Here is a 55248-nt window from a genome sequence, read left to right on the forward strand (position 1 = left end):
GGTGCCTACGGTCAGGGTGCGCTGCGCATTCAGGGCGCGACGGTCGACTATTATTCGGCCATCTCGGGCAGTGCGGGCCTGCAGATCGGCGCACAGCAATATGCGCATGTGCTGTTCTTCATGACCGAAGAAGCCCTGAACGATTTCCGCCGTTCCAGCGGTTGGACCGCCGGGGCCGATATCGGCTATGTGGTTGATGCGACCGGAGAATCCCTGTCCACCGACACCACGCAGCTGCGCAAACCCGTGCTGGCGGCCGTCTTCGGACAGGCTGGCCTGAAGTTCGGAGCCACCGTCGAAGGCACCAAATATACGCGCATCATTCCCTGATCCCGCAGATACCCCCCCTCCCCCCTCGGACGAGCCCCGCTACATCTTGTGGCGGGGCTTTCAGTTTTGTTGGATATCCACAAATTCCTGTGTCATTCCTCTTTCGATCCGGTGGGTGTTCCAGTAACCTCGGCGCAAACGAATACTTAAGAAACTTGAGGGACAGATGGGTCTGGTTTTTCGCTGGCTGGTGAGACTTACGACAGGCCTGATCGTGCTGGCGGTCGCCGCCGTGGGGCTGGTCTATTTTCTGGCCAGCCAATCGCTGCCCGAATATGACCAAACCATTGAGGTCAAAGGCATAACCGCACCGGTCGAGATCGTCCGCGATACGGCCAACGTGCCGCATGTTCTGGGCCAATCCGACCCGGATGTGTTCTTTGGCCTCGGATATGCCCACGCACAGGACCGGCTTTGGCAAATGACCGTCCTGCGCCGGACCGTGCAGGGCCGGTTGTCCGAGGTATTCGGGCAGCGCACCGTACCTGTCGACAAGTTGTTGCGCCGGCTGGATCTGTATGGCCTCGCCCATCGCTCGGTCGAGGTGCAGGACGATTATACCAAGGCCGCCTTGCGCGCCTATTCCGCCGGGGTCAACGCACGACTTGCCGAGATCAACGAACAGGCGCTTGGCCGTGGCGCCCCCGAGATGTTCCTGTTCAACGCGCCTGTGCCACCATGGCAGCCGGGCGACAGCCTTGCCATCATGAAGCTGATGAGCCTGCAATTGTCCGGTCATCTCGCCGATGAGGTACTGCGCGCGCGCACGTCTCTGATACTGAATGATCCGGCGCGGCTGGCGGATATCCTGCCCGACGTGCCGGGCCCGGGGATTGCCGCCCTGCCCGAATACGCCGCTCTGTTCCCGATCCTGCCGCGATATGCGCAGGGCACGCCGATGCCCGATACGCCGCTTTCGCCCTTTCCCGAACGTGGTCTGGCAGGCGCGTCAAACGCCTGGACCGCCGCGCCGTCGCGTTCGGCCAGCGGGGGTACCTTGCTGGCCAATGATCCGCATCTGGGACTCACCGCCCCCGGCATTTGGTATCTGGCGCGACTGGAGCTGGCCAAGGGCGGTGTCATCGGCGCGACCATTCCGGGCATTCCCGCCATCTCTGCCGGGCGCAGCGAGCGTTTGGGTTGGGGCGTGACATCGTCTTATCTGGATGATCAGGATGTTCACATCGAACAGCTGAACCCCGACAATCCCGAAGAATACCTGACCCCCGCTGGCTACAAGCGGTTCCAGACCCGCCCCTCGATTATCGAGATCAAGGATGCGCCCCCCATCACCCTGATCCTGCGCTGGACCGAAAACGGCCCTGTCCTGCCGGGCACGCATTATGATCTGGGAACCATCACGCCTGCGGGCCACGTGGCCTCGTTGTCCTGGACGGCTCTCAGCCCGCGCGACACGTCGATGAGCGCATCGCTGGCGCTGATGAATGCCGATACGGTGCGCGAAGCCATAGATATGGCCGAGGATTACATCGCCCCATCGCAGAACCTGTCATTGGTCGACAAAGACACGATCGGGCTAAAACTGGTCGGTGCGATGCCCCGGCGCGATCTGAACAACCAGAGCCGGGGCCGCATCCCCACCCCCGGCTGGCTGGAGCGGAACCGCTGGCAGGGTCGATTGCCCTATTCCGACAACCCCGAATTCGTGGCGCCAGCCGGTGGCGTACTGGGCAACACCAACAACAAAATCATCGACCGGCCTTTCCCGCGTCACGTCTCGTATGAATGGGGCGACACACAGCGGGTCAACCGCTGGGAACGTCTGATGCAATCGCGCGAGGTGCACACCCGCGACAGCTTTATCGAGGCGCAACTGGATACGGTCAGCTTCACGGCGCGCTCGCTGCTGCCTCTGATCGGTGCCGACCTCTGGTTCACGGGCGAATCCGCGCCCGAAGGCACGCCCGAACGGCAACGTCAGATTGCGCTGGATCTGCTGGCCAACTGGAACGGCGAGATGAACGAACATCTGCCGGAACCCCTGATCTATGCCGCGTGGCTGCGCGCGCTGCAAATCCGCCTGATCTCGGACGAGCTTGGCCCGCTGGCGGCTGAATACAAACATGTGGAGCCGCTGTTCATCGAACGCGTTTATCGCGATATCGACGGGGCCTCGATCTGGTGCGATGTCCGCCAAAGCGCCCCGGTCGAGACCTGCACCAACATGGCCCGGCTGGCGCTGGATGACGCCATCATCTGGATTTCCGAACGCTACGGCAGCGCTCTGGAATCCCTGCGCTGGGGCGATGCGCATCAGGCCACCCACGACCATCCGGTATTGGGCGAGCTTCCGGTGCTGCGCTTCTTCGTCAATATCCGCCAGTCCACCAGCGGCGGTGACAATACTTTGCTGCGCGGACGCACCTCAGGCGAAGGGCCGGATCCATTTCAGAATGTCCATGGCGCCGGTTATCGCGGCGTTTATGACTTTGCCGACCCCGACAGTTCGGTTTTCATCACGGCAACCGGCCAATCGGGACATTTTCTATCGCGCTATTATGACGATCAGGCTCAGCTGTGGCGGCGCGGAGAATACATCCCCATGTCGCTGGATATCGGACTTGCCCGTGCGGCGGCGGTCGGCGTGACTGTGCTTAACCCGCGCTGATCATATCGGCAAATCCCCGCCCCTTTTTGCGCCCTGCGTAGACGCAGTTGTACGGCTGCGCCTGAACGCACAAGGTGGGCACATTGCACGAGGGGGGAAAGGCATGGGCAGCCTTCGCGATACGTTGAACAATCTGGCGCGCGACTACGCCATCGCCTGGAGTTCGGGCGATCCTGAAGCGGTCGCAAGCTTCTTCGCGCCCGATGGCCGGGTCACCATAAATCACGGCGAGACCCTGCACGGCCATGCCGCAATCGCCGAGATGGCGCGCGCGCTCTATTCGGATTTTCCCGATCTGGAAGTGCGTTGCGACATGATGCGTTGGGCCGGACCTCATGCCCTGTTCGTCAGAACCCTTGAGGGCCATCACAAAACCACCGGAAACCGTGTTGTCACCCGAGGTTGGGAACAATGGGAATTGACGCCGGACAACAAAATCCAATCGTCGCTGGAATGGTTCGATACGGATGAACGTCAAAGCCAGATTGACGGCCTCTAGGGCATTCGGGCGCTACTGTGAGGTTATTGAATACGTCCGGGGGAGGCCCTGCGTGATCTCATACCAGTCCGAATTCTTCGTCCGTGCCTGATGGGCATCAAACGCGGCCTGATTTACAAACACCTCAGACACATTGAACCGGCCGGGCTGATCCGTATCTTCGTGGACCTCAAACGACACACATCCCGCCTCCGCCCGTGTCAGCGCAATATGCGCAGGTAAAGCCTGCCGCACATGTTCCAAACGGTCTGGTGGGACCATGATATGCCCTCGGAGATAGACCTTTGCAGTGTCTTCGCGCGTCATCGGCTCCTCCTTGAGATGAGGCTGGCCACGGGTCACAGAGCCGCGAAGCGGGCCGCCTGTTTGTCGGTCCATAGCACCGTGATTTCGAATCCTTCTTCGGTCTGTTCCTCCGACCGCACAACATCCTGACGGAACAGCCAGGCGCGTTTTTGGCCATCGGCAAAGCCCAAGGACAGAGTGACCTCGTGCCGCGCACCCTGCAGGATCGTGGCGATTTCGGACAGCAAAGGATCAACGCCCTCACCCGTCACCGCCGATATTGCAAAGATCGACGGATCGCGCTCGGCCCGCGCCAATGCGGCTTCGCGCTCCTCGGGGCTCTGCAGGTCGATCTTGTTCCAGACTTCCAGCCGCGGGCGATCATCCTCGACACCTAGAGAGGTCAGGATCGTCTCGACATCCTGCGCCTGAGCGTCAGTCTCTTCGTGGCTGATGTCGCGGACATGCACAACCAGATCGGCGCCCAGCACCTCTTCCAGCGTGGCGCGGAATGCGGCGACCAGTTCTGTGGGCAGGTTCGAGATGAAACCCACCGTGTCCGACAGGATCACCTCGGGGCAGTCCGGCAGCTGCACCCGCCGCATGGTCGGGTCCAGCGTGGCAAACAGCATGTCCTTGGCCATCACCTCGGCCCCGGTCAGGCGGTTGAACAGCGTGGATTTTCCGGCGTTGGTATATCCGACCAGCGCGACAATCGGATAAGGTACCTTGGCCCGTGCCGCCCGGTGCAGCGTTCGGGTCTTCACCACTTTCTGCAACTGGCGACGCAGACGCACCAGTTGTTCGTCGATGGCGCGGCGGTCAGCCTCGATCTGAGTTTCCCCCGGACCGCCGACAAAACCAAGCCCGCCGCGCTGACGTTCCAGGTGCGTCCAGGCCCGCACCAGCCGCGTGCGCTGATAGCTCAGCGCCGCCATCTCGACCTGCAGCACACCTTCACGGGTGCGGGCACGGTCGCTGAAAATCTCAAGGATCAAGCCGGTCCGGTCGAGAATTTTAACCTTCCACGCCTTCTCCAGATTGCGCTGCTGGACCGGCGTCACCGGGCCGTCGATCAGGACCAGCTCGATTTCATTGTCATGCAGACGGTCGGCCAGTTCCTCGATCTTGCCGCTGCCGAAAAGCAGACCGGCCTGCGCACGCGGAAGGCGCACGATTTCGGACCCGACCACATCCAGATCGGGCAATGCGGCAGCCAATGCCACAGCTTCTTCCAGCGCCGGTTCGGGGACCCGGCGCTGTTCATCTGATTTGATTTCGGGATGCAGCACCCAGGCCCGGGTGCGCGCCCTCTCATGTTCCATCAAGAGGCGTCTTCGCCCTCATACAGGTTGATCGGCTGCGAAGGCATGATGGTCGAAATCGCGTGTTTGTAGACCAGCTGCGACTGTCCGTCGCGGCGCAGCAGCACGCAGAAATTGTCGAACCAGGTGATCACACCCTGCAATTTCACACCGTTGATCAGGAAAATCGTGACCGGGACTTTTGCTTTCCGTACATTGTTCAGGAACGCGTCCTGCAGATTCTGTCTGTCCGAAGCCATATTATTATAATCTCGCCATTGTTCTTGCTACGCGCTGCGGACCAACGCGCTCCCTCCGGCTGAGTATGGAGTGCTGCGCGCAGATATTCCAGATGAAAAATCAGGCAGTAACACCAACAGTTGACGATAGGTCAATCGCGCCACAGGGTGGGCGTGATCAGCGCAACGATGGCCAGCGTCTCAAGCCTCCCGATCACCATCGCCGCACAGAGCGTCAGCTTGGCGCCCACAGACAGATCGATCAGGCGGATCGGCACGTCGGTTGCCAGCTCGATCAACGGTCCCGTGGTGCTGAGGGCGGCGACGCTCAGCACCATTGCCTGTTCGAATCCGACACCCATCATCGCCAGCAGCAGGTCGAACACCGCCAGCGTCAGGGCGAACATCATCAGAAAGATCCAGGCGATGAACGCCCCATCGCTCTGGATACGGCGGTTGCCCCCGCCCTCGCCACTGACCGACGAGGGATAGATCAACCGGTCAATCTCGCGCTTGCCATTGAGATACAGCGCGAAGACCCGCAACAGCTTGACCCCACCCGCCGTGGTGGCCACCCCACCGCCGATCAGCGCCAGCCCCATCAGGATCAGGCCCGGCGTGCCCAGACCAGACAGTTGCTGCGCATCATTCCAGTTGGCGCTTTCAAACCCGGCAGTGGTCAGAAAGGACAGCGCGGTAAAGATCATGCCCCAGATCACATGCAGCGCCTGCAGCGGCGTCACTTCGAGGCTCAATTCGGCCACCCCGGCCAGAAAGCGCAGAAACAACAGGCTGGCCACGGCCAGAACGATCAGGAGACCGATGCGGAACTCGGGGTCCTTGTCCAGCCGCGAGTAGCCCGACGTCGCGGTGTCGGTCGAAAAGGTCAGCCGTGACAGGGCGAAGAACAGAAAGAGGAACAGGATCGCCTCACCCGTGATCCCTGCCGTTGATCCTTCGAGCCCTCCGACCGGAGAGATGCCCGAGGTCGCAAGGATCGACATCGCGTGGCAGACGGCGGTCAGGCCCTGCTCACCGGCGATGAGCAGCAGCACCCAGATCACCGCAGTCAGCCCCGCATAGACCGGTGTCAGCGTGCGCGTAACCCGGATCAGATGCCCGCGCGGGTCCACCTTCTCGCTTTGCGCCACGCCCGAGACCGGACGCCCCGGCTGCCCGCGCGCGGTGACCTCGAACCCGCCCAAAGACAGGGGAGCAAGGATCGCAGCAGCCGATATCCACATCAGCAGACCGCCCATCCAGCCAACCTGGGCGCGCCACAGATGCAGGGGTGCATTCAGGCGCGAGGGATCGGGGAACAGATCGGCCCCGGTGGTAGTCAGGGCACTGGCCATATCGAAATAGGCGTTCAGAAAGCTGGTGGTGCCCAATGCTTCGTGGAAAGGGATGGCCAGAAACAGCGGCAATATCGTGAAGGCGGACAGCAGAACCGCCAACTGGCCCAAGGTTCCACGGCGCGGGGTTCGGTTCGACATCGCCAGCGCGATGATCAACACCGCAAACAGACCTAAAAGCCCGGAATAAAAGAACGAGCGCGAGGTTTCGTGATCATCCAGCGTCAGAGCATAGACTGCCGGTATCCACATCAGAAGCGCGGCAATACCCCATATCATCAGCAACAGCGGCAATCGCCGCAGCACTCCGACCCGTTGCTGTTGGCGCGCCTGCAACATCAGAAGAAATCAATCGAGACCTGCATCAGCCGTTCGACCTCGGGTACGTCTTTGGCCATGGCGAAGATGGCAACCACGTCTTTCTCTTCGATCCGCAGACTGCCGGTCGGGCGCAAGACCTCATCGCCCTTTCGCACCGCGCCAACAAGCACACCTTCGGGAAAGTCGATATCGCGCAGCTTTTGCCCCGCCATGGGTGAGGTCGACAGCACTTCGGCCTCGATCACTTCGGCTTCGGCATCGCCGATGGAATAGACCTGACGCACGCGCCCGTGGCGGATGTGACGTAGGATGGAACTGACGGTGGTGGCGCGCGGGTTGATATAGGCGTCGATCCCCAGCGGCCCCATCAGCGCCACCATGCTGGGGTCATTGATCAAAGCAATCGCCAGGGCGCAGCCTTCGCCTTTGGCGCGCACAGCAGCCAGCATATTGGTGCGGTCATCATCGGTGACCGCCAGCATCGCATCAGCGCGTTCGATGCCCGCCTCGCTCAGCAGGGCGGAATCCAGACCGTCGCCATTCAGAACAATTGTGCGTTCCAGCGCCTCGGCAGCGATTTCAGCGCACTTGCGGTCGCGCTCGATGATCTTGGCACGCACCCGGCTTTCATGCTCTTCCAGCGTCCGGGCCACTTCCAGCCCGACATTGCCGCCGCCAACGATCACGACCCGATCCTGTTTGCGCTGCGCCTTGCCGAACACCTCCATCGTGCGATCGACATCCTTGACGCTGGTGAAGACGTAACATTCATCCCCCACAAACAGCTGATCCCCCGGTTCCGGAGCAAACAATGTGCCTTCGCGCCGTACCCCCACCACGATCGAGCTGAGGGTCGAGAACAGGTCGGTCAGCTGGCGCAGTGGTGTGTTCACGATAGGACAATCTTCTTCGACGCGAATGCCCAGAAGCTGCGCCTTGCCATCCATGAAAAGTTCGGTGTCAAAGGCCGAAGGGGCCGAAAGGCGCCGCATGGCGGCCGCTGCAACTTCACGTTCGGGGCTGATCACCACATCAATGGGCAGATGATCACGGCGATAGAGATCCGAGTGGATCGCTTCCAGATACGACTTGGACCGCAACCGCGCGATCTTGCGCTGAATCGAGAACACCGAATGGGCCATCTGGCAGGTGACCATGTTCACCTCGTCCGAATGGGTTGCGGCGATGATCATATCGGCATCGCGGGCCCCTGCCCGATCCAACACATCCGGATAGCTGGCAAAGCCGGCAATCCCCTGCACGTCCAGCGTTTCGGTCGCGCGGCGCACCAGATCGGGGTTGTTGTCGACCACCGTCACATCGTTCAGCTCGCCCGAAAGGTGACGCGCAATCTGCCAGCCCACCTGACCGGCACCGCATATGATGACCTTCATAACACTGGCCCTTCTGCCTGAAATCTTTGAATGACAGATGCCCCCAAAGCGGTCAATTGAATTGTCATGCTGCCTGAGCTGCGGCATGATAAGCACATGAAAACATTGCTGCCCGGCCTGATCTGCCTGCTGACCCTCTCCGCTTGCGGCCCGCTATCGCTCTACTACCGCGAAGGTGAGAGCGTTGCGCGCATGCAGACCGAGACCACCGCCTGTCAGGTGCAGGCGCTGAAAGACGCCCCCGTGGCCAATCAGGTCCGACAGAGCCCGCCGACCTATTGGCCGGGTCGTACCTATTGCGACGGTCGTGGTCGGTGCTATCGCAATCCCGGCTGGTGGGAACCGGGGCGGGTTTATACGGTCGATGTGAATCAGGGGTTGCGGAACAAGGTCGAAGCTCAGTGCATGGCGTCCAAGGGGTATCGCCCTGTCAGCTTGCCGCCCTGCAAACAAGGGGTAAAATCGAGTGTTGCCCCCGCTCGTACAACCACATTGCCGCCGTTGAGCACAGCATCCTGTTTCGTGAAGTTTGACGATGGCTCGTTCCAGATCATCACGCCCGGACAAGCGGGCTGATACTCATTCCTGGCTGACAGCCGCCGCGCGGCGCAACCCCAGAAACATGTGCACTATCATGGCGATGGCATAGAAGCCCAAAACAGCCAGGAACATTGCCGCCTCACCCTGACCCACTAGAATCGCCAGCAGAACCGGCGTGCCCAGCAGGTTTCCGGCATTTCCCATCTGCGCCATTCCACCATAGCTGAGCGCCTGAGCCTCTGCCGTGTCGTTGAGCTGGGGCACCGCCGCAAAGCTGCCGCCCTGCACCAGCCCCAACACCGCAAACAACGCGACACAGCCAACCGCCAGCGGAGCGCCCATGAACAAGATCCCGATGGCCACCATACCCAGACCAAAGCCGAGATTGACCACCGTGACGCAGGAAAAGGCGTTCAGAAGCAGAGGCACCAATAGCCAGGACAAAGCGATCCCGGCTAATGGCATCAACGCCGCGACTGACGCGCCCTGCGCCTCGGGCAGCTGTCCGGGCAAAATCGCCAGCAGCGAGACAAAGGTCAGCGTATAAAAGAACCAGCCAATCGCCGGGGCCGAGATAAAGGGTGAGCGATAGGTTCTGACATGCGCCGCAACAAATTCAGCCCATCCACGACCGGTTTCCTCGATCGTTCCCATCTCGACCCTGATCCGGCTCAGCGCGATCATCGTGGCGATCAACAGCATCAGGGCTCCGTGCAGGGCAAAATAAGCAGACAATCCGAAACGGTCAACAATCGGCAGACCGAACCACGCATTCAGCGCAAAGGCGACGCCAAAAAATGTGCTCCACAACACCATCGCAAGATTGCGCGCCTTGCCAGTTGTGATCTGCGCAATCAGTGTGGGCGCCGCCACAACGATTGCCAGATGCGACACCCCTTCGACCACACGGCTTGCCAACATAAGGTGGAAACCCGGCAGGCTGGCTTGCAGCACAGACAACACTCCGCCCAGAACCAGACCCGACAAAAGCAGACGCATCGGCCCGACCCGCGCGGTTATCGCGCCAGAGGTCGCTCCGAACACAGCGCCCATCAGGCTGATGATCGACAACAGCCAGCCAATCACCGCAGACTGTCCCGGATAAAGCAGGCTGATTTCGGCGAAGGGCACTGCGATCTTGGCGAACTGCGTGGCAGCGCCAAGGCCCGCCAGCCAGATCAGGATGACCTGCACAAATCTCAGGTAAGGATGTGTCATACCCCGGATTTAGCCTGCCCGCTCATCCACGGAAACGCATAAATTATGCGGCGCGCCCTCGCGAACCGCTGACCAGACGTACCGGAGTGCCATCAGCCAGGTAAAGCCGCTCCCAAACGATCTGACCCGCGCTGATCCTGATGCGGTCATGCACGGCCTCAGAGGTCAAAAACGCCTTGGGCGCGGGGGTATGCATGTCCCACCAGCCTTCGTTCTGCAGCTCTGCCTCGGCCTGCCGGATTTCATCTGTTGCAAATTGCCATAGTGAAACGCCCAGCAACGCGGTCTGAGACGTCTTCCAATCACGGGCCCGGCTGGCTGAATAGGCCAGACATGTATGGCTGGCTTCCTCGACCAGATGAACGCAGTCGGTCGAATGGGCCACCAGCCTTTTCAGCGCAGAATCCTGAGCTCGCACCGGACCAAGGATTGAAAAGACGCCCTGCTGAACCTCAGCCGAGGGCGCCTGAGCCCCGTTTTCCCACCGCGATATCGTGGCCTGATCGACCTCCAGCATATCGGCCAAAGCGGATTGCTTGAGGCCGACCGATCGGCGCAGCCGTCTGAGCCTGCGACCAAAGGCAGGATAACCGATAGGCCCTGTGCCATCAGCCTTGGCATACCTGCTGATCATACGGCCCCCCTTTGGTCGGCGAAATCACTCTGCCGGTTCAGGTTCGTCAATCTGCGCGACACGTGCGCCCGATTTGTTCGAAGTCACGACCCCCAGCGATTTCAGCTTGCGATGCAAGGCGCTGCGTTCCATGCCGACAAAGCTGGCGGTGCGGCTGATATTGCCGCCGAAACGATTGATCTGGGTCAGCAGATATTCGCGCTCGAACGCCTCGCGTGCCTCACGCAGCGGCAGGGTCGCCAATGCGCCAGACAGAACAACACGACCGGACTCATCGGATTTTTCTTCCTCGCTCGGCAGTTCGCGCGCCTCGATCGGGCCGGTGCCATCGCCAAGGATCAGCACACGCTCGATCAGGTTCTTCAGCTGGCGGACATTGCCGGGCCACGTCATCGTTTGCAGCAGCGCGACCGCCTCGTCTGTCAAATCACGGGCTGGCAAGCCCTGTGTCTCGTTGCACATCTCGATGAAATGCTGGGCCAGAACCGGAATATCCTCGCGCCGTTCTTCCAGAGACGGAACCGCAATCGGCACAACGTTCAGGCGATGATACAGCTCTTCGCGGAAGCGTTCGGCTGCAATCTCAGTTTCCAGATCGCGGTTGGTCGACGAGATGACGCGCAGATCGACCCGCACCTTGTCACTGCCACCCACCCGCTGGAACTGCTGATCCACCAGAACCCGCAGGATCTTGGACTGCGTGCCCAAGGGCATATCGGCGACCTCATCGAAATAGATCACGCCGCCATGCGCCTCTTCCAGCAGCCCGGATTCGATCCCGCGCTCCGAGGATTCGCGCCCGAACAGAACCTCTTCGACCCGCTCAGGCTCGATCCCTGCGCAGTTCACCGTAACGAAGGGGGCATTCGCGCGGTTGGAATGGGCGTGGATATAACGTGCGGCAATTTCCTTGCCGGACCCGGCAGGGCCGCTCAGCATCACGCGCCCGTTCGATTTGGTCACCTTGTCCAACTGACCCTGCATCGCCCGGAACGAGGCCGACTTGCCGATCATGTCGGAACAGCTCACCTCTTTGCGCTTCAGCGAGGCATTCTCGCGGCGCAGCCGCGAGGTTTCCATCGCGCGGCGGATCACCACCATCAACTGGTCAATGTTGAAGGGTTTTTCGATAAAATCATATGCGCCTTGCTTGATGGCAGCCACGGCGATCTCGATATTGCCGTGGCCCGAAATGATCACCACTGGCACATCGGGGTTGTCGCGTTTCACCGCCTTCAGGATGTCGATCCCGTCCATACGGCTGTCCTTCAGCCAGATATCCAGAATCAACAGCCCCGGAGGTTCGGCATTGATCGACGACATACACTCGTCCGAGTTTGCCGCCAGCCGGGTGGAATAGCCTTCGTCCTCGAGAATATCGGACACCAATTCGCGAATATCGCGTTCGTCATCTACGATCAGAATGTCGCTCATCTTTGGCCTGCTTTCAGTTTGTTTGTTTTAATCGCCTGTTTTTCCGGCGCGATTGTCGGGTCGCCTGAGACCCCGGGAAGACGAATGACAGCCATCGCGCCGAAATGGTCCTGTCCGTCGAATGTGGGCGCATCTTCCAATGTCAGCGCTCCGCCATGTTCTTCGATGATTTTCTTCACGATAGGCAAGCCGAGGCCGGTGCCCTCATCACGAGTTGTAACATAAGGTTCAAACAGCCGCGCCCGGTCTTCGGGCAGGCCGATACCGTTGTCGGCAATAGTGATTTGCGTACCCGCATCGTCGCCCGAAACCGCCACTTTGATCTGAGGTTTCAGATTGTCCGGTGCGCCCTTTTCTTTCAGCGTTCCAATGGCTTCGCCTGCGTTCTTGATCAGGTTGGTTAGCGCCTGGCTGAGCATGGTGGCATCCACGTCCGCCATAATCGCATCCCCGGGCAGATCGGCGTCGATCTGCACATCCGGCTGCCCGGCCTGCTGCAGCAACACTGCCTCACGCACCAGGCCCACAATATTCTCTTCCCGCCGATCCGGTTCCGGCATCCGGGCGAATTTCGAGAACTCATCCACGATCCGCCGCAGATCGTTGGTCTGCCGCACGATCACGCCCGTCATCGACTCGAGACTGTCGCAATCTTCCTCATCCAGCTTACGCGAGAATTTACGTTTTATGCGCTCGGCGCTCAATTGGATCGGGGTCAGCGGGTTCTTGATCTCATGCGCGATCCTTCGGGCCACGTCCCCCCAGGCCGCCATACGCTGGGCGCTGACCAGATCGGTCACGTCATCGAAGGCCACCACATAACCTTCCAGCCCGCCATCTTCGCCGCGCCTAGTAGCCATGCGCACCAGCAGGTTTTCCAGCTGCCCCTTGCGGGTCACCTTGACCTCGCCCTGCACCGCTTCCTGCCCGCTGGATTTCAGGTCGTCGAACAGTGGCAGGAACTCGGGCACGGCAATGCCGATGGCCAGATGCTGCTCTCCGCCTGACCAATCCAGCAAACGTTCAGCCGAACGGTTCACAAAGGTCACGCAGCCATCGGGATCGACCCCCACGACACCCGAAGTCACAGAACTCAGCACCGAGTCGAACAGCCGCCGCCTGCGCTCGATGTGGCGCGTGTTTTCCAGCAGCGTATCGCGCTGGCCTTTCAACTGACGGGTCATCTGGTTGAAGTAACGGCCCAGCATGGCGATCTCATCATCGCTGGCTTCTTCGTAGACCTGAACGCTCAGATCCCCGGCACCAACGCGTTGCGCGGCCGTCGTCAGGCGGCCAACCGGGCGCGACAAACGTTCGGCAAACCACATGCCCAGTGACATGGCGGCCAGGATCAGGATCACCGCAAAGCCCAGATACAAAAGACCGAATTCGAACAGCACCCTGCCCCGTTCACTCTCTAGCTGGCTGTAGAACTGCGCCGTTTCCTTGGTTTCATCCAGCAGCGTCAACAGCTCGCCATCAACCTCGCGGCTGACATAGAGATAGCGGTCCAGATAAGCCTGCAGCGGAACAAGCGCGCGGAATTCGCTGTTTTCCCAATCGGCGATGATGACCATGCCCTGATCATTCGCCTCAATCATCTCTTCCGGCGTTGGGGCTTCGTAGTCGAACAGGTAGGAACGATCGCCACGCGACCGGATCTCACCAATGCCATCTATTACATAGGCCTCGCGCAAGCCGCGCTGAATTTGCGCCTGCCCCTGGGCCAGAACCTCACGCAGTTCGGCATCCGAGATGTAGTAGTTCAGCGTTCTCGCGTTATCCAGAAACCGCGCCAGTACTGTGGCATCCTGCGTCAGACCCTGCCGGTGCTCCTGTTCATAGGCCTCCGCCGCACTGAGGGAAGAGCCCACAACCTGACGCACCCGATCCGAGAACCAGCCTTCAAGGCCGATATTCACGGTCAGACCGGCGAAGATCGCCACCGTAACAGTCGGCACCAGAGCCAACAGCGTGAATGCGCCGATCAAACGCAGGTGAAGGCGCGACCCTGCCGACTTGGCCCGCCGCGCTGCGATCAGACTGAACAGCTGCCCCAGCACAAGTGCGGCCACGACCAGCACGTAAACCAGATCAGCCAGAAGAATCAGCCGCAGCGTCGGGGCTGCGGCACCAAGATCGAAAGGACCGATGACCAGATATGTCGCCAGCGCCAGAACCGGGCCCAACATAACAAGGCCCAAGGTGCTGAAATTGCGCATCTTCCGGGACTTGCGCCACCGGTTGATCGATAGGATCGGCCCGTTCTGTGCCCGGGTTGCCACCGTCTGCCCTCTTACTGATGTGCCGCTTTCGCGGCGTACCGCCATATGTCGTGGTCGTTCCCGGGTGCGAACCCGAATGCCACGGTTTGTGTGGCGATATTACATCAGTTTGCGACGACGTGTCACCTGAATATCGAGGTCGGTGATTTTTTTCCGCAGCGTATTTCGGTTAATCCCCAGAAGATCGGCACATTTTGCCTGATTGCCGCCGGTCGCATCCAATGCGATTTCGATCAGCGGCGCCTCGACCTCGCGCAGAATGCGCTGATACAGGCCCGGAGGCGGCAGGATATTTCCGTGCAGATCGAAATAGCGCCGCAGGTGGCGACCGACCGAGGCAGACAGCTTCTCGCGCTCGCCATCGCCCAGAACCGGTTCAGCCTCGGGCTGGCTGCCCAGCACCATCTCAACTTCGGTGCGCGAAATTTCATCGACGCGGCTGGTCAGGCTGAGGCGGCGGATCGCGTTTTCCAGTTGGCGCACATTCCCGGGCCAGGAATACCGGCGCACCAGTTCAGCGGCCTCGGGGCTGAGACGGCGTTGCGTGCCGCTGTCCCGCTCTTCCCGCGCCAGAAAGTGATCAGTGAGCAAAGTGATATCATCGACCCGTTCCCGCAAGGCCGGAACATGGATCGTTGCACCGCAAAGGCGGTAATAGAGGTCTTGCCGCACGCGGCCGCTCTCCATCGCTTCGGTCAGATCCGTTTGGCTGGTGGCCATGAAACGCGGCACATGATCGCCGGTCGTGTCCATCATCCGCACGATGCGGGCCTGAATTTCGTCATCGATATCGGCAATCTCATCAATCAGCAGCGTCCCGCCCCGCACGCGTGCCATCACCCGCGCGGGGCCTTCCAGATCGCTCAGATCGGCGGCCGTCGCGGTTACAAACGGCAGCGTCCGACGGTCCGAAAAATCGTGAATGGCACGCCCGATCAGGGACTTACCCGTACCGCTTTCGCCCGAAATCATTACCGACAGATCGGTATTCATCACCCGTGCCACCAGACGATACAGCGCCTGCATCACCGGGGTGCGCCCCACCAGCGGCAGGTCTTCCGGGCGGTCTTCGACCACCGCCACAGGATCAACCTGCGCGCGCTGTTTCTGGTCCAGCGCACGGGCGGTGCGCTTCATCAGATCGGGCAGGTCGAACGGCTTGGGCAGATAGTCATAAGCCTCGGCCTCTGCTGCCTGAATGGCCGTCATGATAGTGTTCTGGGCCGAGATCACGATGACCGGCAAACCGGGACGGTCCTGCGCGATCTTGGGCAGCATCTCCAATCCGTTTCCATCCGGCATCACCACGTCCGAAATCACCACGTCACCCTTTCCCTCGGCCACCCAGCGCATCAGCGTGGTCAGCGAGGAAGTCGCATGCACCTTGCACCCCGCCCGAGTGAGTGCCTGTGTCAGAACCGTGCGGATCGTGCGGTCGTCATCAGCAACCAGAACTGTGCCATCCATCAGATGCTCTCCTTTTCATAGGCGTCCGGCGGCGCGCGCCGCAGGGACAGGCGGAAGACGGTGCGCCCGGGCACCGATTCCGCTGAAATCCAGCCGTCATGGTCGGAAACGATCTTGCTCACCAGCGCCAGCCCAAGACCGGTGCCGTTTTCCTTGCCCGAGACGAACGGATCGAAGATATCGCTCTGGATATCCTCGGGCAGGCCCGGCCCGTCATCGATGATCTCAATCTGCAAGGGCAGCAAATGACCGGACCCGTCACTGCGCCGCAGCCGAAAGGAATGCTCGAAATAAGTTCGCAGCCGGATTGTGCCATTGCCTTCAGCGACTTCCGAGGCGTTCTTGAGCAGGTTGAGGATCACCTGAAGGAACTGATCCGGGTCTCCGTAGGCCAATGGCAGCGACGGGTCATAGTCCTCGACAATGGTCATATGCGCGCCAAACCCCAGCAGCGCCGACCGGCGCGCACGGTCCAGAACGTCGTGTATATTGACCGGCTTGAAATCGGGTTGCGACAGGTTTCCGAACTGCTCGACCTGCTCCAACAGCTTCACGATGCGTCGGCTTTCCTCGACGATAAGGTCTGTGAGTTCAAGGTCTTGCTGCGAGATATTCATGCTGAGCAATTGCGCCGCGCCGGTAATTCCAGCCAAGGGGTTCTTGATCTCATGCGCCAGCATCTCGGCCATGCCGATGGCCGACTGCGCCGCCGATTTCACCGTATTGCCCCGCGTCATCCGACCCGCTAACTCGCGGGGCGAAATGATCATGATCATCGAGCCGGGATGCCCCATCAGCGGCGCGATCTGCAGCGCGCATTGCAGCGGCGCGCGATTGCCCGAGCCCACATCCACATCGTTCACGAACAAGGGTGTGCCCTGCTGACGGGCGCGCAAGAACGCCTCCTCCAGCGGCGCATCGACCGCCAGTTGATCCCAAACCGGGTGTCCGATCACCGCCTTGCGTGAGGCGTTCAGAAACCCCTCGCCCGAGGAATTGACGTCGGAAATACGATCCTCAGAATCGATGATGAAGGCCGGAACCGGCAGCGAGCTCCAGATGCTTTGGTCCGAGGTCACGCCGCCTCCTCCGCCTGGTCGCTCAGCGCATCGCCAAGAAGGTTCAGAACCTCATCCGTATCGCGCGACGTCAGAACCGCGCGCCGCAAGGTGGCCGGTGTCCCGGCTTCGTCCAAATACCAGCCCAGATGCTTGCGCGCGACGCGCAGACCCAGATCAGCGCCATAGAACGCCAGCATCGCCTGATAATGCGCGCGCACCATGTCGATCAGGTCCGAACCCGACGGAATGATCGGAGCTTCAGCGCCATAAAGATCGTGACATATCTGTGCCAGCAGCCAAGGCTTGCCCTGCGCGCCGCGTCCCACCATCACTCCGTCAGCCCCAGATTGATCCAGCGCGCTTTTCGCAGCCTCTGTATCAACAATATCCCCGTTTGCGATGACAGGGATCGAGACCGCTTCTTTCACCGCCCGGATCGCCTGCCAGTCGGCGCGGCCCTTGTAGAACTGACAGCGGGTGCGTCCATGGATCGTGACCATACGAATGCCTGCGTCCTGCGCCCGCCGCGCCACATCGGGTGCGTTCAGCAAGCTGTCATCCCACCCCAGCCGCGTCTTCAACGTCACCGGCACGTCCACCGCACTCACGACGGCCTCGATCAGCGTCAACGCATGATCCGGAGTCTTCAACAATGCCGATCCGGAATAACCGTTAGTCACCTTCTTGGCGGGACAGCCCATGTTGATATCGATCACCCGTGCACCCCGATCGGCGACCTGCCGGGCGGCCTCGGCCATCCAATGCGCCTCGCGCCCGGCCAGTTGCACGGCAGTGTTTTCCACATCCGCCGACAGTTCGGCCCGTTCGCGCACGCCCGGCTTGGCCTGTACCATCTCCTGACTGGCGACCATTTCACTGACCACCATGCCCGCGCCAAAGCGCATCACCAGATCCCGAAACGGTCGGTCCGTGATTCCGGCCATGGGTGCCAGCAGCACCGGAGGGGTCAGATCCTTATCAGCAAGACGCAGGGTCAATATGCCTAATCCTTGAGCAGTTGCGCATTTGATATCGAAATCGCAGCATATGAACAACAAAACGGCGCCATTCAAGCCTGCAAAATCATCATTTGCCTAATTATTAGGCATGTTGACGCGGGTGATTGCCTCTGCATTCACCGCCCCCTAAACAATGCCCCAATCAGGAGAACCCGCAGATGACCACAGCCGCCATCATCGTCGCCGCCGGACGCGGCCAGCGCGCCGGGGGCGGAGTGCCCAAACAGTGGCGCGCTTTAGCTGGCCAACGCGTCGCCGATTGGACCATTGAAAGGTTCAGGGGTCTGGTTGACCATATCGTTCTGGTGCTGGCCGAAGAAGACACCGCCGCCTGGGACGAATTCGGCGCAACCGGCCTGATTCTCGCACCGGGCGGCACAGACCGGGCCGGATCGGTCCGCAACGGGCTGCAGGCCTTGGAAGCATATGGCGTCAAAAAGGTTCTGATCCACGACGTTGCACGGCCTTGCGTCAGTGCTCAGATAATCCACGATGTTCTGGCCGCGCTCGACACATATCCCGCAGCCGCGCCGGGTCTGGCGGTCACCGACGCGCTCTGGACCGGGGATGGATCGGTGGTGACAGGCACACAGGACCGGTCCGGTCTGTATGCTGCACAAACGCCGCAAGGGTTTCATTATGGCGCAATCACTGCCGCCCACGCGATCCACCCGGGAGGCGCCGCAGATGATGTCGAAGTCGCACGCGCTGCCGGGATTGATGTTGCGATCATTCCGGGCGACGCGGATAACCTGAAAATCACCCGGCCCGAAGATTTCGACCGGGCAGAACGCATAATGGGTAAAGATATGGATGTAAGGCTGGGCAACGGCTATGACGTGCACCGCTTTGGCGACGGAGATCACGTGATCCTCTGCGGCGTAAAGGTCCCGCATGACCGCGGATTGCAGGGCCATTCGGATGCCGATGTCGGAATGCACGCGGTCACCGACGCGATCTATGGCGCGCTGGCGCAGGGCGATATCGGGCAGCATTTCCCGCCCTCTGATCCGCAGTGGAAAGGTGCAGCCAGCGAGATATTCCTGCGCCATGCCGTCGATCTGGCCGGGCAGATGGGATATGCCATTTCGAATGTCGACTGCACGCTGGTCTGCGAATACCCCAAGATCGGCCCGCACGCCGCGGCAATGCGGGATCAGATGGCCCTGATCATGGGCCTGCGCGCCGATCAGGTCTCGGTCAAGGCCACCACGTCCGAGCGGCTGGGCTTTACCGGCCGCAGCGAGGGCATCGCTTCGCTCGCCACCGCCTGTCTGGTGAAGTCATGACTGCGGCGCGTCTGATCGGAACCGTCTGTGGCGTTGGCTACCTGCGCCCTGCCCCCGGCACATGGGGGTCGCTGGCCGCGCTGCCATTGGCCTGGGTGCTGCACATGCTGGGCGGCTTCCCCCTTCTGGTCATCGGAACACTCGCAGCCTTCATCGGTGGCCTCTGGGCCACGCGCGTAATGACCGCAGGACAGGAAGACCACGACCCGTCCGAGATCGTCATTGATGAGGTCGCGGGCCAATTCATCGCGCTCTGGGCGATTTCCTACCCTTCATGGGCGCACGGGATCGAAATCACCGCGCTGTGGCCCGGCTGGATCGCCGGTTTCCTGCTGTTCCGACTGTTCGACATCACCAAACCCGGCCCGGTCGGTTGGGCCGACCGGCGCGGAGACCCGATGGGCGTGATGCTGGACGACGTGATTGCGGGCATCTTTGCCGCAATCGGTGTGGCGCTGCTGGCCGGGTTTTCGCACGGAGTGCTGGGCCTGTGACCGCGACCGAAATCCTCGACCGCGCCAGGGCGCAGGGCGTGATGATCGCCACCGCCGAAAGCTGCACCGGCGGCATGGTCGCCGCCGCGCTGACCGATATTCCCGGCAGCTCTGCCGTGGTCGAGCGTGGTTTCGTCACCTATACCAACACCGCCAAGCGGGAAATGTTGGGCGTACACGCTGACACGCTTGAAGCCCATGGTGCAGTCTCGGAACAGGTTGCCCGCGAAATGGCCGAGGGCGCGCTGCGGAACGCGCACGTGCAACTGGCGGTTTCGATCACCGGCATCGCAGGCCCCGGCGGGTCAGAGCACAAACCCGAAGGGCGCGTCTGTTTCGGGCTGGCCCGCGCGGCACATCCAACCCGCACCGAAACTGTAGAATTCGGCGCGCTGGGGCGGGACAACGTGCGCAAAGCCGCGCGCGATCACGCGTTGCAGATGTTGCTGAGCGGCCTTTCGCAATCCGCTTAATTATAGAGCATAAGCGCCAAAAGGGCGCAAAACCAATCGTCATTTGAGAAAAAGCCGCCCAAACAGGCGGTTTTTTGCACCTCTGCCTCTTTTTTCCCCAACCCGGCTCGGCTTCAAACCGCCCCACACCACTCGCGACGCATCGGGCGACCCCGCCCGACGCCCAAAGGGAAAGGAGAGCGGCCCATGAACGGAGCCGATACAGCGTGGATCATCGTGGCAACAGCACTGGTCCTGTTCATGACATTGCCGGGCCTTGCCCTGTTCTATGGCGGGCTTGTCCGTGCCCGAAATGTGCTCAGCGTCTTCATGCACTGCTTCTCGATTGCCTGTTTGATGAGCATTCTGTGGCTAGTCGCAGGCTATTCCATCGCCTTCGGCCCGGGTGAAAGCGGCCTGTGGGGCGGTTTGGGCAAAGCGTTCCTGAACGGTGTGGACGCCGACAGCCTTGCGGGTACCCTGCCCGAGGTGCTGTTCTTCGCCTTCCAAATGACCTTTGCCATCATCACCCCCGCCCTGATCGTCGGCGCCTATGTCGAGCGTGTGGGCTTTGGCTTTGTCCTCACCTTCTCGGCGCTGTGGATGCTGCTGTGTTATGCGCCCGTCGTGCATTGGATCTGGGGTGGCGGGATGCTCGCGGACGGAGGCATTCTGGGAGAGATCGGCGTGCGCGATTTTGCGGGCGGCATCGTCGTCCACGAAACCGCTGGCTTGGCGGCGCTGATCATTGCCGTTGTCCTCGGCCCGCGCCGCAACCGCACGACACCGCCGCACAACCCCGGTTACGTGATGGTGGGCGCCGCAATGCTGTGGGTCGGTTGGTTCGGCTTCAACGGCGGCTCGCAACTGGCTGCAGACGGGGGCGCCGCGATGGCCATGACCGTCACGCATCTGTCCGCCGCCACCGCGTCGCTGACCTGGGCGCTTTGGGAACGCATCCGCTTTGGCAAGGCCTCGATGGTTGGTCTGGTGACCGGCACCATTGCGGGTCTGGCCTCGATCACCCCGGCCTCGGGTTTTGTGGGTCCGGTTCAGGCTCTGATCATCGGAGCCGTTGCAGGTATCCTGTGTCAGGAGGCCGTCAGCGTGATCCGCAACAAGCTGAACATCGACGACACGCTGGACGTTTTCGCCGTTCACGGTGTCGGGGGTATCTTCGGCACGCTGATGATCGCGCTGTTCGGTCTGGGCACATGGACCGCGCAATTGGGCGGGCTGGTGATCGTGGGTACTTTTACGGCAATTGTCACGATTGTGTTGGTGAAGGTGGTTGCGTTGATCACCCCGATTCGCGTAGACGCAGAGACCGAAACAAACGGGCTCGACCTCTCGGTTCATGGGGAACGCGCCTACGACATGAGCAGCTAAGCCCACCTTGGCGCTCTGCCGCCCGCAAGGGCAAAGCGGACCTCTTGGGGGTCCGCTTTTCTTTTGGTCAGCCCCCTCGACTCTGCACCGGGGCTCGGGCTATCAGCCTGCGACACCCTTCCAGCCCAGAGGTTTGCGCCATGATCCCCAGTTCCTTCCCCGACAGCACCGAAATCGCCCGCCTGACCGCGCGGATGCTGCTGGAGATCAAGGCGGTACATTTCAATTCGCGCGAACCGTTCACGCTGGCATCCGGCCTGCCCAGCCCAACCTATATCGACTGCCGCAAGCTGATCTCATACCCGCGCATCCGCTCGACCCTGATGGATTTCCTGACCGTCACCGTGATGCGTGATGCCGGATTCGAGGCGTTCGACAACATCGCCGGTGGTGAGACCGCAGGCATTCCCTTCGCCGCAATGGTCGCCGAGCGCATGGCGCTGCCGATGACCTACGTGCGCAAGAAACCCAAAGGCTATGGCCGCAACGCCCGCATCGAAGGCGCGATGAGCGAAGGGGAACGCGTGCTGCTGGTCGAGGATCTGACCACCGATGGCGGCTCGAAACTGTCTTTCGTCGACGCGATCCGCGAAACCGGTGCCACTTGTGGGCATACTGCGGTGATTTTCTATTACGGTATTTTCCCAGAGACCGAGAAAACGCTGGGTGATCATGGGGTGAAGCTGCATTCGCTCTGCACATGGTGGGATGTTCTGGCCGAAGCCAAAGCGCAGAAAGCGTTTGATGAAGAGACCCTTAACGGTGTCGAGGCTTTCCTGAACGACCCGCGCGGCTGGCAGGAAGCGAACAAATCCACGTAAATCTCTTGTGGATGAATTGGGGATAAGTCTTAAAGAATCGGGTCGCAGACCACGATATCTGGTGACTTTTTACCGAGTTCATACATAATAGGCCAGGCATACGCAGGTATCCAAACTATCCGGAAAGTTATCCCAAGGCTTTATCCATAGTTAGCCACAGGGATTTCCAGATAGCCGACACGCCGGAATTGCGTGTAGAAAGCGCCGTGGGCAGCGGGGACAAGATGAACGAGATCAGCAGTATCGAGCAGGCAGCGGCACAGATTCAGAATGCCGAAACCATGCCGCACTCCATCGAGGCCGAACAGCAGCTTCTGGGTGCGATCCTGACCAATAACGACCTCTATGACCGGGTCGCCTCGATCATCGGGGCCGAGCATTTCTACGACCCTGTCCACTCACGCATCTACGAGGTCGCGGCCACCCGCATCGCCAAGAATGCGCTGGCCTCGCCCGTGACGCTGAAATCCTTCATGGCCGAGGATGAGGGGCTTAAGGAACTGGGCGGCCCGGCCTATCTGGTCAAACTGGCCGGCGCGTCGATCAGCGCCTTTGCGGTGCATGACTACGCCCAGATGATCTATGACCTCGCCATCCGGCGCGAGTTGATCCGGCTGGGTCGGGATATCTCGGACAAGGCGGCGCGGGTCGATGTCAGTAGCGAGCCCAAGGAACAAATCGTCGAGGCCGAGCAACAGCTCTATCAGCTTTCCGAGCAGGGCCAGACCGAGCAAGGCTTTCAATCCTTCCTCAAGGCGGTCACAGAAGCCGTCAACGTCACCAACGAGGCGTACCAGCGCGGTGGCGGCATGGCGGGGATTTCCACCGGTCTGGCCGATCTCGACAAGCAGTTGGGCGGGTTGCACCCGTCCGACCTGATCATTCTGGCCGGTCGTCCGTCGATGGGGAAAACCTCGCTGGCGACCAACGTGGCGTTCAACGTGGCCAAGGCCTACAAGCGCGGGTTGAAACCCGATGGCAGCGAAGGCGCGGTTGACGGTGGTGTTGTCGGCTTCTTCTCGCTCGAAATGAGCGCCGAACAGTTGGCGGGCCGGGTTCTTGCCGAAGCCTCCGAGATTTCGTCTCACAAGATCCGTCAAGGCGACATGACCGAGGCCGAGTTCCGCCGTTTCGTGGACGCGGCCAAGGAACTGGAAGCCTGCCCGCTGTTCATCGACGACACCCCCGCCCTGCCCATTTCGCAGCTTGCCGCCCGCGCGCGGCGGTTGAAGCGGACGCATGGTCTGGACCTGCTGGTCATTGACTATCTGCAGCTCTGCCGCGGTATGGCCGACAACCGCGTCAACGAGATTGCCGAAATTTCGATGGGCATGAAAGCCATCGCCAAGGAACTCAATATCCCGGTCATCGCCCTGTCACAGCTATCGCGTCAGGTCGAAAACCGCGACGACAAGCGCCCGCAACTGTCCGACCTGCGGGAATCAGGCTCGATCGAACAGGACGCAGACGTGGTGATGTTCGTGTTCCGCGAGGAATACTATAAGGAACGCGAAAAGCCCGGCGATCACGAGCTGGAAAAGATGGAAGAGTGGAAGCAGGCCATGGAACGCCTGCACGGCAAGGCCGAGGTCATCGTCGGCAAGCAACGCCACGGCCCCATCGGCACGGTCGAGCTGTCCTTCGAGGCCCAGTTCACCCGCTTCGGCAATCTGGTCAAACCCTGGCAACAGGGCGGCGAGATCGAAGGATACTGACGCCTACCAAAGCTCGGGCCGGTTCAACGCCGCAACACAGCGCGACGCGCCCTTCAAGGGGTGCATCCGGTCGCCGGACAGAGACTGCGCCAGCCAACCGTGCGGATAGCTCAGCTTCAAGGGCGCCTGCGCAACCGCCTCTGAAATCGGCAGGAAACCCGTTTTGCCGTAATAGGTCGGGTCTCCGTAGGTAAAGACCACATCCACCCCCGCCGCGCGCAGCTGATCCAGTCCATGACGGATCAGAGCCTGCCCAATTCCGGCCTTCTGATGGTCTGTGCTGACCGCGACCGGAGACAGAATGAACACCTGCCGTGCATCCTGCGTGAACCACATACGGGACAGGAAGATGCACCCAAGCAGAACGCCATCTTCGACGGCTGAAAACACATTAAGATCCTCTTCGGCCGTAGTTGCCATCAGATCGCGCACAAACGCGCCGATCTGTTTGCCTTCATCCGCCCCTTCTGAGGCTGTGAAGACATCAGTGAAAAGCGCCCCGATCCCGGGCTCACGATGGTTGAAACCTGACATAAATTGGATAGCCATCGACATGCCCCTGATCGCCTTAATCCCCGACCACAGAGTGCCTCTGGCCTTCGCAGCATAGCAACCATCAAATAAGCATATCGCTCTGCCTGCACGAAAAACATGAACGATTGGTGCTTGGGGGATGTTTTAACACCGATGTGAGTACAATCACGCTCAGGGCCTGAGTTTGATCCAAACCGCGCAAATCCTTGGATTTATTGGCCCTACGACGCATCAAACTCAATCTGAGACGTCAAAGCCTGTTGCTGGTCACCATTCCCTCTTGACCTTGGTTCGGGCAATGTTTTGAACGGGATCATGAGTACTGCACATCTAACGATCAATCTACACGCGCTGGCACAGAACTGGCAGGCGCTTAATGCCAAAACTGACGTCGAAACCGGCGCCGTGGTAAAAGCCGACGCATACGGGCTGGGGGCGGAACCGGTTGCATGGGCTTTGGCCGAAGAAGGTGTGCGCAAATTCTTTGTGGCCGCAGCCGAGGAAGGCGCCATCGTCCGCGAGGCGGTTGGCCCCGGCCCGATGGTTGCCGTCTTTTCAGGCCATATGGAAGGCGATGCCGATCTGCTGCGCGACCACAAGCTGACGCCGCTGATCAACTCGCCCGAACAGTTCAAACGCCATCTCGAGGCCTTGCCGGATCACAAGTTCGGCATCCAGCTGGACAGCGGCATGAACCGCCTCGGACTGGAACCCGCGGATTGGGCGGAACTGCGACACGACGCGTTAAAGCGTGATCCGCTGGTTGTGATGTCCCATCTGGCCTGCGCGGACGAGCCCGACCATCCGATGAATCGCCAACAGCTTGAGACGTTCAAGCAGATGACAGATGGCGTCGAGGTGCCCCGCTCGCTGGCCGCGACCGGGGGTATTTTGCTGGGTTCCGAATATCACTTCGACTTCTGCCGCCCGGGCATTGGCCTGTATGGCGGGATGCCCTTTGCCGGGGCAAAGCCGGTGGTCGCTGTCGATCTGCCGGTAATTCAGGTCCGCGACGTCGCGGTGGGTGAGACCGTGGGCTATGGCGGCACCTGGACCGCGCGCCGTCCGTCCAGGATCGCAACCGTCGCGGCGGGCTATGCCGATGGGCTGCATCGTGCCATCGGCGGCGGCATCGATACATTCGCTGGTGATCAGCCCTGCCCGGTGGTAGGACGTATCTCGATGGACCTGATCACCGTGGATGTAACCGATTTGCCATACAAACCCGATCGCCTGCGTATTCTGAACGGGCACCAAACCGTCGATGATCTGGCCGAAGCCGCCGGAACCATCGGCTATGAGATTCTGACCTCTCTCGGCAGCCGCTATTCCCGAGGCTACGTGGAATGAACCCCGTCTCATTGCTGGGTGAGCTGGGACGCGCCATCCTGACCGTGCTGGCCGCGTTTGGCCGCGTCGCGCTGTTTGCGCTCGACGCGATTTCGCATATTTTCCGCCCGCCGTTTTACCCGCGCGAGTTCGGGATCGCCCTGCTGAACATCGGCTGGCTGTCGCTGCCGGTGGTCGGCCTGACCGCCATCTTCACCGGCGGTGCGCTGGCGCTGCAGATCTACGCAGGCGGCGCGCGTTTCAACGCCGAGGCCGTGGTGCCTCAGATCGTCGCCATTGGCATGGTGCGAGAGCTTGGCCCGGTGCTGGTCGGCCTGATGATCGCCGCCCGCGTGACCTCCTCGATCGCTGCCGAGATCGCAACGATGAAAGTGACCGAGCAGATCGACGCTTTGGTCACTTTGTCCACGCACCCGATGAAATACCTCACCGCCCCGCGCGTGCTGGCCGCCCTGATCACCGTCCCGGCGCTGGTCGGGGTCGGAGATATCATTGGCATCGCAGGGGGTTACACCGTGGCCACGCAAAATCTGGGCTTCAACCCGGCGGCCTATCTGAAAAACACGGTGGACTTCCTTGAAACCCGCGACATCGTCTCATCACTGGTCAAAGGCGCTGCTTTCGGCGTGATCGCAGCCATCATGGGCTGCTATTATGGCATGTCCTCGGGCCGCGGCGCGCAGGGCGTGGGCCGCGCCACAAAAGGCTCGGTCGAGGCCGCCGCCGTGCTGATCCTCGCCGCCAATTTCGTACTCACAGGGGTGTTCTTCTCGCTATGATCCGGATGGAGAACGTAACAAAAGCCTTTGACGACAACCGCGTCCTGCAAGGCATGAACCTTGAGATCCCCAAGGGCACGTCGATGGTCATCATCGGCGGTTCGGGGACGGGCAAATCGGTGGCGCTGAAATGTATCCTCGGCCTGATCAAACCCGACAGCGGCATGATCTATGTCGATGGCAAGGACGCCACCAAAGGCGACCGCGACGCGTTTCTGGCCCGCTTCGGGATGCTGTTTCAGGGCGCAGCGCTGTTCGACTCGCTGCCCGTCTGGCAAAACGTCGCCTTCCGCCTGCTGCGCGGGTCGCTGAAACGCCCGGCGGATGAAGCCCGCGAAATCGCCATCGAGAAACTGCGCCGTGTGGGCCTGAAATCCAACGTCGCGGACCGGTTCCCAGCCGAGCTGTCGGGCGGCATGCAAAAACGCGTCGGCCTCGCCCGCGCCATCGCCGCCGAGCCCGAGATCATCTTTTTTGACGAACCCACTACAGGGCTCGACCCAATCATGTCCGGCGTCATCAACGACCTGATCCGCGAGATCGTGACCGAGATGGGCGCCACCGCGATGACCATCACCCACGACATGAGCTCGGTCCGCGCGATTGCCGACAACGTCGCCATGCTGCACGGAGGCGTGATCCAGTGGACCGGCCCGGTCGGCCAGATGGACGCCTCGGGCGATCCTTATGTGGAGCAGTTCATCAGTGGCAGTGCTGAGGGTCCGATTGAGGCAGTGCGCTAATCTTTCTCACTCACTAGCCAGTTTTTCGCGCTTGCGACAACCTCATCTGGAAGCAATTCGGCTTTTCGAGATTCGAGACTTAACAAGACGCATTTGAACACTGTTGAGAATACAGTTTTTCTGTCGGCAGAGCGCAGCAATCTGTGTCGGAAGGTGACCGACTTCCCGCCTATCTCGAGTACCTCACTCTCCATCTGAATAGCCTCCCCCGCTCGAAGTTCCGCGAGGAAACTACTCTCCGCATGTACCACCGCAAATGATAGCTTCCGTCCCGAACGCATATCGTCTGCGTTCAATCCCATCTCCGATTGGATAGCAAATACCGAATCTGAGCAAGCCGCAAAGTACCGCGAGACATTCATATGCCCCAGAAAATCGCAATCCGAAGGATCAACAATTGACTTGAAAGCCACAAAAGCTGGCATCTGACGTCTCCCCACTGACAAAAACGAGTTTGAATTCTTGAATTAAGCTAACACATAACTGAAACGCGTCGCCCGATAGGCGGCGGAACACCTAATAAGTACATATGACCCTCCGCCTCGCCACTCTCTCACTCCTGATCCTCTACCCCATTGCGTGGTTCGCCCCGCTGATGCGCGCGGGGCTGTTGCCGATTTTCGGCCTTAGCGAAATCAGCGTCATCACCGGGCTCCAGTCCTTGTGGAAATCCGACATCTTCCTCGCGCTGATCGTTACCGTCTTCGCCCTCTTCGCGCCCTACATCAAAACCATCGGCACCGCGCTGGTCCAATGGAACCTGCTCGACCCGCGCGTCCAGCCCGCGCTCAACATCCTCGGCAAGCTGGCGATGGCCGATATCTTCCTCATCGCGCTCTACATCACGCTGGCCAAGGGCATCTCATACGCCACCATCGAAACCGCATGGGGCCTCTACCTGTTCACCGGCTGCATCCTTGCTTCGTTGACCTTAGGTCATATTACAGAGATGACATTTGGATCACGAAAACCTCAGACCTAATTGATTGAAAACGCATTTCTGAGTATCTTTATGATATTTCGAGCAGCAACGTGTTTGTAGTTCACGGGTCCTGAGCGGACCAGATCGTGCTTGATTGTCGTCCGCTTCGGCCCGGTTTCACATCGGTTGAAGAAGGAGATCGACGATCATGGCCGCCCTCCATAGCCTGACTTTGCAATTTCAGAATGCCCTGTTGAAACTGACGTTCTTCCTGATCTGCGCCGCAGCATTATTCGCGGTCACAACAACTGTTCTATCTGCCTTCGGCATCCTGCCCTGGCTTTCGCTTCAGGCTGGCCTCAGCGGTGGTGCCACCATTGATGCCGGTCTTTATGTCCAGATCGGCCTTACCGTGCTGATCCTGATGCTGGCCTTTTACCTGCCCTCCAGCGCCCGCATGATGGCGCTGGAACGAACCCACCGAAACTTCTCGCTGAACATGCAGGACGTGGCCGGGGCGTATCAGCTCGCCCATGCCGCCGACCGCAGCGGTGCCTTTGCGCTGTCCTCGGAATTCGACGCGGTGAAAGAACGCATGGCCTTCCTGCGCGATCACCCCGATCTGCAGGGGCTCGAGCCGCAGGTGCTGGAACTGGCTGCTCAGATGAGCCAGATAAGCCAGGAACTGGCCGAGACCTACGGGGACGCCAAGGTCGAACGCGCCCGCGCCTTCCTGCGGCAGCGTCAGGAAGAGATCGAGCAATTCCAGCACCGCATCGAAGACGCCCAGACCATCCAGCACGAGCTGCGCCAATGGACCCGCGACATCGAGATCGAGGAATCCATCGCAAAATCGCAACTCGCGCGCCTCAGGGATGAACTGTTCGACCTTCTCCCCGAGCTTTCGGCGCAGTTGCAATCCCCCTCGGACGACAAAACACCCGCCAGCGTGGTGGCCATGACACCCCCTCGGGCAGCCGAATAGGCGCTTTCAGCGCCCGCCGCGGACGATGGCCCACAGGGCCTGAGGACGCGGTGCGCCCTCGGCGGAGAGGAAAGCCCGCGAGGGCTTGAAGAACCGCCCTTCCTCGGGCACCAAGGGCGGCATGGCAAAGACACCATCCTTCACCTGCTCCGCCTGCGGTGCCTCACATACAAGATGGTCGGGCCGCTGCGATGGCTGCGGCGAATGGAATACCATCATTCAGGAAGCACCCCTCTCGGCTGGGCCCGCCAAGAAATCGCTTGGCGGCAAACGCGGCCAGTCGATCGCGCTCACTGACCTGTCGACCGAAGAAACACCCCCTCCACGCACGCTCTGCGGCGTCGAAGAGCTTGACCGCGTTCTCGGCGGCGGCCTCGTCCCCGCCTCGGCCCTGCTGGTCGGCGGAGATCCCGGAATCGGCAAATCCACTCTACTGCTACAGGCCGCTGCGCGTTTTGCACGCAAGGGCGTAAAAACCATCTACGTCTCAGGCGAAGAAGCCAGCGCGCAGGTCAGAATGCGCGCGCGCCGGTTGGGTCTGGAAGAATCCCCGGTGCAACTGGCCGCCGAGACCAACCTGCGCGACATCCTCACCACGCTGGAAGCCGAAAAGCCCGGCCTCGCAATCATCGACTCGATTCAGACCATGTGGGCCGACAATGTCGACAGCGCACCGGGCTCGGTCAGTCAGGTCCGCGCCGCCGCGCATGAGCTGACGACATTTGCCAAACGCCACGGCGTGTCGATCATCATGGTCGGCCACGTCACCAAGGAAGGCCAGATCGCAGGCCCCCGGGTGGTCGAACACATGGTCGACACCGTGCTCTATTTCGAAGGCGAGCGCGGCCACCAGTTCCGTATCCTGCGCGCGGTCAAGAACCGCTTTGGCCCGGCAGATGAGATCGGCGTGTTTGAGATGACCGGCAAGGGCCTGGCGCAGGTCACCAACCCCTCGGCACTGTTCCTGTCGGAACGTGGCACGCCCAGCCCCGGTTCGGCCGTGTTCGCAGGAATCGAAGGCACGCGGCCCGTTCTGGTGGAATTGCAGGCACTTGTAGCCCCATCGCCCCATTCGCAGCCCCGCCGCACCGTGGTGGGCTGGGACAGCGGCAGGCTGGCGATGATCCTCGCGGTACTCGAGGCGCGCTGCGGCATCCCCTTTGCCGGGCTCGATGTCTATCTGAACGTCGCCGGCGGTCTGAAAGTCAGCGAACCCGCCGCCGATCTGGCCGTTGCCGCCGCGCTGCTGAGCGCCCGCGAAGACACAGCCCTGCCCGCAGATACCGTGGTTTTCGGAGAAATCTCGCTGTCCGGGGCACTTAGACCGGCCCCGCAGACCGAAAACAGGTTGAAAGAGGCGCAAAAACTTGGTTTCACGGCGGCAATTGCTCCGGCAGGTGGCAAAACCGGCACTGTGGCAGGTCTGACACTCACCCGATCCTCTGATTTGGTGGGGTTTGTTGGCGAAACCTTCGGAGCAGGTTAAGGTCGCGCCCCGAGGGGCAGAAAAACGAACAGGCGAGGGCCATGGAAGGTTTTACAATAATTGACGGGGTTGTGGCCCTGATCATCGTGCTGTCGGGCTTGCTGGCCTATTCGCGCGGTTTCATGCGCGAGGTTCTGGCCATCGCGGGCTGGGTCGCCGCCGCTGTGCTGGCATTCATCTTTGCGCCACAAGCCGTACCGCTGGTCAAAGAGGTCCCGGTGGTCGGAGAGTTCCTGCGCGACAGTTGCGAATTGTCGGTCATCACCGGCTTTGCGGCGGTTTTCGCCATTGCGCTGATCGTGGTCAGCATTTTCACCCCGCTGTTTTCATCGCTGGTGCAACGCTCGGCGATTGGCGGTCTTGATCAGGCGCTTGGCTTCTTCTTCGGCATCGCCCGCGGCATCCTGTTGGTGGCGATTGCGTTTTTTGTCTACGACACCGTGATGACCGGTCAGTCCTACACGATGGTTGACGAAAGCCGCTCGGCCAAAGTGTTCGAACAGTTCAGCGGCAAGATCGAAGAACAAAACCCCGAGGCCGCTCTGGGCTGGGTCACTGCCCAGTACGAACAGCTGGTCGCCAGCTGCACCGCGGACGGTTCTTCGGAAGGTTGAAATCAGCCAATCAGACCCTGATGAAAGCCCGGCCCCGACCGGGCTTTTTCATGTCTGGCACACCGGAATCAGAGGAACCCTTCGCCCCCGCAAATAGTACAGCGGATGGATTTCAGCCCGAAACAGCCATCGCAGCGGCTGGGAATGGGCTTACCAAACTGATCGCGGCTTTTGATCACTTCACCGGTGCCCTTGCAGATCTCGCAGGGCGCGCGCCCTGCCCCGCGGCAGCGATGGCACCGCCGCTTAACCGGTTCTTGTTTTGACCTGTTCTGCTTGTGTTGCCACATAGCTGTCTTCTACCCGATGCTTCCGAACTGCCTGCAAGGGCGTGTGTCGACATATGACAGCATAGGTCTGCGCAATTGTCACCTGAAACTCACGGTGCGGTGAAATCCCACCTGCGGCAAATCGCAGATGTGATCCTTTGATGACACACGCATCGTTTGGCAGTATGTGGAGGCCGAACCAAGATGGAATCGGAGCTGCCGATCTTGCTGTATCTGCTTTCTTTCGCACAGGCCGCCGTTGCGGCTGTGCCCGCTTTGCGCCCTTCTGGCCCGCATAATCCCGTTCAGATACCCAGCCGCAGCCGCCCCGACCTGACCGTCAGCCTGAACAAGTCATAGAAATTGGAGCCCGTTTATGTGTGGGATTTTGGGGATCGCAAGTCGGACACATGATGTCTTTGCGGAAATCTATGACGGGTTGCTGATGCTGCAGCACCGAGGTCAGGATGCCTCGGGGATCGTCACCTATAACGGCGAATTCTTCCGCGAGAAAAAGGCCAATGGTTTGGTCAAGGATGTGTTCAACGCCAATGACGCCGAAACCCTTCTGGGCAAGGTCGGCATGGGCCATGTCCGCTATCCCACCGCAGGATCGCTCAGCGCGGCCGAGGCGCAGCCCTTCTTCGTGAACGCCCCTTATGGCATCTATCTGGTCCATAACGGCAACATCACCAACACCGAAGAGCAGCGCGAAAAGGTCACCGCGAAATACAGCCGCCACCTGCGCACCACCTCCGACTCCGAGGTCCTGCTGAACGTGCTGGCCGACAAGGTGGCCGACGCGATCAAGGTGAACGGCAATGCCGATCCGATCCGCAACCTGTTCGCGGGCGTCAAGATGACCATGGAACGTATTCAGGGCGCCTATTCGGTGATCTGTCTGGTCGCCGGTGTCGGCATGCTGGCCTTCCGCGACCCCTATGGCATTCGCCCGCTGTCGGTTGCCAAACGTGCAGCGCAAGGCGAAGGTGACGATTATGCCTTTGCCTCCGAGGACGTGGCCTTTGGCATCAACGGCTTCGACAAGCTGCGCGATCTCAACCCTGGCGAGGCGATACTGATCGACCTTGACGGTAACATGCATGAATTCCAGGCCGTCGAAGGCAAGCTGACGCCGTGTATCTTCGAATATGTTTATCTCGCCCGTCCGGATTCGCTGCTGGATGGCGTGTCGGTCTACAAAACCCAGATGCGCATGGGACAGACGCTGGCAAAACAGATTGAGGATTCGGGACTTCAGATCGACCGGATCATCCCGGTCCCCGACAGCGCCCGGCCTGTGGCGCTAGAAGCGGCCAAGATCACCGGCATCCCCTATCGTGAAGGTCTGGTAAAGAACCGCTATGTCGGGCGCACCTTCATCATGCCCGGTCAGGCCGAGCGGCAGAAATCCGTCCGTCGCAAGCTGAACGCCGTTCCTCTGGAATTCGACGGCCATAACGTGCTGCTGATCGACGATTCGATCGTGCGCGGCAACACCATCAAGAAAATCGTGCAGATGTGCCGCGAGGCCGGTGCGAAAAAGGTCTATATCGCCAGTGCATCGCCACCGGTGAAGTATCCCAATGTCTATGGCATCGACATGCCCACCCGGCATGAACTGATTGCCCATGGCAAAGAGATCGAAGAAATCCGCAAGGAACTGGGTGCAGATGCCCTGTTCTATCAGCGGCTTGACGATCTGATCTGGGCGGCCAAGGAGGGCAACCCCGAGATCGAGGCGTTTGACTGTTCCTGCTTTGATGGCAATTACATTACCGGCGTCGATCAGGAGTATCTGGACAGCCTGGAGAACAGCAGCCGGGTCAGCAAAAAGCGCGAGGATATGCAGGTCGTCGGCAGTTCGTGGAACGCGGCGAAGCTGGCCTCGGGCTGAACGTTTCCGACAATCGATTCGGGATGCATTGACGTGGCTGGCCCCGCCATTGGTCAGCCGCGCCAATCGGTCAGAATCCGCCTACTGTTTTTTCTGATCGGGCAGTGACTTGCACAGGTGGAAACTTAAGCCGTCGCAGCACTCTTGCGTGTCTCTTCAGGTCGCCTACATGCCGTGATACCCGAACGCTTCAAACCACTCACAACACGGGGTTCGGGCACCAGACCCGACCGCAGATCATGCCAAACACAACGGTCAAAAGCGCAGCCACGCAGGTGGGTGCGCTCAAAAGAAATTCGGTTTCGGTGCTGGGGGTTTTTGGCCCCAAGGCCGAGCTGCAGGCGCTGGTCCGGATGTCCTCGGGACGGGTGAAAAAGGTGAAACCCGGCAGCCGCGTGGGTTCAGGCCATGTGCTGGCCATTGATGAACAGGGCATCGTGCTGCGACAAAGCGGCCAGAACCAGCGGATCGGCATTCCCGGCGGCTGATCCTGACTTGACGCTTTGCGCGCACGGGTTCAAACCCTCCCTCATGACCGATCAGAGCAAAATCGCCCTCGTCACCGGGGCCTCACGCGGGTTGGGCGCGGCATTGGCCGAAGCGCTGGCCCCAGAATACCACATCGTCGCCGTTGCCCGCACCACAGGCGGGCTGGAAGAACTGGACGACCGCATTCAGGCCAAGGGCGGCTCGGCCACATTGGCGCCGATGGACATTGCTGACCCGAATGCGATGGCAACACTGTGCCGGGGCATTCACGACCGCTGGGGCAAGGTTGATCTGTGGTTGCATACCGCCATCCACACCTCGGCCCTGACGCCCGCGCATTTTGTCGACCCCAAGGAATGGGCAAAGGCTGTCAACATCAACGCTACAGCCACCTCACTGCTGATCCCGTATGTGACGCCCTTGCTGGGGGATGCCGGTCATGCGGTATTCTTCGATGACCCCAAGGCGGGCGAGAAGTTCTATGGCATCTACGGCGCCACCAAAGCGGCACAGATGGCACTGGCGCGCAGTTGGGCGGCCGAGACCGAACGGACGGGGCCGCGCGTGTCGATTGTCGAGCCTGCGCCGATGCCCACAGCCGTTCGCGCCCGGTTCCACCCCGGCGAGGATCGGGATGCACTGACCAGCCCTGCAGATGAAGCGGCGCGAATACTGGCACAGCTGTAGCGGATGGCCCTGACGGGCCATGCCTCCGGCGGGGATATTTTGGCCAGATGAAGCGAGCGGATTACGCGATATGAACGCCGTTGCGCCCGGCGAGATCGACGAAGAATTGCCACGCGACGCGGCCCGAGCGTGAGCCGCGCGTGGCCTGCCATTCGATGGCTTCGGCGCGCAGGGTTTCCGGATCGACCTTGACGCCGTGAGCGGCGCAGTAGCGGTCGATCATCGCCAGATATTCATCCTGATCGCAGGGGTGGAAGCCGAGCCACAGGCCAAACCGGTCGGAGAGTGAAACCTTTTCCTCGACCGCCTCGGACGGGTTGATTGCGCTGGAGCGTTCGTTTTCGATCATGTCGCGCGGCATCAGATGGCGCCGGTTCGAGGTGGCGTAGAACACCACGTTTTCCGGGCGGCCTTCGATACCACCATCCAGCACCGCCTTGAGAGATTTATAGTGCTGGTCATCATGGCTGAACGACAGGTCATCGCAGAACAGGATGAACCGGTGCGGCGCTGACCTCAGGTGGTTCAGCAGGCGCGCGACCGAAGCCATATCCTCGCGCTGCAGTTCCACCAGTTTCAGGTCCGGGTGTTCGGCCTGCAGGGTGCCATGGACGGCTTTGACAAGGCTGGATTTCCCCATACCGCGCGCGCCCCACAAAAGCGCGTTGTTGGCCTTGTAACCAGCGGCAAAGCGGCGTGTGTTGTCCAACAGCGTGTCGCGGGATCGGTTGATCCCCACCAGCAAATCCAGATCGACCCGGTTGACCTGCGTGACGGGTTCAAGCCGGTCGGGTTCCACATGCCAGACGAAGGCCGGCGCGGCGTTGAAATCGGGCGCGGCCAGCGGTGCGGGCGCGATGCGCTCCAGCGCGTCGGCGATACGGTTCAGGGCTTGGTCGTCCATCGGCTCCTCCGGGGTGGTCCTGCGGCGTTCAACCATGTTCCGTTCGGCACAACAAGGGCCGCACATGAAAAAGGCGCGCCGAAACCGGGCGCGCCTTTTCCGTTGCTTGCTCAGATTACTTGGTCTCTTCGTAATCCTGCATCATGTCCGCATCCGCTTCGGCCTCTTCATCGTCATAATAGCCATCGGCGCGCAGCTGTTCTTCGCGTTTCTTCTCAACCCGGGCGACCAGGAAGATCGAAATCTCATAGAGACCGTAGACCACCACGAACAGGATGATCTGAGTGATCACATCCGGCGGTGTCACGATGGCGGCCAATACCAGAATGCCAACCACCGCGTATTTGCGCACCGCGCCCAGACCTTCGGCACTGACCAAACCCGCCTTGCCCATCAGGGTCAGCAAGACCGGCAGTTGAAAGCAGAGGCCAAAGGCCACGATGAACTTGATGGTCAGGTTCAGATATTCCTGCGCCGAGCCCTGGAACACCACACTCAGCGGGGCGGTGGCGCCTTCGGCGACAGCCTCTCCTTCGGCGCCGAACTGTTGGAACCCAAGGAAGAAATCATAGGCAAGTGGCGTGACGACATAAAACGCAAAGCTTGCGCCCAGCAGGAACATGAAGGGCGAGGCCAGCATGAACGGCAAAAACGCGTTTTTTTCCGATTTGTACAGGCCCGGCGCCACAAAGCGCCACATCTGCATCCCGATATAGGGAAAGGCCAGAATGAACCCGCCCAGCAGCGACACCTTGATGGCGACAAAGAACCCTTCCTGCGGCGAGATGAAGATCAGTCCGCAATCCTGCCCACGCTCGGTCAACACCTCGCACAAAGGCTGCGTGAGGAAGTTGAACAGCGGCGTGGCCACGGTGAAACAGATGATCATGCCGATCAGGAACGCCACAACGCAGTGGATCAGCCGTGTGCGCAGCTCGGCCAGATGCTCGATCAATGGGGCCGAGCTGTCCTCGATCTCGTCGGTCTTGGTCATGTCTTGCTTTCGGTTTTCAACGCGGCTTCGGCCTCTTCCGCCTTGGCCAGCGCATCTGCAGCCTCTTTGGCTTTGCGCTCCGCAGCCGCGCGGGCCGTTGTGGCCTGAATCTTCTTGGCTTGTTCGGCCCGCTCAGCAGCCAGCTTGCCCGTTTCACTGTCAGGGTCGAACTTGGTCGGATCGAGGGACTTGGCCACATCGCGCGCGGCCTCGTTGATGCCGTCCATCGCGCTGCCCACGGGGTTGGTTGCTGCCTTCAGGCCCTTCTTGATCTCGTTGACGCCAGCCTCATCCGCCGCCTCGTTCATCGCGGTGCTGAACTCGCGCGCCATGCCGCGCGCCTTGCCGACGAACCGTCCGACATTGCGAAACAGCACAGGCAGGTCCTTCGGCCCCACCACGATCAACGCGACGATGCCGATGACCAGAAGCTCGGTCCAGCCCAGATCAAACATCTAGGCTCAGACCTTGTCTTTGTCGGTCTCGGGGGTGACGTCTTTGGCCAGCTCGGACGCGTCCTGTTCCAGTTCCTCCGAGCCGTCCTTGACGCCTTTCTTGAACGCGGTGATGCCTTTGCCCACTTCACCCATCAACGAGCTGATCTTGCCGCGGCCAAACAGCACCAGAACCACAACGGCGATCAGCAGCAGGCCGGGAAGGCCGATATTGTTGAGCATGTCTTGTCTCCTTCTACGTCAGCGCAGTGCGCCGGAAATATGATCTGGCCCCGTGTCTACGCCTGCACGCGCGGCAGCAAAAGTGCGCCGGCCCCGATCTACGCGCAAATTTGAACAGATCGCGCATTTTTTGCGGGCTGGCTATTTCCTACTGACAGGTTTATGTCAGTTGGAAAGCCCTAGAAAGACGATATCGAAACCAGGTCAACGGAGAACCACATGACCCATGTCGCAGAAATCGTCACCTTTACCCTCACCGACGGCACCACGCCTGAGGAGTATGTGAAACTCAGCCAGGCGTCCGAGGCTTTCGTCCGCGCCGCCCCCGGCTTTGCCCACCGACAACTGAGCCAGGGCGATGACGGTCGCTGGACCGATTATGTCGTCTGGACAGACATGAAATCCGCACAGGACGCTGCGGCTGCCTTCATGCAGCAGGATTGCGCAGCCGCCATGATGGCGGTGATCGACCCAGACAGCGTCCAGATGCGCCATGAGAATGTGCTATGGAACATGACAGCCTAAGACCGGGCAAGGCAGTGTCAGATGCGCCGCACTGACCGCCTGTTCGACATCATCCAGATCCTGCGCGACGGCAAACTGCACCGCGCGCAGGATATCGCGGACCGGCTCGAAGTGTCGGTCCGCACGATCTATCGCGATATGGATACGCTGGTTGCCTCGGGCGTCCCGGTCGAGGGCGAACGCGGCGTGGGCTACATGGTGCGCGAGCAGATCACCCTGCCCCCGCTGAACCTGACACCGGCTGAGCTTGAGGCGCTGAACCTCGGCATGGCCATCGTGGCCGAAGCCGCCGACCCCGACCTCAAATCCGCCGCCGAGTCGCTGGCCGAAAAGATCGACGCCGTCCTGCCAACTCAGGTCATCGCCGAGGCAGATAGCTGGAAATTCGCCGTCTACCCCTTTGCCGATGCCGCGCGCGGGCTGGCCCATATGGCCCCGATCCGCGCCGCGATCAAATCACGCCAGAAACTGCACCTTAGCTATCGCCGCATCGACGGCACCCTGACCGACCGCACCATCCGCCCGCTACACATGGAATATTGGGGCCGCGTCTGGACCCTCACCGCATGGTGCGAGCTGCGCAACGGCTTCCGCGTCTTCCGCATCGACCTGATCGAATCCGTCACAGCCCTGCCCGAGCTTTTCACCGACGAACCCGGCAAACGACTCAGCGACTACGACCCTCACGGGTGATCCGCCCTTCATCTGGCCAAAAATATCCCCGCCGGAGGCATGGCCCGGAACGGGCCATTTCGGTCACTTCAGATAGGGCTCGGGATCGACCGACTCAAAGCCCTGACGCACCTCAAAATGCACATAGGCATTGTCACCCCCGCGCAGGGCGGCGATCTTCTGCCCCCGCCGGACCCGATCACCCTTCTTGACGGTGATGTTGTCGACATTGGCATAGACCGTCAGCAGGTCATTGTTGTGCTTGACCACAATGATCGGCACCTGATCCGCGTCTGCGGTGATAGCGGCCACCGTCCCGGCCTCGGCGGCTTGCACTGTGGTTCCCGGGGAGGCTGCGATATCAATGCCCTCGTTCTTGCCCTTGTCATAGGTTCGGATGATCGTCCCGCCGACCGGTGCAGCCAAAGCCGACGATCCCGAATTCGTGGGCGCCTCGGCAGTGACGTCCGGCGCTGGCGTGGCTGCAGCAATCTTTTCATCCGGCAAGGGTTGCGTCGCACTTGGCGGTGTCGGCGTCGGAGAGCCCTGACCCGGCTGTGTTACAGCCGTCGCCGTTGCCGCCGGAGCAGCGGCGCGCGGTGCGGACTGATCCTTGACCGGGATCAGCAGGTACTGATCTTCACGCACTGCGAAATCAGATCCCAGCCCGTTCCATTCGGCCAGCGATTCCACCGACACCTGATAGAGACGCGCGATGGTATACGCAGTCTCGCCACGCTTGACCTTGTGCCGGATCGGCTCGGGTCCGGCAGGCGCAGGTGCCGGTGCGGCCGACGCCGGGTTCAGAGCTGTGGTCTGAACCGTATCCGACTGCGGCGCTTCGTCAATCGCGGTTCCGGCGATCGAGGCAATATCGACATTGCTGGAACCACCGACCGAGCGCGGCAGGGCCAGAACCTCACCCTCACGCAGCGAGTCATTGGGTTGCAACCCGTTGAACCGGGCCAGTTCAGTGACCGGCATGCCAATGCGGCTGGCGACATCGCCCACCGTGTCGCCCCGGCGCGCAACGGCAACCTGATAGTTGGGATAGCTGATCACACCACGCGCATCCGGCGTGGGCCGATTGGTGGTCGCGGCCAGCGCCGCATCGGCGGTCGAAAACCCGCCGACATTGCCGCGCAGGTCATAGTCATATGGCCCCTCGCACCCGGCCAGAATAGCCAGGGCAGCCACACCCGTCGCACAGCGACGCATTGCTGATTTAGAAACTGCTCTCATTTTACTGTCCTCAACACCTGCCCCTGTTATTCGGGGTTCCAGCGCATAATTCTGAATATACCTTTAAACTCCGTCTTTTCCCAGCCCCTCCAGCAGGGGTACGAAACGAACGGGCAAGAGTTCGTCATAGTCCAGTCCGGTTTCGGTGCGGGTCACCCTGATCAGGGTCTGAACCGCATCCGACTGTCCCACCGGCAACACCATGATACCGCCGATTTTCAACTGCGCCAAGAGCGGCCCGGGCGGGTCCTCGGCGGCTGCGGTTACAATGATACGGTCAAACGGCGCCTGCTCGGACAGGCCAAACGATCCGTCCGACAACATCGCGGTCACGTTGGTCAGGCCAAGCTCACGGAACAGCTGCCCGGTTTCGCGCACCAACCGCTTGTGCCGCTCGACCGTGTAGACGCGGCGCGCCAGCTTGGACAGGATGGCCGCCTGATAACCCGACCCGGTCCCCACCTCCAGAACCGTATCCCGAGGGCTTACCTTCAACGCCTGCGTCATCAGCCCCACGACCGAAGGCTGGCTGATCGTCTGCCCGCAGGCAATCGGCAGCGGCGTATCCTCATAGGCGCGCTCGGCAAACAGGCCCTTGACGAACTGCCCCCGGTCCACCTGCTCCATCGCCGCCAGCACGCGCGCATCCGTCACCCCGCGCGAACGCAGGGCAAACAGGAACTGCATGATGGTTTCCGCGCTTGGTCCCGTCATTCGATGACCTTCAACGCCTCAAGCGTGTCATGCGCCGTCAAGTCGGCCCGCATCGGCGTGACCGAGATATACCCGCCCAGATTCACCGCCGCATCGGTGCCCGGTGCGGTTGGATTGTGCTGATACCCGCCCTTGATCCACAGGAACCGACGACCCGAGGGCGAGCTGTGCGGTTCGACCGAAAAATGGGTGTCGCGGCGAAAGCCCTGCGGGGCGACACGGGTGCCCAGAACCTCATCCGCCGGAACCGGCGGGAAGTTTACATTGTAAAACAGCCGGTAATCGCCCTGCTCTTTTGGCGTGGCCTCAAGAATGCGACGCACCAAATCGGCACCAAAGCGCCCCGCGCTTTCAAACGGATCATCCAGACCCAGGTTGCGTGGCCCAAAATACTGCGACAGCGCGATGGCGGGAACGCCTTGCAACGCGGCCTCCATCGCCCCGCCGATGGTTCCGGAATACAGGGTGTTCTCGGCCGAGTTGTTGCCCCGATTCACCCCCGACAACACCAGATCGGGAGGCGTGTCTTTCATCACATCATGAAGCCCCGCCAACACGCAATCCGCCGGAGAGCCCTCGGCCGCGAACCGGCGCTCATCCAGTTTGGCAAGCATCATCGGATGGGTGTAGCTGATGCAATGCCCGACGCCCGATTGCTCAAAGGCCGGGGCCACGATCCAGACCTCTCCGTCCGGTCCGGCCAGTTCTGCGGCAATCGCCTCCAGCACGATCAGGCCCGGCGCGTTGATGCCGTCATCGTTGGTCAGAAGAATGCGCATGCCCGTTCCACCCCTGCGTTTCGCCCTTGATAGACCCGCCCTCGGGCTGCGGCAAGCGACGGGCGTGCTCAATCTGCGGCATTCCAGCACCACTTGAGGGGAAATCGTTGTCCAAAGGCCTCAGGTCGGGAATACAAAGCACCTGTCGCGGCGAATGGTCAGCCACATGACCCGGCCCTCTTTCGGCACAAAGACATTCGGAACTGTCGCCTTGAGGATCGATCCGTCATGATCCATGCGAAACTCGACAAGGCTTTCATTGCCCAGAAACCGCGCCCGTTCGACCACGCCCCGCGCGGCGACGCCATCGGTGGGCGTTGGCACCGGGCCTTTGCCGTTGCGGTCGAAATCCAACTTCACGTGCTGGGGCCGGAACACGATCTCAACTGCGGTGCCATCCGGCACGCCCGGCGCCAGAAACCGGCCAAAGGGCGTTTGCGCCAGTGCTCCGTTAACCTCGGACTGCAATACGTTGATATCGCTGAAAAATGCCACCGCCGCCTTGTCTGCGGGACGGGTATAGACGTTATAGGGCGCACCCTGTTGCACGATCTTGCCGCGCCGCATCAGCGCGATTTCATCGGCCATCCGCATCGCCTCTTCCGGCTCATGCGTAACCAGCAGCACGGCGGCATCTTCTTCCTTGAGGATCGCCAGCGTCTCATCCCGAATGCCATCGCGCAGACGGTTGTCGAGGCCCGAGAACGGCTCGTCCATCAGCATGATGCGCGGACGCGGCGCCAGGGCCCGCGCCAGGGCCACCCGCTGCTGCTCACCGCCCGACAGCTGATGGGGGAAGCCGTCGATGAAGCGCATCAGATCGACCTTGGTCAGCAGTTCTTCAACCCGGACGCGTTTCTCGTCCTTGCTGCCCTTCAGGCCAAAGCCCACATTGTCGGCAACGCTCAGATGCGGAAACAGAGCAAAGTCCTGAAACATCAAGCCAATCTCGCGCCGCTCGGGTGGCACCCGGAACACCGTGTCGCAGATCAGCTTGCCATCCACGAAAATCTCACCCGAGGTCTGCATCTCGACCCCTGCGATCATCCGCAGCGTTGTCGACTTGCCGCAACCCGACGGCCCCAGAAGGCAGGTCACCTGCCCCGCCTGCACGGTCAGCGAGACATCGTCCACAACGGTCCGCCCGCCAAAGCGCGCCACCATATTGCGGATCTCCAGTCGCGGAGGAGCTGTATTCACTGTCACCGATGGACCCCGTAGCCTTATCCCGATCAAATCCATCGGGCTTAGGCGGGGATAACAACCCCGCCCCTCAGGCGCAAGTGATCAGCAGCACCCGGTAGAGGCTGCTTCGCCCTGAATCACAAACGGGCTGTCGCCGCCGCAGCCTTCGAAGATGCCGTAATGGGTCGAGAAATCACCGATGAACTGGAAATGCCGGGCAAACCGGGTGTCCTGCAGCATCATCCATGTATTGCCGCAGACAGGAAAGACCTTGCCGGTTTCAATGAAGTGGTGATCGTCCAGCGCAAATTCATGCGGTGCATGCGGGATGGTCCCCTTGTAGATCACCGCCTGACCATAATCCTCACAGGCCGGTTCCAGCGCCGGAAGCTTGAACAAACGATAAGTGGCCGAGATGAAGCTCAGCGGTGCAACACGTTGTTCCAGCAGCGGATTCTCGATGGTCAGCGGACGGTGCGTAACCCGGCGCGGGTCGCCAAACCCGGCATCGCGCGACATCGACAGGAAGTCATTCCAATACAGCGCGCCGGACAGGCATTCGCCATACAGCACCTCATCCTCGGCCATCGCCTTTGGCACGCGACGGTCGGCATAGACGTCCGAGAAATACATCTCGCCGCCTTCTTTCAGCAGCCGATGCGCACCGCGCAGAACCGCAGCTTTGTCGGTGGCCAGATTGATCACGCAGTTCGAGACGATGATATCGAACGAACCCGGCTCAAGGTCCAGCTCATCCAGCTTTTCGATATAACCGTGGTGGAATTCCACATTGCTGGCTGCATGGCCAAAGGCCTTGGCGTGATAATCCTGATGCGCACGGGCAACGTCCAACTGCTCGGGCGTCATATCCACCCCCACCACGCGGCCCGTTTCCCCCACCATTGCGGACAAGGCATAGACGTCACGGCCCGCACCACAGCCCAGATCCAGGATCGACATGCCTTCAAGATCCAGCGGCGCGATCAACCCGCAGCCATAGTAACGTGTCAGCACATCATCATGAATTTTCGACAGAATCTTCTTCACATGATCCGGCATGTCATCCGGCGTACAGCAGGCATTGGTCTGAAGATCGGCGCTGCCCTGCAGGACCTCACCATAGTAATTCTGCACAGCTTCATGCTTCATCCGAGCTTTCCTTCCGCGACTGTTTCGATTGCAGCTAGTGCAACCCGCAGTGCGGCGCAATCCGCCACCCCCTGTTCTGACGAAACCGTGAGAGAGCGTTTGTGTCCGGAGCGAAATCTAGCTGGATTCGCCCAGCAGATCGAAATCAACACCGGCGCGAATACGGCCGTTGACCTGAACTTCAAGCCTGTGCGCACCGGGGATCAGCGTGAAGGTTGTCGCGTTGGCCTTCAGTTTGTGACGCTTGCTCAATCGCAGGGCGTCCGCACCGATTTTGGTCTGCTTCAGCTTATGCACTTTGGCCGAAGTTGTGCCGCCAGGCCTTTGGAAATGAATGATATAATCAACCAACACAGGTTGGTCCCTGTTCCCGATAATCTCAACCGTGAATTCCAGCGCCTCACCGATACGGGCCGCACCGTCCAGCGTGATCTGGACATCCATCCGCGCCTCGGGATCAAACCCCAGCACTTTCATCGCCTCGGGATGCCCGGCTTTGACCAGCCCCCGCAACGCATGAGACGTCATCCACGTCAGTTCCTTGGGCTTTTGTGCCCCCGATTTGTCCCAATCCTGCAGGCGATCCAGAACGAGGTCGGGTGATTTCTTGGTGATGTCATTAAGGTGATTGGCCACCGAGCGCGTAACATAGCGCGTCAGGTCGCTGTGCAGCCGATCCAACAGCGGCAGCGAGTCAGTCAGAGCCAGACCCACCGCCTCCCCCCAAGGCAGCCTTGGCCGCGTGCCTTCGCTGACCAGCCTGCGCACGTGATAGCTGGAATGCCCGCACCAGTCCTGCATCCGCTCCATCACCCGATCCGGGTGACGGTTCAGAAACGGGCGGATCGCCCATTCCATCGAAAACCTCTGGGTCAGCTCCTCCAGCACATCCAGCGCCAGATCGGGATGATCCAGCCCGACCGAGACCACCCAGTCGCCAAGGGGCGCAAAGATGAAATCACCGAAATCGTCGTCCGTTCTGTCCGGGTCAAGCGGCGGCGGCAGCGCGCGCAGGATCACCGGCGCCACCTGCGGCAGCGCGCCTGGAACCGCCTGTTGCAGGCAATCTGCGATCCAGGCCATCCGCTCTTTCAATTCCAGTTCAGGCAGGCGCGACATCACCTGCGATTCGAATGCAGGGGCATCGAAGCTCGGTTCAACTTGTGAAAACAACCCGCTGAGATAGCGTGTCTTTTCCGCGTTGAACAGCTGATCTTTCAGTGAATACCCCTGCGCCATGCTTACATCGTCAGATTGGTGGCGCCGCCATCCAGCAGGATGTTCTGCCCGACGATGAACCCGGCATGTTGCGAGCACAAAAACGCGCAGGTGGCCCCGAATTCCTGCCGCTGGCCATAGCGGCGCACAGGTATAGTGGCCGCACGTTCAGCCCGCGCCTCATCAAGAGTAATGCCTTTCTGTGCGGAGACCCCACCATCCAGCGCATCTGCCCGGTCGGTGGCATGGATACCCGGCAACAGATTGTTGATCGTCACCCCGCTTGGCGCAACCTGTCGCGCAGTGCCCGCGACATAGCCGGTCAACCCGGTCCGCGCCGCGTTCGACAGACCCAATACGGCAATCGGCGCGCGCACGGATTGCGAGGTGATGTTCACCACTCGACCCCAGCCCTTATCCATCATTCCCGGCAGCAATGCCTTCATGAACGCAATCGGCGTCAGCATATTGGCATCCAGCGCCTTGATGAAATCGTCCCGCTCCCAGTCCAACCACATACCCGGAGGTGGACCGCCCGCATTTGTCACAAGGATATCAACACCCTGCGCGGCGTTAATCACCTGCTCCTGACCCTCGACCGAGGTCACGTCGCACGCAACTGTCTGCACATCGACGCCATGTTCGGCCCGCAGCCGTGTGGCTTCGGCCTCAAGCGCTTCAGTTCCGCGGGCGTTCATCACCAGATCAACGCCCGCCGCGGCCAGCGCTTCGGCGCAGCCCAGACCCAAGCCCTTGCTGCTGGCGCAGACCAGCGCCCGTTTTCCGCGTATTCCCAAATCCATCGGGTCCTCCCTGTCCGTCATTTCTGCCTGTCTAGCATCGGCAAGACAGGGAAGACCAGAAACGGATGTTTGATCAGTAGAAGAACTCTTCCCGAACGATCTTGCCGTCGGCCACGTGATAGACACCGACCTCTTTCATATCAAAGCTTTCGCCGGTTTCTTTCACCTTTCCCTGCACTTCAAAGATCACGGCAAAGCGATCTTCGCCATGCGGGTACGGTCCGCTGACCGACGCCCCCGATACTTCATGCGCGCTTTCCCACCAGTCATGCTTGCCCCGGATGGCCTCAACCCCGTGCGTCTCGCGCCCCATACCGGCAAAATCTTGGCCCTCGACCGAAACGGCATCCGGCGCATAGAGTTTTTCAAGGTTCTCCTTGGCCCGGTTCTCTCGACATCCGGCAACCAGTTCGTCTGCGATTTCTTTCAAATTCATTGGTCCACTCCACATTTTGTTCACTATATGTTCTTATTGCCATAGCGGACCGATTCGAACCAGTCCCTTTGTCTTGCCTCGGCAGGATTCCCCGCCTATACGCGCCTCTATGCTTGATACCTCGAACCAACCCTCCCTGCCGCCCGAGATCGCTCGTCGCCGGACATTCGCCATCATCTCGCACCCGGATGCGGGCAAGACGACGCTGACAGAGAAATTCCTGCTGTACGGCGGTGCCATTCAGATGGCCGGTCAGGTGCGCGCCAAGGGCGAGGCGCGGCGTACGCGGTCGGACTTCATGCAGATGGAGAAAGATCGGGGCATCTCAGTCTCGGCCTCGGCGATGTCGTTCGACTATGGGAACTTCCGGTTCAATCTGGTGGACACGCCCGGCCACTCGGATTTCTCCGAAGATACCTATCGCACGCTGACTGCCGTGGACGCGGCAGTGATGGTAATTGACGGCGCGAAAGGCGTGGAAAGTCAGACGCAGAAACTGTTCGAGGTCTGCCGCCTGCGCGATCTGCCTATCCTGACCTTCTGTAACAAGATGGACCGCGAAAGCCGCGATACGTTCGAGATCATCGACGAAATTCAGGAAATGCTGGCCATCGACGTAACCCCCGCCGCGTGGCCGATTGGCGTGGGTCGCGATTTCATCGGCTGCTATGACATGCTGCGCGACCGGCTGGAACTGATGGACCGCGCTGACCGCAACAAGGTGGCCGAAAGCATCCAGATCGACGGTCTGGACGACCCCAAGCTGGCCGAGCATGTGCCTGAACATCTGCTCGAGAAACTGCTGGAAGAGGTCGAGATGGCACGCGAGCTACTCCCGGCGCTCGACCCTCAGGCGGTGCTTGAAGGGCACATGACCCCGATCTGGTTCGGCTCAGCGATCAACTCGTTCGGTGTTAAGGAACTGATGGAAGGCATCGGCGCTTATGGCCCGCAGCCGCAGGTGCAATCGGCACAACCGCGTCAGATCGCGCCGGATGAAAAGAAAGTCGCAGGCTTTGTCTTCAAGGTGCAGGCCAACATGGACCCTAAGCACCGCGACCGGGTGGCCTTTGTGCGCATGGCCTCGGGCCATTTCAAACGCGGTATGAAGCTGACGCATGTGCGGTCGAAAAAGCCGATGGCAATCTCGAACCCCGTCCTGTTCCTTGCCTCTGACCGCGAACTTGCCGAAGAGGCCTGGGCGGGCGACATCATCGGCATCCCCAACCACGGCCAGTTGCGTATCGGCGACACGCTGACCGAGGGCGAGGCGCTGCGCGTGACCGGTATCCCCTCCTTCGCGCCGGAACTGCTGCAAACGGTTCGCGCAGGTGATCCGCTGAAAGCCAAGCATCTGGAAAAGGCGCTGATGCAGTTTGCCGAAGAAGGCGCGGCGAAAGTATTCAAACCCTCCATCGGCTCGGGCTTTATCGTCGGCGTCGTCGGCGCGCTGCAATTCGAGGTGCTCGCCAGCCGGATTGAGATGGAATACGGCTTGCCGGTGCGGTTCGAGGCGTCGCAGTTCACCTCGGCCCGCTGGGTCAGCGGCGACAAAGCCGAGGTCGAGAAATTCGTCAACGCCAACAAGCAGCACATCGCGCATGACCATGATGGCGACATCGTCTATCTGACGCGGCTGCAATGGGATATCGACCGGGTTGTGCGGGATTATCCGGCGCTGAACCTGACCGCGACCAAAGAAATGATGGTCTGATCGGCAAAGGATGGCCCGCCCATGACCAAAGGTCATCCAACCTGGGGCATCGTTTCGATGGTCCGTGGCGAGGCCCGGGATATCCTGCGCTTCGTCGCCCATCACCTCGATCTGGGCGCGGACCAGATGTATGTCTATCTGGACGAACCCAACCGCCGCGCCTTTCGCGCGCTGCGGCAGCATCCCAAGGTACGCGTGCGCATCTGCGATGACGCTTTTTGGGAAAAACGCAAGCGCAACCGCCCGGAAAAGCACCAGTTGCGCCAGACCGTCCACGCGACGTTTGTCTATCGCAACACCCATCTGGACTGGCTGGCCCATATCGATGTGGACGAGTTTTTGTGGCCCGCAAAGCCCATCACCGAACTGCTGTCGGAGATCCCGGCAGAGACCCCCGCCGTTCGAATGCGCCCGATCGAAGCGATTGCCGGGGACGAGGACCTCTTTAAGGCGCATATCCCCAGAGGCCCGAACCGCGAAGCATTGGTCGAAACCCTCTATCCCAACTACGGCGGATTTGTTCTGGGCGGGTTCCTCAGCCACACGCAAGGCAAGCTGTTCGTGCGCACGGGGATGGAGAACCTCAACTACCGCATTCACAACCTGTTCCAGAACAAAGTGCTTCTGCCGGTAAAAACGGAACTGCCGCAGATTGACCTGTGTCACCGCCATGCACCCAGTTGGGATCACTGGCAGGCGCATCTGCGCTTTCGGATGGATCGCGGGTCCTATCAGGCGGGCATGTCGCCGAATGTGCCCCGCGAACGCGGCGGGCTGAACATGCACGAACTTCTCAGCTGGATCGAGGCGGAACATGGCCCCGACGGGCTGCGTGCTTTTTATGATGAGATGAGCGCCGCTGATGAAGATGTGCGCACCCGGCTGGAAGATCACGAGCTGATCCGGCACAGGCCGCTGAATCTGGATCAGAAAGTGGCGAAACACTTCCCCGGAAGCATCTGAATTGTTGCGGTAAATCGCGCATTCGGCAAAGAAGCGGCAAGTTATGACCTCTTCATTTGACCCTGCCCCACGTTTTTGTTATGCCCCGCCTCAGCCGTTATGCGCACTGGGCGCATGGCCATCCGGGCCCGGCATTTTTCAGACGCGCGGGCCAGGTCAAGTGTCCGCATGAACCGGACATACATGACAAAGTTTAGCGAACTGAACCTGAACCCGAAGGTCCTCAAAGCCATTGAGGAAGCCGGATACGAAAACCCCACTCCGATCCAGGAAGGCGCGATTCCCCCTGCGCTGGAAGGGCGCGATGTTCTGGGCATTGCCCAGACCGGTACGGGTAAAACCGCCAGCTTCACTCTGCCGATGATCACCCTGCTGGCCCGTGGCCGCGCACGGGCGCGGATGCCGCGTTCGCTGGTGCTGTGCCCGACACGGGAGCTTGCGGCACAGGTGGCGGAAAACTTCGACACCTACGCCAAAAATGTAAAGCTGACCAAGGCGCTGCTGATCGGCGGCGTCAGCTTCAAGGAACAGGACGCCCTGATCGACCGGGGCGTCGACGTGCTGATCGCCACTCCGGGCCGCCTGCTGGACCATTTCGAGCGCGGCAAGCTTCTGCTGACCGGCGTGCAGATCATGGTGGTGGACGAAGCCGACCGGATGCTGGATATGGGCTTTATCCCCGACATCGAACGCATCTTCTCGCTGACGCCGTTCACACGTCAGACGCTGTTCTTCTCGGCCACCATGGCTTCGGAAATCGAACGCATCACCGACACGTTCCTGTCCGCCCCGGCCCGGATCGAGGTTGCCCGTCAGGCCACCGCATCCGAGACCATCGAACAGGGCGTGGTCATGTTCAAAGGCGGTCGACGCGACCGCGAGGCCAGCAATAAACGCAAGGTCCTGCGCGCGCTGATCGACGCCGAAGGCGACAAGTGCACCAACGCCATCATCTTCTGCAACCGCAAGACAGATGTGGATATCTGCGCCAAGTCGCTGAAGAAATACGGCTACAATGCCGCCGCCATCCATGGCGATCTGGACCAGTCGCAGCGGATGAAAACGCTGGATGGGTTCCGCGATGGATCTTTGCGTCTGCTGGTGGCCTCGGACGTGGCCGCGCGGGGGCTGGATATCCCGTCGGTCAGCCACGTGTTCAACTTCGACGTTCCCGGCCATGCCGAGGACTATGTGCACCGCATCGGCCGTACCGGCCGCGCCGGGCGCGAGGGCAAGGCCGTCACGATCTGTTCGGGCCGCGACGAAAAGGCTCTGGATGCGATCGAAAAGCTGATCCAGAAGGACATTCCGCGCCTCGACAACCCAGTCAAGGAAGAACCGAAGGCTGAAAAGCCCAAGCCCGAAAAGAAAACCAAACCCGCCGAAAGCAAGAAAAGCGAAGGCAAGAAGGATCGTGAGCCCAGAGGCCGTGGTCGTGGCCGTCGCGAAGACAGCGGCCCGGCGGTTGTGGGTATGGGCGACCACCTGCCCAGCTTCATCGCGCTCAGCTTTGAAGAACGGCGCGCAGGCACCTCGGCCCTGGCGGACGCAGACGCGTCCTAAATCGCCAGCACCAGCGCCAGTATCGACAGACCCAGCAAGGCCATCCCGGCGATCTCGCGCCGGGTGATGCTCTCGCGGAAGAACAGCAGCGAAGCAAACAGGCTGAGGATCAGTTCCACCTGTCCCAGCGCCTTCACATAGGCTGCGTTCTGCAGCGTGAAGGCGAAGAACCAGCAGAACGATCCGCTGAGGCTGGTGAGCCCGACAAAGACACCAGTGCTCCGTGTCTGCCACACCGCCTGCAACTCGGCCCGGTCGCGCCACAGCAGCCACAGGCCCATGCTGACGAACTGGAAGCTCACCACCACGGCCAGCGTCACCAGCGCCCGGAACCACGCGTCGATATCGCCCAGCTCCAAAGAGGCACCGCGATAAGTGACCGAGGAAAAGGCAAACAGCACCCCGGACCCCAGCCCAAGACGCGAGGCCTTGTTGGTCAGATTATGCCACCAGGCCCCATCGCCACCGGGGGTTTTCGACAGCAACAGCACCGCCATCAGCCCCAGCAGAATGGCCCCCAACGCACCGGTCGAGACCTGATCCCCGAGGATGAGGAAACCCACGATAGCGGTCTGAATAACCTCAGTTTTCTTGAAAGTGATCCCGACTGCAAAGTTGCGCTGCTTGAACAGGGCCACCACACAGATCGTCGCCAGAATCTGCGATGTCCCGCCAATCACCGCAAACACCCAGAACCGCGCTGTCAGCAACGGCAGCTCAAACCCGGTCACCTGCAGCGCGATGAACAGGCCCAGCAGTGCCAGCGGCATGGAATAGGCGAACCGCGCAAATGTTGCACCTGCAGCCGACAGTTTCACGCTGCTCAGCGATTTCTGCAGCATGAACCGCACGGTCTGAAACGTGGCGGCGGCGATGGTGACGGGAATCCATAAGCTCATGGCTTCCCTTCTGTCCTCAAATCAGGGCTTTGGCCAGAGCGGATGCGCTACCGGGTCCTTGGCGCGCCAGAAATAAGCCCGGAAGATGTCGGCGTAAGAGCGGTAGACATAAGCCTCGTTGCAGGCCAGATAGCGTTCTTTCCCGGCGCGATAGAGCGCGGGCAGACGGTACCACGGGGCCGCTGGATTCATGTGATGAACGACATGCAGATTGTTGTTCAGAAACAGAAAAGCCAGCAGGCCACGGTCTTCGACGATAACGGTTCGCGCACGGGACTTTTCATGTGCGCGATGTTCCAGAAAGGTGCGGATCTTAACCAGCCCCAACCCGATATAGGCCGACAAAACGAAGGCCCAGACCGGCATTGGTGACAGGGAGACAATCCAAAGAACCACGGCCATTCCGGGCAAATGCAAGGCCCAGGCTAGCAAGATATCCCGATTCCCGCGCCGCGCGCCGCGCCATTCATCCCTCAGAAACGCCGCCTGCCCGATCGCAGGCCCCAGAACCATGCGGCCCAGCAGAGTGTTGTTGATCATATACAACCGCCGTTGCCACCCGGACAGCGCAGCCCAGACCTGCGGGTCGAGATAGTTGGTTTCCGGGTCGTCATATGGATCGGTCAGGTTGGCATCGCAATGATGGGCCAGATGCAAATCCCGGAACCGGTTGAACGGGATGAACAGCGTCAGGGGCAGCGCCATCAGCGCTTCATTCAACCACTTTTGCCGGAACGGATGCCCGTGCAACGCCTCATGCGTCAGCGACGAGTGCAGCGCCGCGATCAACCCCATCGCTGGAACGGCCAGCCACAAGGTTACGCCCGCCAGCCAGAACACGGTGCCCAGCCATACAAGGTAACATCCCACGATCAGGCCAAAAGTAACCCATTCAGGCGATTTCGGTGTCGTGGGTTCAGCCATTGCGACCCCACGCGATACCGGCCCAGATGCGCTCGTAAATAGCATAGAGGGTCAGGCCAATCGCCGTATTGACCAGCGCCAGCACCCCGCCCACTGCGGCTGATCCCGTCGCGATCAGGCCCACCAGCGTCATCACCGCCAGCCCCATCGCATTCCACACCACAGCCTTCACGACCGATCTTCGTCGCGTCTCCATTCCGGACCCCATGTATTGTTTTTGTCATTTCAGCGTTACAGACAGGGCCATGGTTCGGGAATTCTGAATATGATTAACAACTTTCAACATCTGTGATAATTTACACCACATGACGGATAATATCGACAAACGCGACCGCGCGGCGCAGTTTCGCCAACGTCTTGCCCGCGCCATGCAGGATCGGGATATCAGCCAAAGTGCCCTTGCCCGCAATATCGGCGTGGACCGCTCGACCATTTCGCAACTGCTGACCGGAGCTGGCGCGCGCCTGCCCAACGCGCATGTGGTGGGCAGTTGCGCCTCGGCGCTTGGTGTCTCGGTGGACTGGTTGCTGGGCCTCTCTGACCGTCCCGAAAGCGCGGCTGAACTGCTCGCCAGCTCCCTGACGTTGACCGAAGCCGCACGAGCGCTGGTCGATGAGCGTATCTTCGAATGGCATCAGGAGGCCGCGGGCTACAAAATCCGCTATGTCCCGGCCACCCTGCCCGACATGCTGAAGACCCGCGCCGTGCTGGAATGGGAATACGCCCCGCATCTGGGCCGCACCGCAGATCAGGCGATTGGCGCGTCCGAGGATCGCCTTTCATGGATGCGCAGCGCGCAATCGGATTATGAGATCGCAATGCCGCTCTATGAATTGGAGAGCTTTGCGCAGGCGACCGGTTACTACGAGGGGCTGCCGTTGCAGGCACGACTGGACCAGATCGACCATCTGCTGGCGCTTTGCGAACAGCTCTATCCCCGGCTGCGTATCTATCTGTTTGATGCCAAGCGGCTCTATTCCGCGCCGGTCACGATATTCGGCCCCTTGCTCTGCGTATTCTATGCGGGCAGCCACTATATGGCCTTCCGCGACCGCGACCGGATCGAGGTGTTTACCCGCCATTTCGACCGTTTGGTGCGCGAGGCAGACATGACCGCCCGTGAAATCCCCTGTTATCTGAACCAGTTACGGGCCGAAATCACCCGGACATGACCTGAGCCGTAACCTGTAGTATAGTCGTTTGGCGCGAACCATCAGACATTCCGATCTGAGATGGAGGATGACAGGAATGGACGCACTCAAGACCGCTCAATACGCACGAGCCCTCTATGCCGCCCACGGGGATCGGGCCGAGGCCGAAGCCGCGCAGAAAATGCGCGAATGCGAAGCCGCCGGAAACAAGCAGGAGGCGCAGGACTGGCAAGCCGTTCGCGGCGCAATCCGCCAGATTCGCGGCCCCAATCAGGGCTGAGCTACAGTTTCGGGTCGGGATTGACCGTATGACCATCCACCGCGATCACCTGACCCGACACCAGCCGCGCCGCATCTGACGCCAGAAACACGGCCATATTCGCGATGTCCCGCGCTTCGACAAAGCGGCCCATTGACGTGCCCGAGGCATAGCCTTGATAAACCTGATCGCGGGTCATGCCCTTGGCGTCGGCCTCGCGCTGCAGTACACCCTCCATCCGGGGGCCTTCGACTGAGCCGGGGCAGATGACGTTGCAGCGGATGCCATGTGGCCCAAGCTCCATCGCCAGTGTCTTGCCAAGCCCCACCATGCCCCATTTCGCCGCCGCATAGGGCGCGCGGTTGGGATAGCCATACTGACCCGCCGTCGACGACGTGATCAGAACTGCGCCGCTGCGCTGCCGTTTCATGATCGGGGTGGCGTATTTGCTGCACAGAAACGCACCTTCAAGGTTTACGGAAAGGCAGGACTGCCAATCGCTTAGCGCCACATCCTCAACCGCAGCCGTCGGCCCGGCAATGCCGGCATTGGCGCACAGCACATCCAACCCGCCCCAATCGGCCTCAATCTCAGAGAACAGCGCCGCCACCGCCGCCTCATCCGAGACATCCAACTGACTGCATTTCCAATGCGCCGGACAATCGGCCAGCGCCTCCGGGTCCATATCGGCAACCCAGACCTGCGCCCCCGCAGCATCGAACGCCTCGGCCATCGCCCGTCCGATGCCCGAAGCCCCTGCCGTGATCAGAACCCGGCCGCTCATGCGGGTTTGCGGATCGCAGCGCCTGCGCCGTCCGGATAGGGCAACCCGGCCTGCGCCTCGGCAATCCGCTCCATCGCAGCCTCGATCTCGGGCGATGGAGGGCTGGGACGGCGGGTTTCCAGACTGACATGCAGCAAAAAGCTCTCGCCGGTCGCCAGCAACGTCTCACCGGCATACATCTCGTGGAACACATGCAGCTTCTTGCCCTGCCCCAGCAGCATCTGCGTGCGCACTTCGATCTTCGCCCCCGCGTGGACCTCGTTCATGTATCGGATGTGGTTCTCAGCGGTGAAATAGCTGCCGCCCGACTGGATATAGTCCATATCGCAACCGATGATTTCCATGAACCGGTCGGTGGCGGCGGCAAAGGCTTCCAGATACTTCGCCTCATTCATGTGACCGTTGTAATCGGTCCAATCCAGCGGCACGGCACGGGCCAGCGTCAGGATCGGCTGGCTCAGATCCGCCTGATCCAGCGTCGGCAAAGCACCAGGCTTCAGCATCGCATCATGCTGGTTCAGCACCGCCCCGGCTCCGTAATTCTGCGCCTTGAGCGCCCGCATCATGCCCACCAGATTGTTGTCGCGGATACGCTCCAACTCGCGGATCGAGTGCATTCCCGATTGCGCATCCGACTGATCGGCAATCAGATCGACCAATTCATCGGTAAACTCGGGCACATCCATCAATTTGGTCCAGGGCCATTTCAGCGCCGGGCCGAACTGCGCCATGAAATGCCGCATCCCGGCCTCGCCACCCGCCAC

59 protein-coding genes (2 of these 59 only partly in view) are annotated in these 55248 nt (G+C 60.8%); 28 read left to right on the forward strand and 31 right to left on the reverse strand.

Annotated features, from left to right (window positions below; all coding sequences use genetic code 11):
* The 3 genes from ACR0K9_RS12695 to ACR0K9_RS12705 form a co-directional block, all read left to right on the forward strand.
* Positions 1 to 330, forward strand: the 3' portion of a protein-coding gene (locus tag ACR0K9_RS12695) for a lipid-binding SYLF domain-containing protein (RefSeq protein WP_480532140.1). 243 nt of this gene lie to the left of the window's left edge; 330 of the gene's 573 nt are visible here — the last part of the coding sequence; its start codon lies off the left edge, out of view; its stop codon occupies positions 328 to 330.
* Positions 331 to 496: 166 nt separating this feature from the next.
* Positions 497 to 2959, forward strand: a complete 2463-nt coding sequence (locus ACR0K9_RS12700) for a penicillin acylase family protein (RefSeq protein WP_480823693.1) — start codon at positions 497 to 499, stop codon at positions 2957 to 2959.
* Between the two features lie 103 nt (positions 2960 to 3062).
* A complete protein-coding gene (locus tag ACR0K9_RS12705) occupies positions 3063 to 3458 on the forward strand; it encodes a nuclear transport factor 2 family protein (protein WP_480823694.1) in 396 nt (131 codons plus the stop codon).
* Positions 3459 to 3470: 12 nt separating this feature from the next.
* Here ACR0K9_RS12705 and ACR0K9_RS12710 read toward each other — a convergent pair whose 3' ends face one another.
* The 5 genes from ACR0K9_RS12710 to trkA form a co-directional block, all read right to left on the reverse strand.
* Positions 3471 to 3764, reverse strand: a complete 294-nt coding sequence (locus ACR0K9_RS12710) for a putative quinol monooxygenase (protein WP_480823696.1) — start codon at positions 3762 to 3764, stop codon at positions 3471 to 3473.
* Positions 3765 to 3796: 32 nt separating this feature from the next.
* On the reverse strand, positions 3797 to 5068 hold the full coding sequence (gene hflX / locus ACR0K9_RS12715; RefSeq protein WP_480823698.1) for a GTPase HflX: 1272 nt from the start codon (positions 5066 to 5068) through the stop codon (positions 3797 to 3799).
* A complete protein-coding gene (hfq, locus tag ACR0K9_RS12720; RefSeq protein WP_005982826.1) occupies positions 5068 to 5307 on the reverse strand; it encodes an RNA chaperone Hfq in 240 nt (79 codons plus the stop codon). The genes hflX and hfq overlap by 1 nt, the downstream gene beginning before the upstream one ends.
* 131 nt (positions 5308 to 5438) lie before the next feature.
* Positions 5439 to 6980 carry a TrkH family potassium uptake protein gene (locus ACR0K9_RS12725; protein ID WP_480823700.1) on the reverse strand — a complete coding sequence of 514 codons (1542 nt, stop codon included), beginning with the start codon at positions 6978 to 6980 and terminating at the stop codon, positions 5439 to 5441.
* Entirely contained in the window at positions 6980 to 8356 is a 1377-nt protein-coding gene (trkA, locus tag ACR0K9_RS12730) for a Trk system potassium transporter TrkA (protein WP_480823702.1), read from the reverse strand. The genes ACR0K9_RS12725 and trkA overlap by 1 nt, the downstream gene beginning before the upstream one ends.
* A gap of 96 nt (positions 8357 to 8452) precedes the next feature.
* On the opposite strand from trkA, the gene ACR0K9_RS12735 reads away from it, so the two are divergent.
* A complete protein-coding gene (locus ACR0K9_RS12735; protein WP_480532126.1) occupies positions 8453 to 8932 on the forward strand; it encodes a hypothetical protein in 480 nt (159 codons plus the stop codon).
* Positions 8933 to 8935: 3 nt separating this feature from the next.
* Here the strand turns inward: ACR0K9_RS12735 and ACR0K9_RS12740 are convergent, their stop codons facing one another.
* The 7 genes from ACR0K9_RS12740 to dusB all read right to left on the reverse strand — a co-directional run bounded on the left by ACR0K9_RS12740 (position 8936) and on the right by dusB (position 17993).
* Positions 8936 to 10114, reverse strand: a complete 1179-nt coding sequence (locus tag ACR0K9_RS12740; RefSeq protein ID WP_480823703.1) for an MFS transporter — start codon at positions 10112 to 10114, stop codon at positions 8936 to 8938.
* Positions 10115 to 10157: 43 nt separating this feature from the next.
* Entirely contained in the window at positions 10158 to 10748 is a 591-nt protein-coding gene (locus ACR0K9_RS12745) for a helix-turn-helix transcriptional regulator (protein ID WP_480823705.1), read from the reverse strand.
* Positions 10749 to 10772: 24 nt separating this feature from the next.
* A complete protein-coding gene (gene ntrX / locus ACR0K9_RS12750; protein ID WP_480532120.1) occupies positions 10773 to 12182 on the reverse strand; it encodes a nitrogen assimilation response regulator NtrX in 1410 nt (469 codons plus the stop codon).
* Positions 12179 to 14404: a sensor histidine kinase NtrY-like gene (locus ACR0K9_RS12755; RefSeq protein ID WP_480823860.1), complete on the reverse strand. Its 2226-nt coding sequence runs from the start codon at positions 14402 to 14404 to the stop codon at positions 12179 to 12181. Before ACR0K9_RS12755 ends, ntrX begins: the two co-directional genes overlap by 4 nt.
* A 162-nt stretch (positions 14405 to 14566) precedes the next feature.
* Positions 14567 to 15934 (reverse strand): response regulator, encoded by a 1368-nt coding sequence (locus tag ACR0K9_RS12760; protein ID WP_480823707.1) that lies wholly within the window; start codon positions 15932 to 15934, stop codon positions 14567 to 14569.
* Positions 15934 to 17013 carry a two-component system sensor histidine kinase NtrB gene (locus ACR0K9_RS12765; protein ID WP_480532116.1) on the reverse strand — a complete coding sequence of 360 codons (1080 nt, stop codon included), beginning with the start codon at positions 17011 to 17013 and terminating at the stop codon, positions 15934 to 15936. Before ACR0K9_RS12765 ends, ACR0K9_RS12760 begins: the two co-directional genes overlap by 1 nt.
* A complete protein-coding gene (gene dusB / locus ACR0K9_RS12770) occupies positions 17010 to 17993 on the reverse strand; it encodes a tRNA dihydrouridine synthase DusB (protein ID WP_480823709.1) in 984 nt (327 codons plus the stop codon). The genes ACR0K9_RS12765 and dusB overlap by 4 nt, the downstream gene beginning before the upstream one ends.
* A 179-nt stretch (positions 17994 to 18172) precedes the next feature.
* On the opposite strand from dusB, the gene ACR0K9_RS12775 reads away from it, so the two are divergent.
* The 6 genes from ACR0K9_RS12775 to ACR0K9_RS12800 all read left to right on the forward strand — a co-directional run bounded on the left by ACR0K9_RS12775 (position 18173) and on the right by ACR0K9_RS12800 (position 24174).
* Positions 18173 to 19303 (forward strand): bifunctional 2-C-methyl-D-erythritol 4-phosphate cytidylyltransferase/2-C-methyl-D-erythritol 2,4-cyclodiphosphate synthase, encoded by a 1131-nt coding sequence (locus ACR0K9_RS12775; RefSeq protein ID WP_480823711.1) that lies wholly within the window; start codon positions 18173 to 18175, stop codon positions 19301 to 19303.
* Positions 19300 to 19797 (forward strand): phosphatidylglycerophosphatase A family protein, encoded by a 498-nt coding sequence (locus ACR0K9_RS12780; RefSeq protein WP_480532110.1) that lies wholly within the window; start codon positions 19300 to 19302, stop codon positions 19795 to 19797. The genes ACR0K9_RS12775 and ACR0K9_RS12780 overlap by 4 nt, the downstream gene beginning before the upstream one ends.
* Positions 19794 to 20270: a CinA family protein gene (locus ACR0K9_RS12785; protein WP_480532108.1), complete on the forward strand. Its 477-nt coding sequence runs from the start codon at positions 19794 to 19796 to the stop codon at positions 20268 to 20270. Before ACR0K9_RS12780 ends, ACR0K9_RS12785 begins: the two co-directional genes overlap by 4 nt.
* A gap of 186 nt (positions 20271 to 20456) precedes the next feature.
* A complete protein-coding gene (locus ACR0K9_RS12790) occupies positions 20457 to 21638 on the forward strand; it encodes an ammonium transporter (RefSeq protein ID WP_480823713.1) in 1182 nt (393 codons plus the stop codon).
* 140 nt (positions 21639 to 21778) lie between these two features.
* Positions 21779 to 22459: an orotate phosphoribosyltransferase gene (locus ACR0K9_RS12795; protein ID WP_480532104.1), complete on the forward strand. Its 681-nt coding sequence runs from the start codon at positions 21779 to 21781 to the stop codon at positions 22457 to 22459.
* A gap of 224 nt (positions 22460 to 22683) precedes the next feature.
* A complete protein-coding gene (locus ACR0K9_RS12800) occupies positions 22684 to 24174 on the forward strand; it encodes a replicative DNA helicase (protein ID WP_480532102.1) in 1491 nt (496 codons plus the stop codon).
* Positions 24175 to 24177: 3 nt separating this feature from the next.
* On the opposite strand, the gene ACR0K9_RS12805 is transcribed toward ACR0K9_RS12800, so the two are convergent.
* Positions 24178 to 24723 carry a GNAT family N-acetyltransferase gene (locus ACR0K9_RS12805; protein ID WP_480823715.1) on the reverse strand — a complete coding sequence of 182 codons (546 nt, stop codon included), beginning with the start codon at positions 24721 to 24723 and terminating at the stop codon, positions 24178 to 24180.
* A 300-nt stretch (positions 24724 to 25023) separates the two neighbouring features.
* Here ACR0K9_RS12805 and alr point away from each other — a divergent pair, with 300 nt between their 5' ends.
* From alr to ACR0K9_RS12820, 3 genes are read left to right on the forward strand one after another with little or no spacing between them, the layout of a single operon-like run.
* Complete coding sequence (gene alr / locus ACR0K9_RS12810) at positions 25024 to 26058, forward strand: alanine racemase (protein WP_480823717.1); 1035 nt, start codon at positions 25024 to 25026, stop codon at positions 26056 to 26058.
* A complete protein-coding gene (locus ACR0K9_RS12815) occupies positions 26055 to 26837 on the forward strand; it encodes an MlaE family ABC transporter permease (RefSeq protein ID WP_480823719.1) in 783 nt (260 codons plus the stop codon). Before alr ends, ACR0K9_RS12815 begins: the two co-directional genes overlap by 4 nt.
* Positions 26834 to 27580, forward strand: a complete 747-nt coding sequence (locus tag ACR0K9_RS12820) for an ABC transporter ATP-binding protein (RefSeq protein ID WP_480823721.1) — start codon at positions 26834 to 26836, stop codon at positions 27578 to 27580. The genes ACR0K9_RS12815 and ACR0K9_RS12820 overlap by 4 nt, the downstream gene beginning before the upstream one ends.
* Here ACR0K9_RS12820 and ACR0K9_RS12825 read toward each other — a convergent pair.
* Entirely contained in the window at positions 27577 to 28005 is a 429-nt protein-coding gene (locus tag ACR0K9_RS12825; RefSeq protein ID WP_480823723.1) for an acyl-CoA thioesterase, read from the reverse strand. The genes ACR0K9_RS12820 and ACR0K9_RS12825 overlap by 4 nt on opposite strands.
* A 104-nt stretch (positions 28006 to 28109) precedes the next feature.
* Between ACR0K9_RS12825 and ACR0K9_RS12830 the strand changes: the two genes are divergently transcribed.
* From ACR0K9_RS12830 to ACR0K9_RS12865, 8 genes are all read left to right on the forward strand, one after another.
* The gene (locus tag ACR0K9_RS12830) at positions 28110 to 28562 is read left to right on the forward strand and encodes a paraquat-inducible protein A (RefSeq protein ID WP_039970830.1); all 453 of its coding nucleotides are present in this window, start codon (positions 28110 to 28112) and stop codon (positions 28560 to 28562) included.
* A 148-nt stretch (positions 28563 to 28710) separates the two neighbouring features.
* Positions 28711 to 29487, forward strand: a complete 777-nt coding sequence (locus tag ACR0K9_RS12835) for a DNA repair protein (protein WP_480823725.1) — start codon at positions 28711 to 28713, stop codon at positions 29485 to 29487.
* A 121-nt stretch (positions 29488 to 29608) separates the two neighbouring features.
* Positions 29609 to 30973, forward strand: a complete 1365-nt coding sequence (radA, locus tag ACR0K9_RS12840; protein WP_480823862.1) for a DNA repair protein RadA — start codon at positions 29609 to 29611, stop codon at positions 30971 to 30973.
* A gap of 41 nt (positions 30974 to 31014) precedes the next feature.
* A complete protein-coding gene (locus tag ACR0K9_RS12845) occupies positions 31015 to 31587 on the forward strand; it encodes a CvpA family protein (protein ID WP_480532085.1) in 573 nt (190 codons plus the stop codon).
* 473 nt (positions 31588 to 32060) lie between these two features.
* Entirely contained in the window at positions 32061 to 32216 is a 156-nt protein-coding gene (locus ACR0K9_RS12850; RefSeq protein WP_480532083.1) for a hypothetical protein, read from the forward strand.
* 16 nt (positions 32217 to 32232) lie between these two features.
* The gene (gene purF / locus ACR0K9_RS12855; protein WP_480532081.1) at positions 32233 to 33753 is read left to right on the forward strand and encodes an amidophosphoribosyltransferase; all 1521 of its coding nucleotides are present in this window, start codon (positions 32233 to 32235) and stop codon (positions 33751 to 33753) included.
* Positions 33754 to 33992: 239 nt separating this feature from the next.
* Complete coding sequence (locus ACR0K9_RS12860) at positions 33993 to 34241, forward strand: hypothetical protein (RefSeq protein WP_480823727.1); 249 nt, start codon at positions 33993 to 33995, stop codon at positions 34239 to 34241.
* Between the two features lie 43 nt (positions 34242 to 34284).
* On the forward strand, positions 34285 to 34929 hold the full coding sequence (locus ACR0K9_RS12865) for an SDR family NAD(P)-dependent oxidoreductase (protein WP_480823729.1): 645 nt from the start codon (positions 34285 to 34287) through the stop codon (positions 34927 to 34929).
* 61 nt (positions 34930 to 34990) lie between these two features.
* On the opposite strand, the gene ACR0K9_RS12870 is transcribed toward ACR0K9_RS12865, so the two are convergent.
* From ACR0K9_RS12870 to ACR0K9_RS12885, 4 genes are all read right to left on the reverse strand, one after another.
* Positions 34991 to 35833, reverse strand: a complete 843-nt coding sequence (locus ACR0K9_RS12870; RefSeq protein ID WP_480823731.1) for an ATP-binding protein — start codon at positions 35831 to 35833, stop codon at positions 34991 to 34993.
* Positions 35834 to 35948: 115 nt separating this feature from the next.
* Positions 35949 to 36827 carry a twin-arginine translocase subunit TatC gene (gene tatC, locus ACR0K9_RS12875; RefSeq protein WP_480532076.1) on the reverse strand — a complete coding sequence of 293 codons (879 nt, stop codon included), beginning with the start codon at positions 36825 to 36827 and terminating at the stop codon, positions 35949 to 35951.
* Entirely contained in the window at positions 36824 to 37282 is a 459-nt protein-coding gene (gene tatB / locus ACR0K9_RS12880; RefSeq protein ID WP_480532074.1) for a Sec-independent protein translocase protein TatB, read from the reverse strand. Before tatB ends, tatC begins: the two co-directional genes overlap by 4 nt.
* Positions 37283 to 37288: 6 nt before the next feature.
* On the reverse strand, positions 37289 to 37504 hold the full coding sequence (locus ACR0K9_RS12885; RefSeq protein ID WP_008758019.1) for a twin-arginine translocase TatA/TatE family subunit: 216 nt from the start codon (positions 37502 to 37504) through the stop codon (positions 37289 to 37291).
* Between the two features lie 219 nt (positions 37505 to 37723).
* Here ACR0K9_RS12885 and ACR0K9_RS12890 point away from each other — a divergent pair, with 219 nt between their 5' ends.
* The gene (locus tag ACR0K9_RS12890) at positions 37724 to 38029 is read left to right on the forward strand and encodes a hypothetical protein (protein WP_480823733.1); all 306 of its coding nucleotides are present in this window, start codon (positions 37724 to 37726) and stop codon (positions 38027 to 38029) included.
* Positions 38030 to 38050: 21 nt separating this feature from the next.
* A complete protein-coding gene (locus ACR0K9_RS12895) occupies positions 38051 to 38722 on the forward strand; it encodes a helix-turn-helix transcriptional regulator (protein WP_480823735.1) in 672 nt (223 codons plus the stop codon).
* Between the two features lie 63 nt (positions 38723 to 38785).
* Here the strand turns inward: ACR0K9_RS12895 and ACR0K9_RS12900 are convergent, their stop codons facing one another.
* The 8 genes from ACR0K9_RS12900 to ACR0K9_RS12935 all read right to left on the reverse strand — a co-directional run bounded on the left by ACR0K9_RS12900 (position 38786) and on the right by ACR0K9_RS12935 (position 46227).
* Positions 38786 to 39943, reverse strand: a complete 1158-nt coding sequence (locus ACR0K9_RS12900; protein ID WP_480823737.1) for a LysM peptidoglycan-binding domain-containing protein — start codon at positions 39941 to 39943, stop codon at positions 38786 to 38788.
* 63 nt (positions 39944 to 40006) lie between these two features.
* Complete coding sequence (locus ACR0K9_RS12905; protein ID WP_480532066.1) at positions 40007 to 40657, reverse strand: protein-L-isoaspartate(D-aspartate) O-methyltransferase; 651 nt, start codon at positions 40655 to 40657, stop codon at positions 40007 to 40009.
* The gene (surE, locus tag ACR0K9_RS12910) at positions 40654 to 41436 is read right to left on the reverse strand and encodes a 5'/3'-nucleotidase SurE (RefSeq protein WP_480823739.1); all 783 of its coding nucleotides are present in this window, start codon (positions 41434 to 41436) and stop codon (positions 40654 to 40656) included. The genes ACR0K9_RS12905 and surE overlap by 4 nt, the downstream gene beginning before the upstream one ends.
* A 120-nt stretch (positions 41437 to 41556) precedes the next feature.
* Positions 41557 to 42600, reverse strand: coding sequence for an ABC transporter ATP-binding protein (locus ACR0K9_RS12915; protein WP_480532355.1), 1044 nt, complete (start codon positions 42598 to 42600; stop codon positions 41557 to 41559).
* Between the two features lie 123 nt (positions 42601 to 42723).
* Positions 42724 to 43770, reverse strand: coding sequence for a methyltransferase domain-containing protein (locus ACR0K9_RS12920; protein WP_480823741.1), 1047 nt, complete (start codon positions 43768 to 43770; stop codon positions 42724 to 42726).
* A gap of 117 nt (positions 43771 to 43887) precedes the next feature.
* Positions 43888 to 45009: a hypothetical protein gene (locus ACR0K9_RS12925; RefSeq protein WP_480823743.1), complete on the reverse strand. Its 1122-nt coding sequence runs from the start codon at positions 45007 to 45009 to the stop codon at positions 43888 to 43890.
* Positions 45010 to 45011: 2 nt separating this feature from the next.
* On the reverse strand, positions 45012 to 45791 hold the full coding sequence (locus ACR0K9_RS12930; protein ID WP_480823745.1) for an SDR family oxidoreductase: 780 nt from the start codon (positions 45789 to 45791) through the stop codon (positions 45012 to 45014).
* A 73-nt stretch (positions 45792 to 45864) separates the two neighbouring features.
* Positions 45865 to 46227, reverse strand: coding sequence for a SnoaL-like domain-containing protein (locus ACR0K9_RS12935; protein WP_480823747.1), 363 nt, complete (start codon positions 46225 to 46227; stop codon positions 45865 to 45867).
* A gap of 109 nt (positions 46228 to 46336) precedes the next feature.
* On the opposite strand from ACR0K9_RS12935, the gene ACR0K9_RS12940 reads away from it, so the two are divergent.
* The 3 genes from ACR0K9_RS12940 (at position 46337) to ACR0K9_RS12950 (ending at position 50467) form a co-directional block, all read left to right on the forward strand.
* Entirely contained in the window at positions 46337 to 47941 is a 1605-nt protein-coding gene (locus tag ACR0K9_RS12940; RefSeq protein ID WP_480823749.1) for a peptide chain release factor 3, read from the forward strand.
* 21 nt (positions 47942 to 47962) lie between these two features.
* The gene (locus tag ACR0K9_RS12945) at positions 47963 to 48904 is read left to right on the forward strand and encodes a glycosyltransferase family 2 protein (RefSeq protein WP_480823751.1); all 942 of its coding nucleotides are present in this window, start codon (positions 47963 to 47965) and stop codon (positions 48902 to 48904) included.
* A 183-nt stretch (positions 48905 to 49087) separates the two neighbouring features.
* Positions 49088 to 50467, forward strand: a complete 1380-nt coding sequence (locus tag ACR0K9_RS12950; protein WP_480823753.1) for a DEAD/DEAH box helicase — start codon at positions 49088 to 49090, stop codon at positions 50465 to 50467.
* On the opposite strand, the gene ACR0K9_RS12955 is transcribed toward ACR0K9_RS12950, so the two are convergent.
* Genes ACR0K9_RS12955 through ACR0K9_RS12965 form a run of 3 tightly spaced genes read right to left on the reverse strand, consistent with a single transcriptional unit; the run spans position 50464 to position 52486 of the window.
* Positions 50464 to 51366 carry an EamA family transporter gene (locus ACR0K9_RS12955; protein ID WP_480823755.1) on the reverse strand — a complete coding sequence of 301 codons (903 nt, stop codon included), beginning with the start codon at positions 51364 to 51366 and terminating at the stop codon, positions 50464 to 50466. The two genes, ACR0K9_RS12950 and ACR0K9_RS12955, sit on opposite strands and share 4 nt — an antisense overlap.
* Before the next feature lie 21 nt (positions 51367 to 51387).
* Entirely contained in the window at positions 51388 to 52290 is a 903-nt protein-coding gene (locus tag ACR0K9_RS12960) for a fatty acid desaturase (RefSeq protein WP_480823757.1), read from the reverse strand.
* Positions 52283 to 52486: a DUF2061 domain-containing protein gene (locus tag ACR0K9_RS12965; RefSeq protein WP_480823759.1), complete on the reverse strand. Its 204-nt coding sequence runs from the start codon at positions 52484 to 52486 to the stop codon at positions 52283 to 52285. Before ACR0K9_RS12965 ends, ACR0K9_RS12960 begins: the two co-directional genes overlap by 8 nt.
* Before the next feature lie 109 nt (positions 52487 to 52595).
* Here ACR0K9_RS12965 and ACR0K9_RS12970 point away from each other — a divergent pair, with 109 nt between their 5' ends.
* Positions 52596 to 53462, forward strand: a complete 867-nt coding sequence (locus tag ACR0K9_RS12970; protein ID WP_480823761.1) for a helix-turn-helix domain-containing protein — start codon at positions 52596 to 52598, stop codon at positions 53460 to 53462.
* A 76-nt stretch (positions 53463 to 53538) separates the two neighbouring features.
* On the forward strand, positions 53539 to 53721 hold the full coding sequence (locus ACR0K9_RS12975; protein ID WP_480532040.1) for a hypothetical protein: 183 nt from the start codon (positions 53539 to 53541) through the stop codon (positions 53719 to 53721).
* Position 53722: 1 nt separating this feature from the next.
* Here the strand turns inward: ACR0K9_RS12975 and ACR0K9_RS12980 are convergent, their stop codons facing one another.
* Together ACR0K9_RS12980 and ACR0K9_RS12985 are read right to left on the reverse strand one after the other, a co-directional pair.
* Positions 53723 to 54484 carry an SDR family oxidoreductase gene (locus ACR0K9_RS12980; protein WP_480532038.1) on the reverse strand — a complete coding sequence of 254 codons (762 nt, stop codon included), beginning with the start codon at positions 54482 to 54484 and terminating at the stop codon, positions 53723 to 53725.
* On the reverse strand, positions 54481 to 55248 hold the 3' portion of the coding sequence (locus ACR0K9_RS12985; protein ID WP_480823763.1) for a carnitine 3-dehydrogenase. It continues 696 nt past the right edge of the window; only the last 768 of its 1464 coding nucleotides appear in the window; the start codon falls outside the window, past its right edge; the stop codon is at positions 54481 to 54483. Before ACR0K9_RS12985 ends, ACR0K9_RS12980 begins: the two co-directional genes overlap by 4 nt.

Source organism: Ruegeria sp. L12, assembly GCF_056531745.1.

What these genes read in the sequence shown, in the direction of transcription:
- ACR0K9_RS12860 (WP_480823727.1), top strand. Translation starts at nt 33,993, where the DNA reads ATGCCAAACACAACGGTCAAAAGCGCAGCCACGCAGGTGGGTGCGCTC.
- ACR0K9_RS12930 (WP_480823745.1), bottom strand. Translation starts at nt 45,791, where the DNA reads ATGGATTTGGGAATACGCGGAAAACGGGCGCTGGTCTGCGCCAGCAGC.
- ACR0K9_RS12795 (WP_480532104.1), top strand. Translation starts at nt 21,779, where the DNA reads ATGATCCCCAGTTCCTTCCCCGACAGCACCGAAATCGCCCGCCTGACC.
- surE (WP_480823739.1), bottom strand. Translation starts at nt 41,436, where the DNA reads ATGCGCATTCTTCTGACCAACGATGACGGCATCAACGCGCCGGGCCTG.
- ACR0K9_RS12805 (WP_480823715.1), bottom strand. Translation starts at nt 24,723, where the DNA reads ATGGCTATCCAATTTATGTCAGGTTTCAACCATCGTGAGCCCGGGATC.
- ACR0K9_RS12970 (WP_480823761.1), top strand. Translation starts at nt 52,596, where the DNA reads ATGACGGATAATATCGACAAACGCGACCGCGCGGCGCAGTTTCGCCAA.
- ACR0K9_RS12735 (WP_480532126.1), top strand. Translation starts at nt 8,453, where the DNA reads ATGAAAACATTGCTGCCCGGCCTGATCTGCCTGCTGACCCTCTCCGCT.
- ACR0K9_RS12745 (WP_480823705.1), bottom strand. Translation starts at nt 10,748, where the DNA reads ATGATCAGCAGGTATGCCAAGGCTGATGGCACAGGGCCTATCGGTTAT.
- ACR0K9_RS12945 (WP_480823751.1), top strand. Translation starts at nt 47,963, where the DNA reads ATGACCAAAGGTCATCCAACCTGGGGCATCGTTTCGATGGTCCGTGGC.
- alr (WP_480823717.1), top strand. Translation starts at nt 25,024, where the DNA reads ATGAGTACTGCACATCTAACGATCAATCTACACGCGCTGGCACAGAAC.
- ACR0K9_RS12895 (WP_480823735.1), top strand. Translation starts at nt 38,051, where the DNA reads ATGCGCCGCACTGACCGCCTGTTCGACATCATCCAGATCCTGCGCGAC.
- ACR0K9_RS12925 (WP_480823743.1), bottom strand. Translation starts at nt 45,009, where the DNA reads ATGGCGCAGGGGTATTCACTGAAAGATCAGCTGTTCAACGCGGAAAAG.
- ACR0K9_RS12790 (WP_480823713.1), top strand. Translation starts at nt 20,457, where the DNA reads ATGAACGGAGCCGATACAGCGTGGATCATCGTGGCAACAGCACTGGTC.
- hfq (WP_005982826.1), bottom strand. Translation starts at nt 5,307, where the DNA reads ATGGCTTCGGACAGACAGAATCTGCAGGACGCGTTCCTGAACAATGTA.
- ACR0K9_RS12920 (WP_480823741.1), bottom strand. Translation starts at nt 43,770, where the DNA reads ATGAAGCATGAAGCTGTGCAGAATTACTATGGTGAGGTCCTGCAGGGC.
- ACR0K9_RS12960 (WP_480823757.1), bottom strand. Translation starts at nt 52,290, where the DNA reads ATGGCTGAACCCACGACACCGAAATCGCCTGAATGGGTTACTTTTGGC.
- ACR0K9_RS12890 (WP_480823733.1), top strand. Translation starts at nt 37,724, where the DNA reads ATGACCCATGTCGCAGAAATCGTCACCTTTACCCTCACCGACGGCACC.
- ACR0K9_RS12825 (WP_480823723.1), bottom strand. Translation starts at nt 28,005, where the DNA reads ATGCCAGCTTTTGTGGCTTTCAAGTCAATTGTTGATCCTTCGGATTGC.
- ACR0K9_RS12975 (WP_480532040.1), top strand. Translation starts at nt 53,539, where the DNA reads ATGGACGCACTCAAGACCGCTCAATACGCACGAGCCCTCTATGCCGCC.
- ACR0K9_RS12915 (WP_480532355.1), bottom strand. Translation starts at nt 42,600, where the DNA reads ATGGTGGCGCGCTTTGGCGGGCGGACCGTTGTGGACGATGTCTCGCTG.
- ACR0K9_RS12755 (WP_480823860.1), bottom strand. Translation starts at nt 14,404, where the DNA reads ATGCGCAATTTCAGCACCTTGGGCCTTGTTATGTTGGGCCCGGTTCTG.
- trkA (WP_480823702.1), bottom strand. Translation starts at nt 8,356, where the DNA reads ATGAAGGTCATCATATGCGGTGCCGGTCAGGTGGGCTGGCAGATTGCG.
- radA (WP_480823862.1), top strand. Translation starts at nt 29,609, where the DNA reads ATGGCAAAGACACCATCCTTCACCTGCTCCGCCTGCGGTGCCTCACAT.
- ACR0K9_RS12820 (WP_480823721.1), top strand. Translation starts at nt 26,834, where the DNA reads ATGATCCGGATGGAGAACGTAACAAAAGCCTTTGACGACAACCGCGTC.
- ACR0K9_RS12830 (WP_039970830.1), top strand. Translation starts at nt 28,110, where the DNA reads ATGACCCTCCGCCTCGCCACTCTCTCACTCCTGATCCTCTACCCCATT.
- ACR0K9_RS12775 (WP_480823711.1), top strand. Translation starts at nt 18,173, where the DNA reads ATGACCACAGCCGCCATCATCGTCGCCGCCGGACGCGGCCAGCGCGCC.
- ACR0K9_RS12725 (WP_480823700.1), bottom strand. Translation starts at nt 6,980, where the DNA reads ATGTTGCAGGCGCGCCAACAGCAACGGGTCGGAGTGCTGCGGCGATTG.
- ACR0K9_RS12800 (WP_480532102.1), top strand. Translation starts at nt 22,684, where the DNA reads ATGAACGAGATCAGCAGTATCGAGCAGGCAGCGGCACAGATTCAGAAT.
- ACR0K9_RS12835 (WP_480823725.1), top strand. Translation starts at nt 28,711, where the DNA reads ATGGCCGCCCTCCATAGCCTGACTTTGCAATTTCAGAATGCCCTGTTG.
- ACR0K9_RS12965 (WP_480823759.1), bottom strand. Translation starts at nt 52,486, where the DNA reads ATGGAGACGCGACGAAGATCGGTCGTGAAGGCTGTGGTGTGGAATGCG.
- ACR0K9_RS12760 (WP_480823707.1), bottom strand. Translation starts at nt 15,934, where the DNA reads ATGGATGGCACAGTTCTGGTTGCTGATGACGACCGCACGATCCGCACG.
- ACR0K9_RS12950 (WP_480823753.1), top strand. Translation starts at nt 49,088, where the DNA reads ATGACAAAGTTTAGCGAACTGAACCTGAACCCGAAGGTCCTCAAAGCC.
- ACR0K9_RS12865 (WP_480823729.1), top strand. Translation starts at nt 34,285, where the DNA reads ATGACCGATCAGAGCAAAATCGCCCTCGTCACCGGGGCCTCACGCGGG.
- ACR0K9_RS12850 (WP_480532083.1), top strand. Translation starts at nt 32,061, where the DNA reads ATGGAATCGGAGCTGCCGATCTTGCTGTATCTGCTTTCTTTCGCACAG.
- ACR0K9_RS12935 (WP_480823747.1), bottom strand. Translation starts at nt 46,227, where the DNA reads ATGAATTTGAAAGAAATCGCAGACGAACTGGTTGCCGGATGTCGAGAG.
- ACR0K9_RS12900 (WP_480823737.1), bottom strand. Translation starts at nt 39,943, where the DNA reads ATGAGAGCAGTTTCTAAATCAGCAATGCGTCGCTGTGCGACGGGTGTG.
- ACR0K9_RS12815 (WP_480823719.1), top strand. Translation starts at nt 26,055, where the DNA reads ATGAACCCCGTCTCATTGCTGGGTGAGCTGGGACGCGCCATCCTGACC.
- tatB (WP_480532074.1), bottom strand. Translation starts at nt 37,282, where the DNA reads ATGTTTGATCTGGGCTGGACCGAGCTTCTGGTCATCGGCATCGTCGCG.
- ACR0K9_RS12870 (WP_480823731.1), bottom strand. Translation starts at nt 35,833, where the DNA reads ATGGACGACCAAGCCCTGAACCGTATCGCCGACGCGCTGGAGCGCATC.
- ACR0K9_RS12705 (WP_480823694.1), top strand. Translation starts at nt 3,063, where the DNA reads ATGGGCAGCCTTCGCGATACGTTGAACAATCTGGCGCGCGACTACGCC.
- ACR0K9_RS12905 (WP_480532066.1), bottom strand. Translation starts at nt 40,657, where the DNA reads ATGACGGGACCAAGCGCGGAAACCATCATGCAGTTCCTGTTTGCCCTG.
- ACR0K9_RS12940 (WP_480823749.1), top strand. Translation starts at nt 46,337, where the DNA reads ATGCTTGATACCTCGAACCAACCCTCCCTGCCGCCCGAGATCGCTCGT.
- ACR0K9_RS12955 (WP_480823755.1), bottom strand. Translation starts at nt 51,366, where the DNA reads ATGAGCTTATGGATTCCCGTCACCATCGCCGCCGCCACGTTTCAGACC.
- tatC (WP_480532076.1), bottom strand. Translation starts at nt 36,827, where the DNA reads ATGACCAAGACCGACGAGATCGAGGACAGCTCGGCCCCATTGATCGAG.
- ACR0K9_RS12780 (WP_480532110.1), top strand. Translation starts at nt 19,300, where the DNA reads ATGACTGCGGCGCGTCTGATCGGAACCGTCTGTGGCGTTGGCTACCTG.
- purF (WP_480532081.1), top strand. Translation starts at nt 32,233, where the DNA reads ATGTGTGGGATTTTGGGGATCGCAAGTCGGACACATGATGTCTTTGCG.
- ACR0K9_RS12700 (WP_480823693.1), top strand. Translation starts at nt 497, where the DNA reads ATGGGTCTGGTTTTTCGCTGGCTGGTGAGACTTACGACAGGCCTGATC.
- ACR0K9_RS12710 (WP_480823696.1), bottom strand. Translation starts at nt 3,764, where the DNA reads ATGACGCGCGAAGACACTGCAAAGGTCTATCTCCGAGGGCATATCATG.
- ACR0K9_RS12885 (WP_008758019.1), bottom strand. Translation starts at nt 37,504, where the DNA reads ATGCTCAACAATATCGGCCTTCCCGGCCTGCTGCTGATCGCCGTTGTG.
- ACR0K9_RS12980 (WP_480532038.1), bottom strand. Translation starts at nt 54,484, where the DNA reads ATGAGCGGCCGGGTTCTGATCACGGCAGGGGCTTCGGGCATCGGACGG.
- ACR0K9_RS12845 (WP_480532085.1), top strand. Translation starts at nt 31,015, where the DNA reads ATGGAAGGTTTTACAATAATTGACGGGGTTGTGGCCCTGATCATCGTG.
- hflX (WP_480823698.1), bottom strand. Translation starts at nt 5,068, where the DNA reads ATGGAACATGAGAGGGCGCGCACCCGGGCCTGGGTGCTGCATCCCGAA.
- ntrX (WP_480532120.1), bottom strand. Translation starts at nt 12,182, where the DNA reads ATGAGCGACATTCTGATCGTAGATGACGAACGCGATATTCGCGAATTG.
- ACR0K9_RS12740 (WP_480823703.1), bottom strand. Translation starts at nt 10,114, where the DNA reads ATGACACATCCTTACCTGAGATTTGTGCAGGTCATCCTGATCTGGCTG.